The sequence below is a fragment of the Sphingomonas sp. genome, assembly GCF_042096255.1.
Classification (GTDB): domain Bacteria; phylum Pseudomonadota; class Alphaproteobacteria; order Sphingomonadales; family Sphingomonadaceae; genus Sphingomonas.
In genome coordinates, this window is record NZ_JBELLZ010000008.1 from 1 (window position 1) to 56915 (window position 56915).

The 56915-nt window shown below is 67.1% G+C and carries 50 protein-coding genes and 1 tRNA gene (1 of these 51 running past the window's edge); 25 read left to right on the forward strand and 26 right to left on the reverse strand.

The window, feature by feature from the left end:
• A partial coding sequence (locus ACFDTH_RS02780; protein ID WP_375285982.1) for a UDP-N-acetylglucosamine 1-carboxyvinyltransferase occupies positions 1-711 on the reverse strand: 711 nt, incomplete at its 3' end.
• Positions 712-803: 92 nt separating this feature from the next.
• Between ACFDTH_RS02780 and ACFDTH_RS02785 the strand changes: the two genes are divergently transcribed.
• Positions 804-1178, forward strand: coding sequence for a hypothetical protein (locus ACFDTH_RS02785; protein ID WP_375285983.1), 375 nt, complete (start codon positions 804-806; stop codon positions 1176-1178).
• 32 nt (positions 1179-1210) lie between these two features.
• On the opposite strand, the gene ACFDTH_RS02790 is transcribed toward ACFDTH_RS02785, so the two are convergent.
• Both ACFDTH_RS02790 and ACFDTH_RS02795 read right to left on the reverse strand, forming a co-directional pair.
• Positions 1211-3544: a M10 family metallopeptidase C-terminal domain-containing protein gene (locus ACFDTH_RS02790; protein WP_375285984.1), complete on the reverse strand. Its 2334-nt coding sequence runs from the start codon at positions 3542-3544 to the stop codon at positions 1211-1213.
• Positions 3545-3615: 71 nt separating this feature from the next.
• Positions 3616-4353: a cell wall hydrolase gene (locus ACFDTH_RS02795; protein ID WP_375285985.1), complete on the reverse strand. Its 738-nt coding sequence runs from the start codon at positions 4351-4353 to the stop codon at positions 3616-3618.
• Positions 4354-4474: 121 nt separating this feature from the next.
• On the opposite strand from ACFDTH_RS02795, the gene ACFDTH_RS02800 reads away from it, so the two are divergent.
• Complete coding sequence (locus ACFDTH_RS02800) at positions 4475-5098, forward strand: hypothetical protein (protein WP_375285986.1); 624 nt, start codon at positions 4475-4477, stop codon at positions 5096-5098.
• 305 nt (positions 5099-5403) lie between these two features.
• On the opposite strand, the gene ACFDTH_RS02805 is transcribed toward ACFDTH_RS02800, so the two are convergent.
• The 3 genes from ACFDTH_RS02805 to ACFDTH_RS02815 all read right to left on the reverse strand — a co-directional run bounded on the left by ACFDTH_RS02805 (position 5404) and on the right by ACFDTH_RS02815 (position 12267).
• Positions 5404-9006, reverse strand: a complete 3603-nt coding sequence (locus ACFDTH_RS02805) for a M10 family metallopeptidase C-terminal domain-containing protein (protein WP_375285987.1) — start codon at positions 9004-9006, stop codon at positions 5404-5406.
• Positions 9007-9191: 185 nt separating this feature from the next.
• Positions 9192-9803, reverse strand: a complete 612-nt coding sequence (locus ACFDTH_RS02810) for a septal ring lytic transglycosylase RlpA family protein (protein WP_375285988.1) — start codon at positions 9801-9803, stop codon at positions 9192-9194.
• A complete protein-coding gene (locus ACFDTH_RS02815) occupies positions 9784-12267 on the reverse strand; it encodes a M10 family metallopeptidase C-terminal domain-containing protein (RefSeq protein ID WP_375285989.1) in 2484 nt (827 codons plus the stop codon). The genes ACFDTH_RS02810 and ACFDTH_RS02815 overlap by 20 nt, the downstream gene beginning before the upstream one ends.
• Positions 12268-12420: 153 nt before the next feature.
• Here ACFDTH_RS02815 and uvrA point away from each other — a divergent pair, with 153 nt between their 5' ends.
• Together uvrA and ACFDTH_RS02825 are read left to right on the forward strand one after the other, a co-directional pair.
• Entirely contained in the window at positions 12421-15354 is a 2934-nt protein-coding gene (gene uvrA / locus ACFDTH_RS02820) for an excinuclease ABC subunit UvrA (RefSeq protein ID WP_375285990.1), read from the forward strand.
• 58 nt (positions 15355-15412) lie between these two features.
• Entirely contained in the window at positions 15413-15925 is a 513-nt protein-coding gene (locus ACFDTH_RS02825; RefSeq protein ID WP_375285991.1) for a hypothetical protein, read from the forward strand.
• Positions 15926-16448: 523 nt separating this feature from the next.
• Here the strand turns inward: ACFDTH_RS02825 and ACFDTH_RS02830 are convergent.
• Positions 16449-16748, reverse strand: a complete 300-nt coding sequence (locus tag ACFDTH_RS02830) for a BrnA antitoxin family protein (protein ID WP_375285992.1) — start codon at positions 16746-16748, stop codon at positions 16449-16451.
• A gap of 108 nt (positions 16749-16856) precedes the next feature.
• Between ACFDTH_RS02830 and ACFDTH_RS02835 the strand changes: the two genes are divergently transcribed.
• The 6 genes from ACFDTH_RS02835 to ACFDTH_RS02860 all read left to right on the forward strand — a co-directional run bounded on the left by ACFDTH_RS02835 (position 16857) and on the right by ACFDTH_RS02860 (position 23893).
• Positions 16857-17426 (forward strand): hypothetical protein, encoded by a 570-nt coding sequence (locus tag ACFDTH_RS02835; RefSeq protein WP_375285993.1) that lies wholly within the window; start codon positions 16857-16859, stop codon positions 17424-17426.
• Between the two features lie 4 nt (positions 17427-17430).
• Entirely contained in the window at positions 17431-17580 is a 150-nt protein-coding gene (locus ACFDTH_RS02840; RefSeq protein WP_375286037.1) for a hypothetical protein, read from the forward strand.
• A 195-nt stretch (positions 17581-17775) separates the two neighbouring features.
• On the forward strand, positions 17776-18699 hold the full coding sequence (locus tag ACFDTH_RS02845) for a hypothetical protein (protein WP_375285994.1): 924 nt from the start codon (positions 17776-17778) through the stop codon (positions 18697-18699).
• Positions 18700-18900: 201 nt separating this feature from the next.
• Positions 18901-19533, forward strand: coding sequence for an SOS response-associated peptidase family protein (locus tag ACFDTH_RS02850; RefSeq protein ID WP_375285995.1), 633 nt, complete (start codon positions 18901-18903; stop codon positions 19531-19533).
• 70 nt (positions 19534-19603) lie between these two features.
• Positions 19604-20221 (forward strand): MT-A70 family methyltransferase, encoded by a 618-nt coding sequence (locus tag ACFDTH_RS02855; RefSeq protein ID WP_375285996.1) that lies wholly within the window; start codon positions 19604-19606, stop codon positions 20219-20221.
• Positions 20222-20392: 171 nt separating this feature from the next.
• Entirely contained in the window at positions 20393-23893 is a 3501-nt protein-coding gene (locus tag ACFDTH_RS02860; RefSeq protein ID WP_375286034.1) for a PAS domain S-box protein, read from the forward strand.
• A gap of 3 nt (positions 23894-23896) precedes the next feature.
• Here the strand turns inward: ACFDTH_RS02860 and ACFDTH_RS02865 are convergent, their stop codons facing one another.
• The 4 genes from ACFDTH_RS02865 to ACFDTH_RS02880 are packed head-to-tail and all read right to left on the reverse strand — an operon-like array spanning position 23897 to position 25386.
• Positions 23897-24232 carry a phosphoribosyl-ATP diphosphatase gene (locus tag ACFDTH_RS02865; protein ID WP_375285997.1) on the reverse strand — a complete coding sequence of 112 codons (336 nt, stop codon included), beginning with the start codon at positions 24230-24232 and terminating at the stop codon, positions 23897-23899.
• Between the two features lie 32 nt (positions 24233-24264).
• Entirely contained in the window at positions 24265-24417 is a 153-nt protein-coding gene (locus ACFDTH_RS02870; protein ID WP_375285998.1) for a hypothetical protein, read from the reverse strand.
• A complete protein-coding gene (locus ACFDTH_RS02875; RefSeq protein ID WP_375285999.1) occupies positions 24418-24771 on the reverse strand; it encodes a GntR family transcriptional regulator in 354 nt (117 codons plus the stop codon).
• Positions 24772-24810: 39 nt separating this feature from the next.
• Positions 24811-25386 carry a nitroreductase gene (locus tag ACFDTH_RS02880; protein ID WP_375286000.1) on the reverse strand — a complete coding sequence of 192 codons (576 nt, stop codon included), beginning with the start codon at positions 25384-25386 and terminating at the stop codon, positions 24811-24813.
• 100 nt (positions 25387-25486) lie between these two features.
• On the opposite strand from ACFDTH_RS02880, the gene ACFDTH_RS02885 reads away from it, so the two are divergent.
• Both ACFDTH_RS02885 and ACFDTH_RS02890 read left to right on the forward strand, forming a co-directional pair.
• A complete protein-coding gene (locus ACFDTH_RS02885; protein ID WP_375286001.1) occupies positions 25487-27280 on the forward strand; it encodes a peptide MFS transporter in 1794 nt (597 codons plus the stop codon).
• A gap of 13 nt (positions 27281-27293) precedes the next feature.
• Positions 27294-27992, forward strand: coding sequence for an NnrU family protein (locus ACFDTH_RS02890; RefSeq protein WP_375286002.1), 699 nt, complete (start codon positions 27294-27296; stop codon positions 27990-27992).
• Here the strand turns inward: ACFDTH_RS02890 and ACFDTH_RS02895 are convergent.
• From ACFDTH_RS02895 to ACFDTH_RS02910, 4 genes are all read right to left on the reverse strand, one after another.
• Positions 27989-29539 carry a spinster family MFS transporter gene (locus ACFDTH_RS02895; protein WP_375286003.1) on the reverse strand — a complete coding sequence of 517 codons (1551 nt, stop codon included), beginning with the start codon at positions 29537-29539 and terminating at the stop codon, positions 27989-27991. The two genes, ACFDTH_RS02890 and ACFDTH_RS02895, sit on opposite strands and share 4 nt — an antisense overlap.
• A gap of 65 nt (positions 29540-29604) precedes the next feature.
• Positions 29605-30126, reverse strand: a complete 522-nt coding sequence (locus ACFDTH_RS02900; RefSeq protein ID WP_375286004.1) for a DUF892 family protein — start codon at positions 30124-30126, stop codon at positions 29605-29607.
• A gap of 64 nt (positions 30127-30190) precedes the next feature.
• Positions 30191-31045 carry a manganese catalase family protein gene (locus tag ACFDTH_RS02905; protein ID WP_375286005.1) on the reverse strand — a complete coding sequence of 285 codons (855 nt, stop codon included), beginning with the start codon at positions 31043-31045 and terminating at the stop codon, positions 30191-30193.
• 257 nt (positions 31046-31302) lie between these two features.
• Positions 31303-32148, reverse strand: a complete 846-nt coding sequence (locus ACFDTH_RS02910) for a hypothetical protein (protein WP_375286006.1) — start codon at positions 32146-32148, stop codon at positions 31303-31305.
• 60 nt (positions 32149-32208) lie between these two features.
• Between ACFDTH_RS02910 and ACFDTH_RS02915 the strand changes: the two genes are divergently transcribed.
• The 3 genes from ACFDTH_RS02915 to ACFDTH_RS02925 are packed head-to-tail and all read left to right on the forward strand — an operon-like array spanning position 32209 to position 36159.
• Positions 32209-33810, forward strand: coding sequence for a carboxyl transferase domain-containing protein (locus ACFDTH_RS02915; protein ID WP_375286007.1), 1602 nt, complete (start codon positions 32209-32211; stop codon positions 33808-33810).
• Between the two features lie 4 nt (positions 33811-33814).
• On the forward strand, positions 33815-34267 hold the full coding sequence (locus ACFDTH_RS02920) for a MaoC family dehydratase (RefSeq protein WP_375286008.1): 453 nt from the start codon (positions 33815-33817) through the stop codon (positions 34265-34267).
• A 20-nt stretch (positions 34268-34287) separates the two neighbouring features.
• A complete protein-coding gene (locus ACFDTH_RS02925; protein ID WP_375286009.1) occupies positions 34288-36159 on the forward strand; it encodes an acetyl/propionyl/methylcrotonyl-CoA carboxylase subunit alpha in 1872 nt (623 codons plus the stop codon).
• A gap of 19 nt (positions 36160-36178) precedes the next feature.
• Here ACFDTH_RS02925 and ACFDTH_RS02930 read toward each other — a convergent pair whose 3' ends face one another.
• A complete protein-coding gene (locus ACFDTH_RS02930; protein ID WP_375286035.1) occupies positions 36179-36640 on the reverse strand; it encodes an Lrp/AsnC family transcriptional regulator in 462 nt (153 codons plus the stop codon).
• A gap of 188 nt (positions 36641-36828) precedes the next feature.
• Between ACFDTH_RS02930 and ACFDTH_RS02935 the strand changes: the two genes are divergently transcribed.
• A complete protein-coding gene (locus ACFDTH_RS02935) occupies positions 36829-37140 on the forward strand; it encodes a hypothetical protein (protein ID WP_375286010.1) in 312 nt (103 codons plus the stop codon).
• On the opposite strand, the gene ACFDTH_RS02940 is transcribed toward ACFDTH_RS02935, so the two are convergent.
• Positions 37134-38246: an S-(hydroxymethyl)glutathione dehydrogenase/class III alcohol dehydrogenase gene (locus ACFDTH_RS02940; protein WP_375286011.1), complete on the reverse strand. Its 1113-nt coding sequence runs from the start codon at positions 38244-38246 to the stop codon at positions 37134-37136. The two genes, ACFDTH_RS02935 and ACFDTH_RS02940, sit on opposite strands and share 7 nt — an antisense overlap.
• A 162-nt stretch (positions 38247-38408) precedes the next feature.
• Between ACFDTH_RS02940 and ACFDTH_RS02945 the strand changes: the two genes are divergently transcribed.
• Together ACFDTH_RS02945 and ACFDTH_RS02950 are read left to right on the forward strand one after the other, a co-directional pair.
• Positions 38409-39578, forward strand: coding sequence for an acyl-CoA dehydrogenase family protein (locus ACFDTH_RS02945; RefSeq protein ID WP_375286012.1), 1170 nt, complete (start codon positions 38409-38411; stop codon positions 39576-39578).
• Positions 39578-40444 carry a MaoC family dehydratase N-terminal domain-containing protein gene (locus tag ACFDTH_RS02950; protein WP_375286013.1) on the forward strand — a complete coding sequence of 289 codons (867 nt, stop codon included), beginning with the start codon at positions 39578-39580 and terminating at the stop codon, positions 40442-40444. Before ACFDTH_RS02945 ends, ACFDTH_RS02950 begins: the two co-directional genes overlap by 1 nt.
• Before the next feature lie 14 nt (positions 40445-40458).
• Here the strand turns inward: ACFDTH_RS02950 and ACFDTH_RS02955 are convergent.
• The 4 genes from ACFDTH_RS02955 to dapB all read right to left on the reverse strand — a co-directional run bounded on the left by ACFDTH_RS02955 (position 40459) and on the right by dapB (position 42397).
• Positions 40459-40535: transfer RNA gene (locus tag ACFDTH_RS02955), tRNA-Arg, on the reverse strand.
• Between the two features lie 48 nt (positions 40536-40583).
• Positions 40584-40955: a hypothetical protein gene (locus ACFDTH_RS02960; protein WP_375286014.1), complete on the reverse strand. Its 372-nt coding sequence runs from the start codon at positions 40953-40955 to the stop codon at positions 40584-40586.
• 33 nt (positions 40956-40988) lie between these two features.
• Positions 40989-41672 (reverse strand): endonuclease III, encoded by a 684-nt coding sequence (nth, locus tag ACFDTH_RS02965; protein WP_375286015.1) that lies wholly within the window; start codon positions 41670-41672, stop codon positions 40989-40991.
• The gene (dapB, locus tag ACFDTH_RS02970) at positions 41669-42397 is read right to left on the reverse strand and encodes a 4-hydroxy-tetrahydrodipicolinate reductase (RefSeq protein WP_375286016.1); all 729 of its coding nucleotides are present in this window, start codon (positions 42395-42397) and stop codon (positions 41669-41671) included. The genes nth and dapB overlap by 4 nt, the downstream gene beginning before the upstream one ends.
• Before the next feature lie 152 nt (positions 42398-42549).
• Here dapB and ACFDTH_RS02975 point away from each other — a divergent pair, with 152 nt between their 5' ends.
• Positions 42550-43494 carry a GDP-L-fucose synthase family protein gene (locus ACFDTH_RS02975; protein ID WP_375286017.1) on the forward strand — a complete coding sequence of 315 codons (945 nt, stop codon included), beginning with the start codon at positions 42550-42552 and terminating at the stop codon, positions 43492-43494.
• Positions 43495-43507: 13 nt separating this feature from the next.
• On the opposite strand, the gene ACFDTH_RS02980 is transcribed toward ACFDTH_RS02975, so the two are convergent.
• Positions 43508-44242: a Crp/Fnr family transcriptional regulator gene (locus ACFDTH_RS02980; protein WP_375286018.1), complete on the reverse strand. Its 735-nt coding sequence runs from the start codon at positions 44240-44242 to the stop codon at positions 43508-43510.
• A gap of 242 nt (positions 44243-44484) precedes the next feature.
• Between ACFDTH_RS02980 and ACFDTH_RS02985 the strand changes: the two genes are divergently transcribed.
• Genes ACFDTH_RS02985 through ACFDTH_RS02995 form a run of 3 tightly spaced genes read left to right on the forward strand, consistent with a single transcriptional unit; the run spans position 44485 to position 47010 of the window.
• On the forward strand, positions 44485-45051 hold the full coding sequence (locus ACFDTH_RS02985; RefSeq protein ID WP_375286036.1) for an SRPBCC family protein: 567 nt from the start codon (positions 44485-44487) through the stop codon (positions 45049-45051).
• Positions 45048-46238, forward strand: coding sequence for a zinc-dependent alcohol dehydrogenase (locus tag ACFDTH_RS02990; protein ID WP_375286019.1), 1191 nt, complete (start codon positions 45048-45050; stop codon positions 46236-46238). The genes ACFDTH_RS02985 and ACFDTH_RS02990 overlap by 4 nt, the downstream gene beginning before the upstream one ends.
• Before the next feature lie 13 nt (positions 46239-46251).
• A complete protein-coding gene (locus tag ACFDTH_RS02995) occupies positions 46252-47010 on the forward strand; it encodes an SDR family NAD(P)-dependent oxidoreductase (protein WP_375286020.1) in 759 nt (252 codons plus the stop codon).
• A 24-nt stretch (positions 47011-47034) separates the two neighbouring features.
• On the opposite strand, the gene ACFDTH_RS03000 is transcribed toward ACFDTH_RS02995, so the two are convergent.
• Positions 47035-47559, reverse strand: coding sequence for a hypothetical protein (locus ACFDTH_RS03000; RefSeq protein ID WP_375286021.1), 525 nt, complete (start codon positions 47557-47559; stop codon positions 47035-47037).
• 216 nt (positions 47560-47775) lie between these two features.
• On the opposite strand from ACFDTH_RS03000, the gene ACFDTH_RS03005 reads away from it, so the two are divergent.
• From ACFDTH_RS03005 to ACFDTH_RS03015, 3 genes are all read left to right on the forward strand, one after another.
• The gene (locus ACFDTH_RS03005; protein WP_375286022.1) at positions 47776-50907 is read left to right on the forward strand and encodes a TonB-dependent receptor domain-containing protein; all 3132 of its coding nucleotides are present in this window, start codon (positions 47776-47778) and stop codon (positions 50905-50907) included.
• An 84-nt stretch (positions 50908-50991) separates the two neighbouring features.
• Entirely contained in the window at positions 50992-52482 is a 1491-nt protein-coding gene (locus ACFDTH_RS03010) for a putative 2OG-Fe(II) oxygenase (protein ID WP_375286023.1), read from the forward strand.
• Positions 52483-52490: 8 nt separating this feature from the next.
• Entirely contained in the window at positions 52491-54365 is a 1875-nt protein-coding gene (locus ACFDTH_RS03015; protein ID WP_375286024.1) for a sulfotransferase, read from the forward strand.
• 34 nt (positions 54366-54399) lie between these two features.
• Here the strand turns inward: ACFDTH_RS03015 and ACFDTH_RS03020 are convergent, their stop codons facing one another.
• The 3 genes from ACFDTH_RS03020 to clpB form a co-directional block, all read right to left on the reverse strand.
• Positions 54400-54636 carry a hypothetical protein gene (locus ACFDTH_RS03020; protein ID WP_375286025.1) on the reverse strand — a complete coding sequence of 79 codons (237 nt, stop codon included), beginning with the start codon at positions 54634-54636 and terminating at the stop codon, positions 54400-54402.
• Positions 54637-54689: 53 nt separating this feature from the next.
• Positions 54690-54938 (reverse strand): hypothetical protein, encoded by a 249-nt coding sequence (locus tag ACFDTH_RS03025; RefSeq protein ID WP_375286026.1) that lies wholly within the window; start codon positions 54936-54938, stop codon positions 54690-54692.
• 147 nt (positions 54939-55085) lie between these two features.
• On the reverse strand, positions 55086-56915 hold the 3' portion of the coding sequence (gene clpB / locus ACFDTH_RS03030; protein ID WP_375286027.1) for an ATP-dependent chaperone ClpB. 750 nt of this gene lie beyond the right edge of the window; the window shows 1830 of its 2580 coding nt (coding positions 751-2580); its start codon lies beyond the right edge, outside the window; it ends in the stop codon at positions 55086-55088.

Below are 56915 nucleotides of genomic sequence, written 5' to 3' on the forward strand. Positions count from 1 at the left end.
CACCGCATAGGTGGCGCCGTGGAGGCGATCGACGCCCTCGATCTCCAGCGTCTCGGTGCCGACGCCCTCGATCCGCGCACCCATGGCGAGGAGCAGGCGGCACAGGTCGACGATCTCGGGCTCGCGCGCGGCATTCTCCAGCCGGCTGCTGCCCCTGGCGGTCGCCGCCGCCATCAGCGCATTCTCGGTGGCGCCCACCGAGACGATCGGAAAGGCGAAGCGCCCGCCTTGCAATCGCCCGTTCGGCGCGCGCGCGGTGACATAGCCCGCGCTGGTCTCCAGCTCCGCGCCCAGCGCTTCGAGCGCCTTGAGGTGCAGGTCGATCGGCCGGTTGCCGATCGCGCAGCCGCCCGGCAGGCTGACCCGCGCCTCGCCCGCGCGCGCCAGGATCGGGCCCAGCACCAGGATCGAGGCGCGCATCTTGCGGACGATGTCATAGGGCGCTTCGGTGGAGGTGAGGCGGCCGGTGCGGATCGTCATCACCCGGCCGAACTCGTCGGGGCGGCTCCCCTCGATCCGGGTCGAGGCGCCCAGCTGGTTGAGGAGGTGGCCGAAACTGTCGACGTCGGCGAGGCGCGGCAGGTTGCGCAGGGTCACCGGCTCGTCGGTGAGCAAGGCGCAGGGCATCAGCGTGAGCGCGGCGTTCTTGGCGCCGGAGATCGGCAGGCGGCCGGACAGGCGGTGCCCGCCGCGGATGAGGATGCGGTCCATCGCGGCTATCTACTCCCGCCCGCCGGCTTCGCAACCCGCCCGCTCGGAACGCGCCTTTCGGAACGGTTGCGCCGGGCGCGGGTTGAGCGGCCATGAGCAAGAAACCCGCCCCCAAGTCGAAGAAGACCGCCGCCGCGCGCAAGCAGGATCGCCGCACCCGCCGGGTCGGCCTCGCCGCCGGGATCGCCGGGGCCGCCGCGGTGGCGGGCGCCGCGCTCTATGCGCTGTTCGGCCCGCCGTTCCGCGCGGCGGAGAATGGCGAGCATGAAGCGCCCGATCTCGCGCCGGACGCGCCCATCCCGGGTACGGACCGCGCGCCCGAGGCATTCCGCCCCGATCCGACCGCGCCGGTCCCCGCCGCCGAGCGCGAGGCGCTGCGCCCCGCCACCGGCCCCGCGCCGACCCTCGTCGAGGACCGCGGCGGCATGAACGCGCAGACCGGGCCGGCCAACGTCGCCAACACCTGATTAGGTGTCGTCCGGTGCACGGCTGGTCCGGATCAGAGGATCAGGTCTCCCGCGAACAGCATGACCTCGCCGGCCAGGCGGATGACGAAGTCCGCCTGGCCGTCGCCGTCCAGATCTCCCCGGAGTCGCGTCTCGCCGTCTTGGATCGTGCGCTGCACCTCTCCCGCGGTGCCGCTGAACGCCCGCAGGCCGATGAAGTGCAGGTCCTCGCCGAATGCGGACAGGTCGATCTTGTCCTTGTCCGCGCGGGCGAAGTCCGTGATCAGGTCGCTCCTGCGCGCGATCGCGCCGGTATCGCCGGGATCGAACACGAAGCGGTCGGCGCCGCGGCCACCGGTCAGCACGTCCGCGCCGTCTCCACCGGTGATCCGGTCATTCCCGGCAAGCCCCTTCAGGGTGTCCGCGCCCCGCGAGCCGGTGATGCGGTTGTTCGCGCCATTTCCCGTGCCCGCGCGCGCGTCGCCGGTCAGCGTCAGGTTCTCGAGTCCGACGGCGAGGACATAGTCGATCTCCGCGATCACGCTATCCATGCCGCGCTTGGATCCGACGATCACGTCCGCGGCGGCGTCGATCAGATAGGTGTTGTTGCCCTCCCCGCCGTCCATGCGGTCCGCGCCCGCGCCGCCGTCCAGCCAGTCGTTGCCACTTCCGCCCGCGAGGATGTCGTCGCCCCGCCCGCCGTGGAGGCGATCCGCGCCGGTTCCCCCGGTCAGCGCGTTGCCGAGCGCGTTCCCGATCAGCGTCGCGCCGCCCACCCCGCGGCCGATCACCGCATCCTCGACCCACCGGCCCAGCGTCAGGCTGGATCCGTCGGTCAGCACCGCGCGGTCGTGGCCGCCGTTCGCGGCTTCGATCAGGCGGTCGATTCCGTCCGTCTCATAGGTGTCGTCGCCCGCCCCGCCGCGAAGTGTGTCCGCGCCGCCATTGCCGGTCAGCACGTCATCGCCGATCCCGCCGGTGATCTCGTTCGCAACGCCGCTTCCACCCAGGCGCGCGTCGCCGTTGCCGATGAAGATCAGTACCTCGATGTCGGCCGAGGCGCTCAGCCTGTAGACCTGGCTCAGGCTTCTGACGGTGTCATGGCCTTCGCCCGCCTTCTCGATGCACTGATCCCCTGCCGTATTGACGATATAAAGGTCGTCGCCCGCACCGCCCGTCATTCTGTCGTCGTAGTCGCCGCCGTCGAGCAGGTCGTCCCCGGCGCCGCCGACGAGATAGTCGAAGCCGCCCATGCCGTAGAGCCTGTTCGCCTCGGCGCTGCCGATGATGCTGTCCGAGCCGTCACCTCCGATCGCGGTCTCGATCACGGTGTTCAGCGCAATGGCGATGTTGTTCTCGTACCCGTCGGTGCTGGAGAATGCACCGGGGTTGAGGTCGATCCGTGATCCGAATGCGCCGCTGAGGTCGAGCACGTTGCCCCGGCCCGTCGCGAACAGCGTAACGATCGGGGCGCCGTTCAGGTCGAAATCGTACAGCGCGCGCAGCGGCCCGGCGATGTTGCTGTTGTAGCCGAAGCGGACGCCGCCGCCCAGCGGCGTCGCTTCGGGCGCACCGTACAGGCGCTGGATCGCCTCGATGTCCAGCTGCATCACCGTATGCCCCACCGTGCGGTAATAACCGTCGGCACCGTAGCCCCAGTCGGTCGCAACGGGGGTCGTCGGCCTGTAACGCAGGTCGTCGAACCAGCTGAAATACGACATCGTCGTGTACATCGTGTTGTCGTAGGCGCTGCGCTGCTGCGTGGCGGGATCGGCGCTGCCGTTGTACGGTCCGGCGTGGCCCAGGCCCAGGGTGTGGCCGATCTCGTGCAGGAGTGTGGCGAACCCGTAGCCGCCGACCTTTTCCAGCGATCCGGTCAGGTCGAACCCTTCGATGCGCGGATCGATCGAGATCACCGCCTGCGCGGCATGCTGTCCCAGCGTCGTGCCGGAACCCGGATCGATCGACATCCGCGCATAGGCCGCCTCGTCGAAGCCGCGTTGCAGCAGCAGGTCGGCATCAAAGGCGTTTGTCGCGCGGACAAAGGTGATGTCGGCGACCGCGGACCACATCGCCAGCGCTCGCTCGATGGTCGCGGTCTCGACCGGGCCCCATCGGGAGACGGGGTCGATCGCCCAGCTGACCGTGGCGCCGGTTCCCGCCGTGGCAGTGCCGAACTTGAACGCGGTGGAGTCGCCAGGGCCGCTCCAATAGGACGCGTCAACCAGCCGGCCCTCGCTGTCGATCCCGGCGATATAGTCGATCTGCCTGTCCATGCTCGAGCCAGGCACCACCGCGGCGCTCACTCCCGCCTGCCGCTCCATCGCCGACAATCCGACGATCCGGTCACTTCCGTCCTCGAAAGGCGCCCGCCTGGTCCCCCGCATTTCCGCAACCCCCTGGTTTTCCGCTACTCTAGGGAAATCCCGCGCCAGCAACAGCCCGTCGTTGCAGGGCCTCACCGTTTCGGAGCCAATCCCCAGAGCGAGAAGGCCGGGGCGGGCGCTGCTGCGGGCGCGCGCGCCGGGGCTGCCGCCGCGGACACCGTGGTCGCCGCGTCCGGCAAGCGGCCCAGCACCGCCAGCGCGGCGATCGCGGGCTCGCCGCTCGCGGTAAAGGAACGCGCGGCGATCGTCCGGTCGCCCAGTCCCGGCGCGCGATAGAAGATGTGCGCGCCGATCTTGGCCACGCGCACCAGGCTGGGCGCCCAATAAGGAGAGACGTAGTCGGCGTGATACCAGGCCGCACCGGACACACGCAGCGGGTTGCGCCCGTCCAGCGCCGCTTCCGCGACGCTGCGCGCGGCCGCCATCACCCGCGCGGGCAGGCGGCGGCGCAGCGATCCGTCGCAGGTGAAGGTGAACTGGCAGCCCGTGCGCCGTTCGGACCCGGCGAACACCACGCCGCAGACGCTGCGCGGAAAGGGGCCCGATCGGGCGCGGTTAAGGATCACCTCGGCCACCGCCTCCTGTCCCGCAGTCGGCTCGAACCCCGCCTCATAGGCGATCGCCGCGGTCAGGCACTGGACCGCACGGTTGCGATCCTCGCCGCCCAGCGGGGCAGGGGGCGTCGGCGACGGCTCGGCAGGCAGCGCCACCGGGGTGTCCGGGATCGTCGGGGTCAACTGCGCCGCCGCCGCCGTGGCGAATGCCGACGCAGCCAGCCCGCCCGCACAAAGGAAGCCTTTGAGAATCACTGCCCCGTCACCCACCTGGCCGCGCGGTGGCAGCAGGCTGTTGCAGTTTGTTGACACGGGGCCCGGGCTGCGCCCGCCCGTGTCTCCGGTTCGACATATTCGCGCGCTAGGCGGCGCGATCATGCGTATCGCCCGTGCCGCCGCGCTGTTGGCGCTGTTCCCCGCCGCCTGCTCGGCGCAATCCTCACCGACATCGGCTCCCACGCCGCGGCCCGCCGCGTCTCCGGAGATGCCCGTCGCAGAACAGCCGGTGGCCGCGCCGACGGCGGCCGCCACCGCGCAGTCCGCTATGCTGCCCGATCGCACGCTCAGCTGCACGCTCGGCCGGATCACCAATCCCGATCCCAGCCGCGAGCAGACCGATGCGGAGATCGTCTATGAAGGAAAGCACGCCTTCAGCCTGCTGCTGCCGGGCGGCCCGGCGCGCACCACCCCGCCGCCCGACGCCACCGACGATCCCGATCCGGTGAACCCGCGCACCCGCATCCTGGCCGATCCGGACGGTCTGACCCGGGGCTTCCCGAACCGGTTCGACCGGGTGATCGACCTGTGGCCGCAGCGCGTGGAGATGACCACCACGATCGACCAGCCGCGAGTCAACCTGATCATCGTCAACCCGATCGACGCCGCGGCGGGCACCGCGATGCTGTTCATGACCCAGGCGACCGACGCGGCCACCTTCGACATGCAGCACCTCTACCGCGGGCCGTGCACGGTGAAGACGGCGGCGGCACCGCGGGGCTAGAGAGGTTCTCGGCCAGGCTGCATTACCTCCGTTCGCCCTGAGCGAAGTCGAAGCCCGTCCTGAGCGACTGCCTTGGCAGGCAGTCGAAGGGGGCAGGCGCAACGCTCACCAAGTGCTTCTGTTTGGCTCAGAACGAACGGGTCAGGTTGGTTGGGGGCCCGCTCGAAAGCGTCGCTCGCGACGCCTGGCGGGGCTTCTACGCGAACGGCCCGGCGGTGCGGACCGCCGGGCCGTTGCTGCATTCTTCGTTCTGGTCCCCGGCCCGCGCCGCATGAGGCGGCGGATGGGCCGGGGTGTCGTGCCGCTCAGCCGAACAGCGGCAGGGCGGAAGGGGCGGCCAGCACGAAGTCGTTCTGCTCGAACGTGATCGCGCCGGTGCACAGTATGGTCAGGTCGGCGCTGCCGTCACCGTCGGTGTCGACCTGTACGCGGGTGTCGCTGCCGACCGCGCGGTAGCGGACTTCGCCCGCGGTGTTCGAGAAGGCGCTGGTGCCGATGAAGTCCAGTCGCGCGCCCAGGTCCTCCGCCAGCGCGGACAGGTCGATCCGGTCAGACGCCGTGTCGAAGTCCGTGATCGTGTCGGTCTTGCTGCCGTTGCTGTCGCCCGCGGCGAAGATGAACCGGTCCTTGCCGCCCCCGCCGCTGAGCACGTCGGCGTCCTTGCCGCCGGTCAGCATGTCCACGCCGCCACCGCCGATCAGCCGGTCCTTGCCGTCGCCGCCGACCAGGCTGTCGTCACCGCCGCCGCCGTTCAGCGTGTTGGCGATCTTGCTGCCGGTCAGCGTGTCGTCGAAGGCGGAGCCGATGACGTTCTCGATCCGGATCAGCGTGTCGCGACCCGCCGATCCGGTGTTCTGCTCGACGTCGCGGAACAGGTTGACGGTGATCGCGCCGGTCGCCGAGGAATAGTTCGCGGTGTCGCGGCCGGCGCCGCCATCGAGCAGGTCGTTGCCCAGCCCGCCGATCAGCGAATCGTTGCCGATGCCGCCCCTGATCCGGTTCGCGCCGTTGGTGCCGGTCAGCACGTCATTGCCGTCACCCGAGATGATGTTCTCGAAGTTGATCATCAGCTCGCCGCCGAAGTTGGTCAGGCCGGTGGTCAGGTCGACCACATAGTCGCCGTCCCACAAGGTGGTGTCGAGCGTGTCGGTGCCGGCGCCGCCGTCCAGGTCGTCGGAACCGACTGCGGCAAAGATCGTGTCGTTGCCGTCGCCGCCCCGCACGAACCCGCCGGAGGTGCCGGTTCCGGTCAGCACGTCGGCGAACGCCGATCCCCACAGCGCCTCGATCCCGATCAGCGTGTCGGTGCCGCTGCCGCCGGTCGCCTGCGCGGCCGCGATCTGCGCGTTGACCGTGACTCCGGCGGTGGCGGTGCGATAGTCGGCCGCGTCGATGCCGGTGCCGCCGTCCATCGTGTCGTCGCCCGCGCCACCGTCGAGCGTGTCGTTGCCGCCGCCTCCGCTCAGCGCGTTGCTGCCCGAACCGGTGGTGATCACGTTGGCGCCGGTGGTGCCGATCACCGCCTCCACGCCGGTGCCGTTGTTGAAGTAGTTCTCGAAGTTCGTCCAGCTCTCGGTGAAGCCGCCGTTGGCATAGGTGTAGGTGCCGGCGCCCAGGTTGAAGGTGACCGAGTTGACGAAGCTGGCGCCGCCCCCGTCGATCGTGTCGTTGTCCGCACCGCCGTCCACGGTCCGCGCGGAACCGGGCGAAGGCGCCCAGTAGATCCGGTCGTTGCCGCCGTCGCCGTACATCTGGTCGGCCGCGCCGCCGCCGCCGTTGATCGTGTCGTTGCCGCCGTTGCCGCGCAGGATGTTGGTGGCGCTGCTGCCGGTGATCACGTCGGCCAGTTGCGTGCCGTTGACGTTCTCGACGTTGGCGATCGTCCACACCGGGCCATAGGCCGGGTTGTACTGCCAGGTGCCCGCGGTCAGGTTCAGGATCACGCCATATTGGACCACCTGCGCCAGATCGAGCGTGTCCACGTCGGCGCCGCCGTCGGTGTTGTCGCCGTATTCGGTGGATGTGGCGGTGCCGCGGATCACGAACAGGTCGTTGCCCGCCTCGCCATAAACCGTATCGGTGGAGAAGCCGCCATAGATGGTGTCGTTGCCCGCACCGCCCAGCAGCACGTCCTCGCCTTCTCCCCCGTCCAGCACATTGCTGCCCGAGCCGGTCTGGAGCCGGTTGTTGCCGCTCGACCCGATCACGATCTCGTTGCCGACCCCGTAATTGTAGTAATTCTCGAAGCCGACCCAGGTTTCGGCAAAGCCGCCGCCGTTGTCGTAGGTGCCGGCACCCAGGTTGAACGTCACCGTGCCGAAGCTGGTGCCGCCGCCGGCGATGGTGTCGATGCCCGCGCCGCCGCTCATGTAGCGCGCGGAGGAGGGGCTGGGCGGTCCCCAGTAGATCGTGTCGTTGCCGTTCTCGCCATAGGCTCGGTCGCCGTTGCCGCCGCCGCCGTTGAGCGAATCGTTGCCCTCGCCGCCATAGAGCGTGTCGGTGCCGGCGCCGCCGTTCATCACGTCGTTGCCGCCATTGCCGCGCAGCGTGTTGTCCGCCTGGTTGCCGGTGATCGTGTCGTTGCCGGACCCGCCGTTGGCATTCTCGATCAGCGAGGCGGTGTTGCCCCCGAAGAGCAATGCATTGAAGACGTTGCCGCGCGCGTAGCCGCTGTTCGGCCCGCCGCCCAGATAGGCGCTCTGCCCCGAGTTGAAATCGCAATAGCTACCCGGCGTCAGGTCGATCTCGCAATTGGAAGTGTAGTTCGACAGATCATAGGTATCGATGCCGCCGCCGTCCCACACGGTCATGAAGATGCGGTTGCCGCCCGGATCGATCGCCAGCGAACCGTTGACATAGGTTTCGCCGCCGGTCTGGCTCCAGCTGTAGGTGGTGTTGCCGGAGTTCACCGAATAATCGGCGCCGTACATCGCCTGGAGAGCGGCGATGTCGAGCATCATGAAGGTCTGCGGCGCGCCCCAGGTCTCGTAATCGACGCCGCCCTGCGTGTCGCCGATGAAGGTGGCGTAGGTCATGATCGAATATTCGTTGGAATTATACGCCGCGGGGAGCGCGCCATAGACGCTGGTCTCATGGCCGTGCTTGAGGCCGAGCGAGTGGCCGAGCTCGTGCCACATCGTGTGCCAGGAATAATTGCCCGCGGTCGGCGTGCGCGCCGACGGGCCGATGAAGGTGTCGCCACCGGTGAACCCTGAGTTGGGGTAGAAGGCATAGGACGTTCCCGGATCGCTCGAGTTGGCGGCGCGGATCGTGCCGTTGCCGGTACCCGAAGTGCCGAAGTCGATGCCGAGATTGGTGAAGCCCTCCACCGAGAATCCGACCGAGCCGGCGAGCTGCGTGTACACGGCGGAGTTCAGCGCCGCGTGCATCGAGACCATCTGCTGCGCACTGAACGCGGAGAAGCCCTCGTTCTGCGCGCTGATCCCGTCGCCGTCCTGGTCGGAACTGTAGCCCGCCTGATAGTCGGCCGCCGAATCCGGGTTGGAATAGGTGATGAAGCCGTCCGACCAGCGGGTGCCGATCAGCAGCGCGTCGATCCTTTGGTCGCCGGTGCGCGCCACGCTGGTCACCGCATCGCCGGTGCCGTTGAAGAGCGGGTCGTAGGGCGTGCTCACCCCGCCCATCGCGGCGACACCGTCCGAGCCGGTCCAGCCGCAGCAGGGGCAGCCGCACGCCGCGACGGTGCTGGTCGCCGCCGCATTCCGGGAAGGTGCGGCAAGATCGGGCGTGGTGCCGGCCAGGCCGGTATCACGCGATAGACTATCCGGCGCGGGTGCCGGTGCGGCATGGTTCCAGCGCGTGCTTGCGAGCACGCTGGCCAGTTCGAAGTCGACGATGATTTCCGCGCGCGCGACAGGACGCGCGCTCAGGCGAGCAGCGGATGCCATGATGAACCCCCTGTTTCAATCGACTCGTGATCGAGACGTTGCGGGGGAATGAACCCGCTTTGGTGCGAGCGATTGTACGAATTCGACAAGAAGGCGAATTTTTGGAGGTGACGGCTTATCTCGTTACTACAGATACTTTGGCCCCAAATGCCGAAAAGGGCATCTGTTCTGTCGCTTCTGCCCGATCACCGCGTCGATAGCTGTCCGGCAGCGACGGCCGCATCGAATTGCGCGCGCAAGCGGGCGAGCGCCGCGGCGCCGAGCCGCGGCCGCTCGGGCGCGCGCTTTCCCTTGCGCAGGCGCTTGCGGTCCTTCTCCGGCGGCTGGACGACACGCACCCGCACCGCTGCATGGCCCTGCGTGCGGACGCCCAGTTGCTCCGCCGCGCCGCGCGACAGATCGATGATCCGCCCGCGCGCGAATGGCCCGCGATCGTTGATCCGCACCAGGATCGTGCGCCCGGTATCGAGCGCCGTCACTTCGGCATAGGTCGGCAGCGGCAGCGTCGGGTGGGCGGCGGTCACCGCCTTGGGCCGGAACTTCTCGCCATTGGCGACGCGGTTGCCGGACTCGCTGCCATGCCAGCTCGCGCGCCCCAGCATGTCATAGGCCGGGTCCGCCGCGGGCATATAGGTGGTGCCGCGCACAACATACGGGCGGCCGATCTTCACCGGCGTGTCGCTGACCGGCTTGTACGAGGCGCAGGCGGAGAGGAGGGCGAGGGCGGTCAGTCCTGATCCCGCACGTTTCGCGCCGACGCGGTCGCCGCGCCGGCGCTCACAATGCTCCAGGCGCATCGGCGATGTGCGGGAGCGGGTTGCTCAAAACGTCATATGGCACCCCGGAGAACCGGGTAGCTTCGGCCGGAGCGAGCACGAAATCGTTCGCGCGCAAAGCGAAGACACCATCCAGGCGAATGAACGCGTCCGCGACCTTGTCTCCGTCCATATCGATCGAGATCACCGTCTGACCTGCGTTGCGAGTGAAACGCACTTCGCCGGCGGTGCCGGAAAAGCGCGCAGCGCCCACGAAGGAAAGGTCGCCGCCATTGGCGACGACATTCGTGAGATCGATACGATCGCTATCTCGCTGGCTAAAATCGGCAACACGGTCGGCTGCGGATTGGGCAACCCCGATGAGAGATGTGCCGAACTGGAAAACGTCAGCGCCACGGCCGCCGGTGAGAATATCCAGTCCGGCATTGCCCGACATGATATCGGCGCCATCACCGCCGAACAGCTGATCATCTCCGTCCTGCCCGACCAGGAGATCGTCGCCGCCTAGTCCCTCGAGCACATTGTTTCCAGCATTGCCTGCAATGCCGTTCGCACCACGATTGCCAGAACCGTTGATTGAGGCTGTACCCCGCAGATAGAGTTCTTCTACGTTACTCGCCAAAACCATGCTTACGGTGGCATAGACGTAGTCAATACCTTCTCCCGCATGCTCGATCACGCGATCGTGCGCGGAATCCACAACATATCCATCATCGTCGACGCCGCCCAGCAGCGTGTCGGCGCCAGTTCCGCCGTCCAGCCAATCGTATCCGTCGTAGCCGATCAATCGATCGGCTCCGGCAAGTCCGTTCAGCGTGTCCCAACCGGCAGTACCTTGCAGCAAATTGTTGGCCGCATTGCCGGTGCCGATCCCGCCAGTGCCGGTTAGTTCCAGGTTCTCGACATTTTCGGCAAGCGAGTGGCTGCCCTGCGCGACCACGGTGTCAACTCCGCCGCCGCGAGCCTCCACCACGGTATCACCCTGATCCACCAGGTAGCGATCGCGCCCATCACCGCCGATCAGTACGTCTGCACCCGCGCCACCTTCAAGCAGATCATTCCCGCCTCGGCCAATGATGCGATCGTCACCGTCGCCACCATACAACTGGTCGTTCTTGAGCCCGCCCTGCAGTTCGTCGTTGCCGCCGAAGCCGTACAAGCGCGCTGCCGCGGCACCTGCGACGATCACATTGTCGCCATCGCTGCCTTGAGCAAGGTTGGCTTTGTTGCCGACCAGGAAGATGCGCTCGATGTGCGCATGGCCAAAGAAGTTGAACTGGGCATGGACTGTATCATAGCCTTGGCCGTCCCATTCCACAGCGACCTGGCTCGCACGGGTGAGATGATAGGTGTCGTCGCCTAGGCCGCCATACAAGGTCGCTGCGCGGGGCCCGGTGGCCGTGAGGACGTCGTTCCCCTCGTAGCCGTAGAGATTGCCGTCGCCACTGATCCGATCGTCGCCGATGGTCCAATCGACGGCAGGCAGCGATGCGACCTCGACCAGCACAATCTGCTCGGCGCCATAGATCTTCAATGTTTTGCCATCGGGACTGAGTTGCAGCGTGTTTCCCCAGTCATTGCGCTGAACGCCGTCGTTCCAGCCCTGCTGCGGATAGACCACCTTTTCATCCAGTTGGTACCCGGAGATCACCGTCCACGTCCGGGTGTCGAAGGTGACAAGGGTCTGCTGATGAAGCACGAACAGGCGATCGCCCGATGCATCGAAAACGAGCCCGCTCGGGCCGTTGCGTTGGAAGACCGGATCGCCGCTTGCCAGCCAGGGGTAGCGATCCGAAAGCGACACGAGGCTGTTCAACTTGCCGTCGAATATCTCCAATCCGTAGCCCTGCACGATCAGGCGTCCATCCTGCGAGATCGCGCTCACGGTGCGCTCCGGAAACCGGAGGCTCGCGCCGGCATAGGGATCGTAATATTCGTGGTGCGTCGCGGTGATGCCCCGCCCGGCTGTGTAAACAAACAGCGGAAGATCGTTGCTGGTGTAGGCATCCACCAGGATATTCCGATGGTCTGCACTTGCAGACAAGATGATGTCTGCGGTCTGTCCCAGGTCAAGGATCCGCTCGTGCGACATATCGGATGGATCGAAACGAAACAGTTTTCCATTGCTGCTTGCCAGCATCGAACCGTCGCTAGAAAATGCAACATCCGAACACCGCGCGATACCCGGAATGCTGATATCCAACACATCGCCCGTGCGCAGATCTAGGCGGTAAAATGAAGCCGTCCCGTTCGTCAGCTGTTCTTCCGCGACAACCACGAACCGGCCGTTCGCTGACACGTCCATCGCACCAAGCTGCGCCCCGACCGCATAGGTCCGCACACGGGTGCCGGTCTCGCTATCGTAGGCGACCACCGATCCAGCCTCGGCAATGAAAACCATTGTGCCCTTTGCGGAGAAAAGCGCATCGCCAATCGTGTCCCCCACGTCCGTCAGAACCGAACCGCTCTGCCGCTTCCTTGCCATCGTCCGTCCCCCGAAACTCGCGTCGCGACTATCACCGTCGCAGTTCGCGGCGCAACCGGTGACGGCCGGCAGGTACCGGCATATGGCAGGGCAAGGCAGGGCTGCCTATCTGTCGGGCTGTACGGTTTACGAGAACGGACGTAGAACGCCCCCATGCCCCTTACCACCATTTCCGTGCGCGGCGCGCGCGAGCACAACCTGAAGGGCGTGGACGTGGATATCCCGCGCGACACGCTCACCGTGATCACCGGCCTGTCCGGCTCGGGCAAGTCCAGCCTCGCATTCGACACCATCTATGCCGAGGGGCAGCGGCGCTATGTCGAGTCGCTCTCGGCCTATGCGCGCCAGTTCCTGGAGCTGATGCAGAAGCCCGACGTCGACCATATCGAGGGCCTCAGCCCGGCGATCTCGATCGAGCAGAAGACGACTTCGCGCAACCCGCGCTCGACCGTCGCCACCGTCACCGAGATCTACGATTACATGCGCCTGCTCTGGGCGCGGGTCGGCGTCCCCTATTCGCCGGTCACCGGCCTGCCGATCAGCGCGCAAACGGTCAGCCAGATGGTCGATCGGGTGCTGGCGCTGCCCGAAGGCGCCCGGCTGTACCTGCTCGCCCCCGTGGTGCGCGGGCGCAAGGGCGAGTATCGCAAGGAGCTGGCCGAATGGCAGAAGGCTGGCTTCACCCGCGTCCGCATCGACGGCGAGGTCTACGAGATCGACGAGGCCCCCGCGCTCGACAAGAAGTACAAGCACGACATCGAGGTGGTGGTCGACCGCCTCGTCGTGCGCCCAAAAAACTCAGAAGACTCCATCGCCACGCGGCTGGCGGAGAGCTTCGAGGCGGCGCTGAAGCTCGCCGAGGGGCTCGCCTATGTCGATCTGGTTGACGCGGTGGTGCCCGGGCGCGAGGACGACGCAGCCTCCGGCGGCGCGATGAAGAACGCCGGCGTCCCCGCCAACCGCATCGTCTTCTCCGAAAAGTTCGCCTGCCCGGTCAGCGGCTTCACCATCGCCGAGATCGAGCCGCGCCTCTTCTCCTTCAACGCCCCCCAGGGCGCCTGCCCGGCGTGCGACGGGCTCGGCGAGAAACTGATCTTCGACGAGGACCTCGTCGTCCCCAATCACGACCTCAGCCTCAAGAAGGGCGCAATCGTCCCCTGGGCGAAGAGCAACCCGCCCTCGCCTTACTACATGCAGGTGCTCGGCAGCCTGTCGCGCGAGTTCGGGTTCAGCATCGACACGCCCTGGAAGGACCTGCCCGGCGAGGTCCGCCTGATCATCCTCCACGGCACCGGCGGCAAGCCCGTCACGCTCACCTTCGTCGACGGCAAGAAGAGCTACGACGTCAAGAAGCCGTTCGAGGGGGTGATCGGCAACCTCACCCGCCGCATGCTCCAGACCGAGAGCGCCTGGATGCGCGAGGAGCTGGCCAAGTACCAGTCGCCCCAGCCGTGCGAGACCTGCCACGGCGCGCGCCTCAAGCCCGAGGCGCTGGCGGTCAAGGTGGCGATGCAGGACATCAGCCACGCCACCCGCCTCTCCGTGGTGGACGCGCTCGCCTTCTTCACCGACCTGCCCGGGCATCTCACGCCGCAGCAGACCGAAATCGCCCGCGCGATCCTCAAGGAGATCGTCGAGCGGCTGGGCTTCCTCAACAACGTCGGGCTCGATTACCTCAACCTCGACCGCACCTCCGGCACGCTGTCGGGCGGCGAGAGCCAGCGCATCCGCCTCGCCAGCCAGATCGGATCAGGCCTCAGCGGCGTCCTCTACGTCCTCGACGAGCCCTCGATCGGCCTCCACCAGCGCGACAACGACATGCTGCTCGCCACGCTGCGCCGCCTGCGCGACCTCGGCAACACCGTGCTGGTGGTGGAGCATGACGAGGACGCGATCCGCACCGCCGATTACGTCATCGACATGGGCCCGGGCGCGGGCGTCCACGGCGGCCGCATCGTCGCGCAGGGCACCGTGCCCGAACTGCTCGCCTCCACCGAAAGCGTCACCGCCGACTACCTCAACGGCACCCGCATGGTCCCGCTCCCGGCCAAGCGCCGCAAGGGCACCGGCAAGAAGCTCACGGTCCACAACGCCACCGCGAACAACCTGAAGGGCGTCACCGCATCCATCCCGCTCGGCACCTTCACCTGCATCACCGGCGTGTCCGGCTCGGGCAAGTCTAGCTTCACCCTCGACACGCTCTACGCCGCCGCCGCGCGCGAGCTCAACGGCGCGCGCCTGCTCGCGGGCAAGCACGACAAGGTCGTCGGCCTCCAGCACCTCGACAAGGTGATCGACATCGACCAGTCGCCGATCGGCCGCACCCCGCGCTCGAACCCGGCCACATATACGGGCGCCTTCACCTGCATCCGCGACTGGTTCGCCGGCCTGCCCGAGGCGCAGGCGCGCGGCTACAAGCCCGGCCGGTTCAGTTTCAACGTCAAGGGCGGCCGCTGCGAGGCATGCCAGGGCGACGGCGTGCTCAAGATCGAGATGCACTTCCTGCCCGACGTCTACGTCACCTGCGACGTCTGCCACGGCGCGCGCTACAATCGCGAAACGCTGGAGGTGAAGCACAAGGGCCTGTCGATCGCCGAGGTGCTGGACATGACGGTGGAGGACGCCGCCAGCTTCTTCGCCAACGTGCCGCCGATCCGCGACAAGATGGCGATGCTGGTCGAGGTGGGGCTGGGCTACGTCAAGGTCGGCCAGCAGGCGACCACCCTGTCGGGCGGCGAGGCGCAGCGCGTGAAGCTCGCCAAGGAACTCTCGCGCCGCGCCACCGGCAACACGCTCTACATCCTCGACGAGCCCACCACCGGCCTCCACTTCGAGGACGTGCGCAAGCTGCTGGAAGTGCTCCACGCTTTGGTGGAGCAGGGCAACACCGTGGTGGTGATCGAACACAACCTTGATGTCATCAAGACCGCCGACTGGGTGATCGACCTCGGCCCCGAGGGCGGCGTGAAGGGCGGCGAGATCGTCGCGGTCGGCACCCCGGAAGCGGTGGCGGCGGAACCGCGGAGCTTCACCGGGCGGTATCTGGCGCCGTTGCTGGGGAAGGTGCGGGCGGAGGCGGCGGAGTGAACTTGCGGCGCAGAACTTAGTATTATACTTTGTTCGAAGATCACGGGGAGAGGTCGGCTTGTTTAGCGAGGATAACTCAGCTGTGGTCGGCGGTGTGGGGTTGATACTCACAATTATGGGCCTAGTTATCTCGGCATTAGGCTTTTGGTTTACTATCTATCAGGTCAAGAAAACCAGAGATGCTGCTGAGGCTGCGAAGGCAAAGGCGGATGAGTTGAAAAACCAGGCCGGGGTATTTGATGTTTCTGTTGAAGTGTCACGCGCAACAAATTCACTGAGGCAAGTTCTTGCCTTTATAAGATCAAAAAACATTCAGCTTACCCTTTCTCCTCTTGAGGATGCTCAGGGGTATCTGAATAGAATATCAAGATTATTGGTCGATGATGCTGAAGTATCTCTACAGGCCAGAGAAGATGCGGAGTTCTTGCTCCATCAGATTCAGCAGATTGACGATAGTATCGACAAAGAAATAAGTTTTGACGCTGTTGATCTTGTGGCTAGAGCGCGGCGAATTATAAATATGCTGGACTCTAAGCTTATTGACTTCCAGAAAGGTATCTATGATGCTTGATAATAAGACGCTTCAGGCACGCATAGTGGATAATGTTTACTCTCTCTCGTCTAATCATCGTCTTATTTGGAGGGAGCACGCCAAAGACTCGTTTAGAACAAAGGCTGGTAAACTTCAGGTGGACGTTGATAAAAGCGCTGCTGGTGAGCAGGTGGTGTACGTTTTGTGGGTTTGGGATGAAGGCGGAAATTTAGCCGGCCGCATTGACGGAAGAGACATCGTAGCCCCGTCAGGGAGCAACTTTAAGAATTATCAAGAGATAATTCGACATACCTTTGACTTGGCTAAAATAAATGTAAGAAACTCCGCGCTGCAGAGAGTTGCTGACGCGTTGGACTCTCTGCGAGAGAGTAACTTGTCGGAGAATCGAGAAGACGAAGCGGCTTCGGAGATTTAGGTGAATCGTTGAATAGGGTTCGCTGCCGAAGTCAACGTCAAATCGGAGATGGTGGCGGTGCCCAGCTTTTTGTCGATCTGACATGCAGGTTTATAGAATTCGACGTTCCGGGGACATCAAACCCACCTACAACCCCACCGCCTTCCGCAGCGCCTCGTTCATCCGCCCCTGCCACCCCGGCCCGCCCTCGCGAAACCGCTCGATCACGTCGGGGTCGATCCGCAGCGTCACCTGCTGCTTGCTGCGCTCGCGCGAGGGCGGGCGGCCGCGGATGACGCCGTTGGGGCCGAGATAGCCGGTCGCCGGCCGGATCACCTTGCCGCCGATCGAGAACTCGGCGATGTCGAGCATCTCGTCGGTCAGTTCCGGTGCATCGTCCGCCGGGTCAAGCCAGGCGGCCTCGGTATTTGGCTTGCTCTCGCTCATTGGCCTTCCTCATCGAGATTACCCGGCGGCCACTGTCCGCCTTCGAGCGTCATTACCTCGCGGACGCGAACCTTGTCTCCGGCCATCGAAGCGTCAACAAGCATCGGCATGGCCGACGGCACCTCTCCCTGGCGCGCCGAACTCGTCGCTGGCCTCCGCTTGCTCGCGCGGGTCAGCGAGGCCATGCATCGCCGTGGACTGCCTCGTCCGATTCTCGTGGGTGGTGCCGCCGTCGAATATTACACGGCAAGCGCGCTGATGACCGGGGATATCGATCTTGCCTCTCCGGTTCAGCCGGAGCTCGAAGAGGAATTGCGCGCCCACGGCTTCGTCCGGCCGGGCGGACCCGGGCATACGCCGTTCGGCTGGATCCATCCCGACCTCCAGCTCGGCGTCGAGATCGTCGCCAGCGCCCCGCTTGGTGGCAGCGTCGACCAGACCCGCCTCCGCCTCGTTCGGCCGGAAGGCGAAGCGGCGCCGTTTCGGATCTTGCCCGTGGAAGACATGATCGCCGATCGCATGGGTCAGCTGGCGAGCGGCGCCGCGCCGGAGATGGGCGAGCAGGCGGCCGTTCTCTTCGCCCTTCATCCTGACCTCGATCGCGTCTATCTGGATCGTCGCATCCGCGACGAGAGTTGTGGCGACTATGGCATCGAAGACATCCCCGCCGTCCGATGAACCCGTGATCGACATGGCCGCCTTCGGTCGCGATCTCGCCCGCCGCAGCGCCGAACTCGGCAACCCCGAGGCCCCGCGCAACTCGGGCCTGCGCCGCACCGCCTCCAAGAAGGCGCTGCTCAAGGCGATCGAGGACGCCGGCGGCAAATGGTGAGCGGGCCCGCTCGCTAGGGCGGCGCCGCGGCGAAGCCGCGTCGGACGGCGCTTCGGGCGCCGCCGGCCGAGCCCGCCGGCGCTCGGCGCCGGGCTCGCAATCAGCTCCGCTGATTTCTCGCGCGGCGGGCTTTCCTACAGCCCCCGTTCCGACATATCTGATGCTCCCTCTACGTTCCACACTGGAGGGCCAGCCATGATCAATTCACCCGCCGGCGAAGCGCTCGATCAGGTCCGCAGCCTGCTCGATGCCGCCGAGGCGAAGAGCGCCGCCGGGCGCAGCCTGCCGCCGCGCAGCTGGACGCCCGAGAACCAGCGCCGCTTCCTCGAGCAGATCGCCGATGGCGACACGGTGGAGGATGCCACCTTCGCGGTCGGCCTGTCGCCCCAGTCCGCCTACGCCTTCCGCCGCACCGCGCGCGGGCGGGCGTTCGCGCTCGGCTGGCGCGCCGCGGCACTGATCGCGCGCGACACGCTGGCCGACAAATTGCTCGAACGCGCGATGCAGGGCCAGAACGAGACGGTCACCCGCGACGACGGCAGCGAGGTCACCCGCTTCCGCTACGACAATCGCCTCGCCACCACCCTGCTGCGGCGGCTCGATCGCCAGGTGGAGGAGGCGTCCGACGCGGACACCGCCGCCGCGCGCATGGTCGCGGGCGAGTTCGACGCCTTCCTCGACATCGTCGAGAAGGACGGCGGCCCCGCGCGCGCCGGCCTGTTCCTCGCCCGCCGCGGCGAAGGGGTGGAGGAAGGGCGGGATCTCCAGCCGATCCTCGCGCTCGCCGCCGCCGATCGCTTCCTGCGCACCGGCGCCGCCACCGGGGCGGAGGTCGATGCGGCCGATCTCGATCCCGCCCGCCGCGACGGCTGGACCGCGGACCAGTGGCGCCGCGCCGAGGCGATCGGCCTCGTCGGGCTCGCGCCCGACCCGGTGGAGGAGGCGGAGACGGACCTCGCTGCGGAGCAGGCGCCGCCCGAAACCGCGCACGGCCCTCAACCGTCTCAATTCGTCGGGGCGGAGGACGGGTTCGGCGATCCCGACCGGGTGTGGCAGGATCCCGACAAGGGCTGGCTCACCGATTATCCGCCGCCCGCCGACTATGACGGCCTCGAATAAGGCAGCTATGGCGAGGACGACTACCACCGCACGCTCACCGCGGAAGAGGAGGAGGTCTGGGAGGCGCCCCTGCTCGCCGAAGTCGCGGTGCTGCGCGAGCGCGAGCGCACCGAGTTCGCCGCCCTCCTCGCCGTGCGCGCGCTTCCGCCGGAGGAGCAGGTCGGCTTGCCGTGCGCGCCCGCTCCCGCCTAGCATCCGTGCATGTGCAACGAGGCCGCCCGCCGCATCGCTTTGGGCCAGATCCGCGAGGATTTCGCCCAGCTCCGCATCCCGCTCCGCTTCCCGGAGGGGCTGCCCAATCTCGCACCGCTCGAATCGGTGCGGATCACCGACGGTACGCTGATCCTGCGCGGCGCCGCCGATGGCGCGGTGGAGGGGAGCATGCGGCGGTGGAGCTGGCCGGGGCAGGGCGGTCGTCCGGTGTATAACTTCCGCTCGGAGGGGCGTTCGCTCCCGCAGGAAGGCCGCTGCCTGATCCCGGTCGACGCCTTCTTCGAGTTCACCGATCCCCCGCCCGATGCGCCCAAGCGCGCGCGCAAGACCAAATGGCGCTTCACCCTTGCGCCCGATGCGTTCGGCGTGCCCGCGTTCGATCCGCCCTGGTTCTGCATCGCCGGGGTGTGGCGCCGCGAGCCGAAGCTGGGCGAGGGCGCCGCCGGCGAGGCGTTCGCGATGCTCACCTGCGATCCCGGCCCCGATGTCGCGCCCTATCACCGCCGCCAGGTCGTGCTGCCCCAGCGCGACCAATGGGCGGGCTGGCTGGACGGCTCGCTCTCCGCCGCCGAGGTCTGCCGGCCGGCGCCCGCGGGGATGCTGCGGGTCGAGCGGGCGTGACTTCCGGCGCCAGCGGGCTAGGCTCGGGCGGGCGCGGCGCGGGGGCTGCCGCGCGGATCAGGGGAATGTGATGTTGTGGCAGGACCTGCCCGATCGCCGCTACGACGTGCTGCTCGCCGATCCGCCCTGGGCCTATTACGGCCAGCAGGACAAATGGGGCGCCGCCGCGAAGTTCTACGCCACCGTGCCCGATGAGGAGATCGCCCGGCTGCCGGTGCCGGACCTGCTGGCCGACAAGGGGGTGCTGTTCCTCTGGGCCACCTCGCCGCGGCTGGACGTGGCGATGGCGTGCCTGGCGCATTGGGGGCTGTTCTTCCGCGGCGTCGCCTTCGTCTGGGTCAAGGCGCGCAAGGATGGCGGGCCGATCGGCGCGCAGGGGGTGCGGCCGTCGATCGTCAAGCCCACCGCCGAATACGTCCTCGCCGCCAGCCGGGTGGCACGCGGCCGGCCGATGCCGCTCGCCGACGAGGGCGTCCCCAACGTCATCCTGGCGCCCAAGCGCGCGCATTCGCAAAAGCCGGAGGAGGTGGCGGGGGCGATCGACCGGCTCTACCCGGCGGCCAGCAAGCTGGAGCTGTTCTCCCGCGCCGACCGGCCCGGCTGGGACGCCTGGGGGAACGAGGTCGGCAAGCTCTCGCCGCCGCTCGAGGGAACCTCCGCTCGCCTTGCGGGATTGGGCGGGGCATAAGGCCGGCAAGGCGCGACGAAAAGGGGTGATCGGTTGAGCGAAACGGCAGGGCTGGAGTTCCTGGCCGGCGGCGGTGATCTCGCCGCGCGCATTGCCGCGCATGACTGGAGCGCAACCGCGATCGGGCCGATCGCCGGCTGGCCGCAGAGCTTGCGCCACACGGTGGGACTGATGCTGCGCAGCCCGGTGCCGCAGGTGCTGCTGTGGGGCGAGATCGGCGTGATGCTCTACAACGACGCTTATGGCCGCTTCTCCGGCGCTCGGGACGATCGCCTGCTCGGCTCGGCGGTGCGCGAGGGCTGGGAGGAGGTCGCCGACTTCAACGACAACGTGCTGCGCGTGGGGCTTTCCGGCGGCACGCTCAGCTACCGCGACTATCCGATGACGCTGGAGCGCCACGGCGCCCCCGAGCAGGTGTGGCTCAACCTGGACTATGCGCCAGTCAGCGGCGACGACGGCCGGCCCGCCGGCGTGCTCGCCATCGTCGTCGACATGACCGAACCGCACCACGTCCGCGTTGCGCTGGAGGAAAGCGAGGCGCGGCTGCGCTTCCTCGACGATCTCGGCCGGGCGGTGGCGGCCAGCCGCGATGCCGACGAGATCCTGGCGATCACCACCCGGCGGACCGCCGAACACCTCCATCTGTCCAACTGCGCCTATGCCGACATGGACGCCGACGGCGACGGCTTCACTATCCGCGGTAACTGGCATGCCGAGGGTTCGCCCTCGATCCTGGGGCACTACAGCCTCGCCGATTTCGGCCGCCGTGCGGTGACCGACCTGGGTGCGGGCGAGCCGCCTATCATCCACGACAATCTTGCCGAACTGGCGCCGGAAGAGGCGAAGACCTTCCAGGACATCGGCATCGCCGCCACCATCTGCATGCCCTTGGTCAAGGACGGGCGGCTCACCGCGCTGATGGCGATCCACGACCGCGCGCCGCGCAAGTGGACGGACTATGACCTCGCCATCATCCGCGAGGTCACCGAACGGTCCTGGGCGCATATCCAACGGGTGGGGGCGCAGAGCGCGCTCAGGGCGCAGGAGGCGTATCACCGGCAGATCCTCGACAGCGCGGTCGATTATGGCATCGTCGCCACCGATCTCGATGGCCGGATCACGCTGTGGAACACCGGGGCGGCGGCGATGCTGGGCTGGCAGGAGGCGGAGATGCTCGGCCGGCCGATGGGCACCTTCTTCACCCCCGAAGACCGCGCGCTCGGCCGCCCCGCCGCCAAGCGCCGAGAGGCGCTGGACACCGGCCGCGCGCATGATGCCCGCTGGCACCTGCGCAAGACGGGCGAAAGCTTCTGGGGGCTCAGCGAAATGTCGCCGCTCCGCGATGCGGACGGGCGCGCGATCGGCTTCGTCAAGCTGATCCGCGACCGCACCCAGCAGTATCGCGCCGAGGAAGCGCTGCGGATCAGCGAGGATCAACTGCGCCGTGCCCAGGCCGCCGGCGGGATCGGCCTGTTCGCGGTGGACATCGCCTCCGGCATCGTCAGCGGCACGCCCGAATTCTGCCGGATCTTCGGGCTGGAACCCGTCGATGCGCTGCCTGCGGAAAGGCTGGAGCATTTGGTCGTGCGGGAGGATGTCGGGCTGGTGTCCGACGACGCGCGCCGCCGCTCGGGCAGTGCCCCGCTCGACGTTGAATATCGCATCCGCCGGGCCGAGGACGGGCAGGAGCGGATCATTGCCCGCAAGGCGGAATATGAACGCGACGAGGCGGGTAATCCCGTTCGGCTGGTCGGTGTGGTCCAGGACGTCACGGACCGCCATCGCACCCAGCAGGCGCTGGAGCGCAGCGAGGCGCAGTTCAGCGCGCTGGCGCAGAACATGCCCAATCAGGTTTGGCTCGCCAGCGCCTCGGGCCGCTTTGAATGGTTCAACGACCGGGTTTATGCGTTCACCGGCGTGGTCCCCGGCAGCCTGGACGGCGATCGCTGGACGGGGATCATCCATCCCGAGGACCGTCGCATCGCCGCCGAACGCTGGCGCGCCGCGATTGCCAGCGGCGAGACCTTTGAGGTCGAGTTCCGGTTGCGCGCCGCCGACGGCACCTATCGCTGGCACCTTGCCCGCGCCGTGCCGCTGCGCGACGCGGCCGGCGCGGTGACCGCCTGGGTCGGCACCAGCACCGAGATCGAGGCGCAGAAGATGGTCGAGGCCGCCTATGCGCAGGATCGCGATCGGTTGTGGACGCTGAGCCAGGAGTTGATGCTGGTCTGCGAGTTCGACGGCACCATCACCGCCGTCAACCCTTCCGCCCAGAGGCTGCTTGGCTGGGACGAGGCAGAAATGGTCGGCTGCAATCTCGGCGATTTCCTGCACCCGGACGATCGCCAGCAGACCTCGGGCGAGCTCTCCCGCCTGTCCGATGGCGCGACCACCTTTGCCTTCGAGAACCGTTACCGCGCGAAGAATGGGAGCTACCGACTGCTCGACTGGACCGCGGTGCCCGACCAGGGCCGCGTTCACGCCGTCGGCCGCGACATCACCGAGCAGCGCGCGGTAGAGGAAGCGCTGCGTCAGAGCCAGAAGATGGAAGCGGTTGGCCAGCTGACCGGCGGTATCGCCCATGATTTCAACAATCTGCTGCAAGGGATCACAGGCAGCCTGGACATCATGGAAGGCCGGATCGCCCAGGGCCGCACCAACGATCTCCAGCGCTGGCTGGCCGGCGCCAAGGGTTCGGCCAATCGCGCCGCGGCGCTGACCCACCGGTTGCTCGCCTTCTCCCGCCGCCAGCCGCTCGACCCGCGGCCGGTGCGTGCCAATCCTTTGGTCTCCTCGATGGAGGACATGCTCCGACGGACGTTGGGGGAACGGATCTCGCTGGAACTGGTGCTTGCGGGCGGGCTTTGGCTCACCCGCTGCGACCCCAACCAGCTGGAAAGCGCGATCCTCAACCTTGCGATCAACGCGCGCGACGCGATGCCGGAGGGCGGACGCCTGACGATCGAGACGTGCAACGCGCATCTGGATTCCCTTTACGCCGCCAGCGAGCGGGACGTGAAGCCGGGGCAGTATGTCTGCATCTGCGTGACGGATACCGGCACGGGTATGGACAGGGCGACGATTGCGCGCGCGTTCGAGCCGTTCTTCACCACCAAGCCGATCGGCCAGGGCACCGGGCTCGGCCTGTCGATGATCTACGGCTTCGCCCGCCAGTCGGAAGGCTATGCGCGCATCTACAGCGAGGAAGGGCAGGGGACCACGATCAAGCTCTACCTGCCGCGCTTCCGCGGCGAGGACGAGCCGGAGGAGCTGCTGCCCGGCCTTCGGGAGGCGCCGCCCGCCGACGCCGGCGAGGTGGTCCTCGTCGTCGAAGACGAACCGGTGGTCCGCGGCCTGATCGTCGAGGTGCTCGCCGGCCTCGGCTACAAGGCGATCGAAGCGGAGGACGGTCCGCGCGGTCTCGCGGTGGTGCAGTCGAGCCGGACGATCGATCTTCTGGTCACCGACATTGGCCTGCCCGGACTGAACGGTCGCCAGCTTGCCGATGCCGCCCGCGCGCTCCGGCCCGGCCTGAAGGTGCTGTTCATGACAGGCTATGCCGAGAACGCCGCGCTGGCTTCCGGCTTCCTCGAGCCCGGTATGGCGATGATCACCAAGCCCTTCGCCATGGAGGCGCTGGCGGGGCGCATCCGGGAGATCATCGAGGGCTGAGCATCACTCCGGTCGGAAGGAGAGCGGCCGGCCGGCCTTTTCGTCATGCCCCGACTGGCCCTCCCGCCGCGCCAGTTCCCTACGCACATCGTCGAGCGAGAGGCCGGCATCGGCGAGCAGCACCAGCAGGTGGAAGACGAGGTCGGCGGCCTCCGGAACGATCGACGCATCGTCGCCTGAGCAGGCGGCGATCACCGTCTCCACCGCTTCCTCGCCCAGCTTCTGCGCGATCTTACGCCGGCCCTGGAAGAACAGGCTGGCGGTATAGGATTTCACCGCCCCCGCATCCTTGCGGGTCCGGATCGTCGCCTCAAGGCGGTCGAGCATGTCGTCGGCCATGCCGGGGCGAGTGCCCGTCATGGCAAGCCCGGTCAATCCTTCCGGTGCCGCTTTCGCAGGTTGCGCCGGACGAACCAGACGATCAGCACCGCCACTGCGAACAGCGCCAGATCGGAAAGCTCGGGGCCGGTCCGGACGCCCGCGGTGCCGCTATGCCCTTCCTGCGCCCAAGCCTCGGCGATCATTCAGACCCGCTCGCCCATCAGCTCGCGGACATCGAGCCCGAGCAGCGCGATATGGTCGCGGATGCGCGGCCACTGCTGGGCCACGAACGCCTCGCGCTCGGCGATGCGCAGCCGCTCGGCCGCGCCTGGCAGCACGAACATGCCGACGCCGCGGCGCACCTCGACATAGCCACCGTCCTGGAACGACTGATACGCCTTGGCGACGGTAAGCGGATTGGCGCCGTGCTCGGCGGCGAGCGCGCGGACGCTGGGCAGCTGGTCACCCGAGCGATAGTCGCCGCGCAGGATTGCCGCGGCGATTGTGCCACGCAACCGGATATAGACCGGGCTGTCCTCGCTGCTCAGCGCTGTCATGCCGTCTTAATACAGCACCGGGGCGAGGCGTCGAGTCCCTTATCCCCAATCGGAAAGCATTTGGCTTAGTTCCGGGCGCGGCCGCTCCTCCAGCGGCTTGCCTGGGGTGCCGAGGAAGAAGAAGCCGACGATCCGCTCGGGCACGGCGCCGAAGGCGTCGCGCACCGCATCCGAGAAAGCGGGCCAGCCGGTCAGCCAGCCGCCGGCATAGCCCAAAGCGTGCGCGGCATGGAGCAGGTTCATTCCCGCGGCGCCCGCGGACAACTCCTGTTCCCACATCGGGATATGGCTGGTCGTTTTGGGCGAGAACAGCATCACCACCAATGCGGGCGCCTGGCGGGCGAACTGCTCCATCGCCTCGATCTCCAGCCGCCCGGCCTCCGGCTTCTCGGTGCGATAGGCGGAGGTGAGGAGGTGCGCGAGGGCGTCGCGGCGTGCATCCGGCACCGTCACGAAGCGCCAAGGCGCAAGCTTGCCATGGTCGGGCGTGCGCGTCGCCAGCGCCACCATTCGTTCGATCTCCTCGCGCGACGGACCGGGCGCGACCAGATCGCGCGGCTTGCCCGAGCGGCGGGTGGCGAGATGCGAGAGCAAAGAGGAGGTGTCGTTGAACATCAACGCCCCTTAGCCAGGGGTGGCCGCGCGGCCAATGGTTTACACCCGCGGTACAGCCGCTAGTCTCGCCTGAAACAAGTACAGGGAGCGTATCAGCCACATGGTCGAGACCCCGACCGCGGACACCCCGCGCGAGCCGGACATCAGCCACGTCAACCCGGCCGCCGAAGCGACATGGTTCGGCCACCCGCGTCAGCTCGCCCGGCTGTTCACCACCGAGATGTGGGAGCGGTTCGGCTTCTACGGCATGCGCGCGCTGCTGACGCTTTACCTGACCAAGCATTTCATCTTCGGCGACCGGCAGGCGACAGGCCTCTACGGCGGCTTCACCGCCTTGGTATACCTGACCCCGCTGATCGGCGGCTATCTGGCGGACCAGTATCTCGGCTCCAAGCGCGCGGTGAAGTTCGGCGCGCTGCTGATGAGCATCGGCTATTTCACCTTGTGCTTCGGCGGGCAGACCGCGACGCCCTTCGCCACGGTCGACGGGCAGCGCTACCCCATCGAGGTCGTCCAGCAGAACGGCGCCGAAACCCGCTACGTGGTAGACGGCGCGCAGCGGCTGCAGATCAAGGGCAATGAGGACAAGTCGGTCGACTTGCTCGCGGCCGACGGCTCGATCGCCCGCCACGTCCAGCCCGACGGCTTCGTCTCGGACGCGGAGCGCAGCCCGTTCTTCGTCACGGTGATGCTGCTCGCTTTGTGCATGATCTCGGTCGGCAACGGCTTCTTCAAGCCCAACATTTCGACCATGGTGGGCGAACTCTACGCGCCCGGGGACCGACGCCGGGATACGGGCTTCACCATATTCTACATGGGCATCAACCTGGGCTCATTCGGGTCGCAGCTGCTGTGTCCGTTCCTCGCGGAAGCGGTGGGCTGGTGGGCCGGCTTCGGGCTTGCCGCGGTGGGCATGCTGTTTTCGTTCGCGCTGATTCAGTTCGATGGTGGGCGCCTGGGCGGCTATGGCGAGCCGCCGGCGGGTCAGCCCGCCACCCGCACGCTCGGCATCTTTGCGCTCGCGACGCTCGGCATCCCCTTGTTCTACCTTCTGTTCACCAATCTGATGAACGCACCCGAGCCGATGCCGGGATCGGGCATCGTCGGCTACATCGCCTCGCTGTCCTTGATGGGCAAGCTGCTGTTCGGGACGTTCCTCCTCGGCGTCCCCGCGATCCTGATCTGGTCCTGGCAGGTGGGCGACGGGCGCGAGTTCCAGATGATGCTCGCGGCGATGGTGCTGATCGTGTTCAACGTGGTGTTCTGGACCTTGTTCGAGCAGGCGGGCTCGTCGCTGACGCTCTATGCCGACCGCAACACCGACCTTTCCGTGTTCGGGCTGTTCTCGATCAATGCCGGGCAGACGCAATTCTTCAACGCGCTGTTCATCATCATCTTCGCGCCGATCATGGCGGTGCTATGGACCGGCCTCGCCAAGCGCGGGATCGAGCCCTCGATACCGGTCAAGTTCGCGATCGCGCTGATGGGCGTCGGCGCAGGCTTCCTGTTCCTGGTCTGGGGCGGGCAGTTTGCGAGTGCGGACTTCAAGGTGGCGATCTGGTGGCTCGCCGGGCTGTACCTGATCCACTCGCTGGCCGAACTGTGCATCTCGCCGGTCGGGCTGTCGATGGTGACGAAGCTGTCGATCGCCCGCATCGTCGGGCTGATGATGGGCGTGTGGTTCCTGTCGATCTCGGTTGCGCAATATGTCGCGGGCATCGTCGCGCAGGTCGCCAGCGTGGAGACGGTGGGCGGGCAGGTGACCAACCTCAAGGTCAGCCTGGACACCTACAACGATGTGTTCTGGACGATCGGGCTGGTCTCGGCGGGCATCGGCCTCCTGCTGCTGCTCGCCTCGCCGCTGATCAAGAAGTGGATGCACGGCGTGCAATAACCGGGAGGGTGCGATGGGGAATGTGCTGGCGGCTACGGCCGTGTTCGTGGGTACGCATTTCCTCCTTTCGCACCCGCTCCGGCGCGCGTTGGTCGCGCGGATCGGCGAGGGGCCATTCCTCGGCTTCTACAGCCTCGTCGCGGCGGTGACCCTGGTGTGGCTGGCGCTCGCCTACCGCGCGGCGCCGATGAGCCCGCTGCTCTGGCCGGTCGGCGATGGCCTCTGGGCGGTCGCCACCGCGATCATGCTGCTCGCCAGCGTGCTGCTGATGGGATCGCTGATCGGCAATCCCGCCCTTCCGGATGCAAATGGGCCCGACCCGACCGGAGCGCAGAGAACGGTGCCCGAGGCACGCGGCGTGTTCGCGATCACCCGCCACCCGATGATGTGGTCCTTCGCATTGTGGAGCCTCGCGCACGTCATGGTGCTGCCCGAGCGGTCGAACATCGTGCTGTGCGTGGCCATCGCCTTTCTGGCGCTGGTCGGGGCGGTGATGCAGGACCGCAAGAAGGAGGCGCTCCAGCCCGATTTCTGGCGGACGTGGGAACGGCGGACCAGCTACTGGCCGCTCGCCGCCATCTCCGCCGGCCGCGCGCGCCTAGCCGGCTTCCGCGGCCACGATCTGGGCGGCGGGCTGGTGGTGTGGCTGGCGGCGAGCTGGGCGCACCTGCCGCTCGCCGGATGGGCGGCAGGCGTGTGGCGCTGGGTCTAGGCTTCGCCGGCTTCCCGGGCCCGCGCCTCGCGCGTCGCCTCCGCCGCGGGGACCAGCCGCCAGGCGAGCACGGCTGCGGTCAGCGTCACCGGGACGGTGAGCAATAGCGACAGCATGCCGGTCGACAGGCTGCCGGTCAGCGTCGACACCCGACCGGCGAGATACGGCCCGAGCGCCAGCCCGAGCAGGGTGGTACCGATGAAGAAGGTCGCGGTCGCCGTCCCGCGCATCCGAGGAAGCACCAGATCCTGCGTCGTCGCCCCCGCCGATCCCAGCGCCAGGCTGGCCAGCAGCTGCGCCACAAACAGGCAGGGATAAAGCACCCAGGTGCTGGAAGCGGTGAAGCCGACGATCAGGAACGGCACCGGCAGCACCGCGCCTAGGATCACCATAACCAGGCGCCCCGCCGGATGCCGCCGCCGCAACCGGTCGCCGAGCATGCCGCCGATGGTCACGCCGAGGAAGCCCGACAGCGCGCCGTTCGCGCCCAGAATCAGACCGGCCTCGGCTGGCGCAACGCCGAGCACGCGCATCGCATAAGGCGCGGCCCAAAATCCTGCAGCGTAGCTGAGAAAGGCGTTGAGCCCGTACGCGACCACCGTGCAGACAAACGCCGGGGTGCCGACAATCAGGGTCCATGTTGGCCGGTCGCGCCGCCGCAGCGCGCTCGCCCAGGAGAAGACGGCATAAAAGCCCAGGCCGACTGCGCTCCATTGCGCGATCGGCTCGCCCAGCGCGACCAGTAGCGCCACGGCACCCATCGTCACGCCGGCCGCAAGCAGGTTCACCCCCAGCGCCCTCGCGCCGCCTTGCGCGGCGCCGATCAGCGTCAGCGGCGGCACGATGGTGACCAACTCTGTGAAGAAGGTTCGGAACGGAGCAGGATGGGGCGGGGTTGCCAGCCCCTCGGACTGGCCGCGCACTGGCTCGCGCATGGTCGCGACCAGCAGCGCGAGCAACAGGCCGGGAAGACCCACCGCCATGAACGCCGCCTGCCAGCCGACCAGGCCAAGCGGACCGCCGTCGGGATACGCGCGATTCCAGCCCTGCACCACCAGTCCGCCGATGAAGAGCGAACAACCTCCACCGACATAGATACCTGCCGAATAGATCGACAGCGCGGTGGCGCGCAGCCGCCGGGGGAACCAGTCGGAGATCAGCGAATAGGCCGCAGGGCTTGCGGTCGCTTCGCCCACGCCCACCCCGATCCGCGCGGCGGTGAGCTGCCCGCCGGTGCGCGACAGGCCGGATAAGGCGGTCATCGCCGACCACAGGGCGAGGCCCAGCGTCATCAGCCGCACGCGATGCCAGCTGTCGGCTAGGCGCCCCAACGGGATGCCGAACAGAGAATAGAACACCCCGAACGCGGTGCCATAGAGGAAGCCGAGGTCCTCGTCCTGGAGGTTCAGGTCGCGCTTGATGTCCTCGGCCAGGATCGAGATCACCTGCCGGTCGACGAAGTTCAGGATATAGACGACGAACAGGATGGACAGAACGTACCACGCATAGCCGGAGGCCCGTTCCTCCGTCGCTTGGGGTGCCGCCATGCCTGTCTCCTCTTCGTTTCGGAGACGCGTATCAGAGCATAGCGGCGACGCGAAGGCCTATCCGCTCAATGACTCGCGGTCTCGCCCGCGGCACGGCGCTCGACATATTTCATCGTCAGCGCGGCATTGTTCTCATCCACCCAGGCGGCCATGCGCTGCTCCTCGGTGAGCGATTGTTGAAGGGCGGCGCGGTGCTGGGTCAAGCTGCCGGAATCGGCAAGCGTAATCAGCGACTTGTACGCCGCAGCCTCGAAATTCTCGAAGGCGAAGTTGGCGAAGCTGTTCTTGAGGATTTCGTCGGGCGCGAACACGTGCGCCAGAGCGGCCATGTTGCCGGAAAGGCTGAGGCCCATATCCTTGAGCAGCGAGCGCTGGGTGCCGAACGCATCCAGAATTTCCTCCAGTCGCACGATCTGCTGCTCCGTTTCCGCGCGGTGGCGGCGCAGCATGTCGGCGACCTCGGGATAATTGCCGAGATGATCAAGCTGGCGGTCGATCAGCGCGAGCGCTTGGTGCTCCACGCCATGCGCGTTCTTCAATCCGGTGACGAACACGTCCTGGAGAACATCTGCCTGAGACATGGCCATTGAAGGGACTCCCTTTTTGCGTGGGGACGCGGGGCCGGCGAGAGCGCCCGCCCCGCAACGTGATTCAGCCGATTTGCTTGTCTTGCGCGCCGCTGTCGGGCCGCGCCGGCCCCAGCACCGGCTCCTCGCCGAGCGGCTCGGAGCGGAACACGGTGAATTCGCCCTTGCCGTCCAGCGTCGGCCCGCTGGTCCAGCGGCCTTCCGGATAGCTGCCGTCAAGCGAATGGACGTAAAAATTGTAGTTGTTCTGCTGGTCTTCCTGCTCTTGCGGGAAGCTGTTGGGTATCGGCATGTTCGCCGCCGGCCCGCCCAGCTCCTCCAGCACCGCCAGCCATTGCTGCTGGTGCATCGTGTCGCGCGCGATCATGTAGTGGAGCATCTTCTTCATGCCCTCATCATGCGCGGCGTTGTACAGCCGCACCGCCAGCACCCGGCCGGTGCTCTCGGCGGCGACGTTGCAGTACATGTCGGCGGCGACGTTGCCGCTGGCATAGATGTGGCTCATGTTGAACGGAACGCCGTCCGAATCCATCGGCATCGCCGCGAGCCCGCCGGAGAGCAGGTTCTTGTGGATCAGCCCCTCGATCTGGTGGCGCGGGTTCTCGCCGCCCATCACCGCGCCGACGACTGAATCCTTTACGCCTTCTTCCTGAAGGCTGGCGGGCGCCTTCTCTAAGTTCAGCGCCACCGCGGTGGCGAGCATCTCGATATGGCCGATCTCCTCCGTGGCGGTGTTGAGCAGCATGTCGCGATACTTGGTGGTCGGTGCGCGATTGCCCCAGGCTTGGAAGAAATACTGCATGCAGACGCGAATCTCACCCTCCACGCCGCCGATCGCCTGCTGCAGCATGCGCGCGAACGCTGGATCGGGATTGGTGACCTCAACCGGATATTGCAGCCGCTTGTCATGATAGTACATGAGGATCGTCCAATGCTTCAGGGTGAAAGCCGATGTGGCGGTGCTTCAACCCTGAGTGGACGGATCTGGTTTCATGTTTTTGCCCCGATCCCGGCCCGAATCAAAGCGGATCGGGCATCGCGCTAACTTGCGTTAGTCAATCTGCTGGCGGCATTGATCTCGATTAACGCACAGGATCTGCGTCGGAAAGTGCGCAGACGGCAGCCGATGCTTGTGGGCTGGAGAAGCTGCAGCCCGATCGTCTGGCTTCGGACGGCCTACGCCGGTTTGACGGCATATTCGCGATAGACTTCCTCCATCGCCGCGAGATCGACGTCCCTGGGCTTGCGGAACAGGGCCAGCCTGTCCACCTGCTTCACGATCGGAGCGAAGCGGGTGACGATGCCGTAGCGGTCCTCGCGATCGAAATAGTCATCGAACACGAGGATCGCGTTCTCGGACATCTTCATAAAGCTGCGCAGGCAGCAGGCGACGCGGAAGCGTCCATCCACCAGGATCATGTCGGGCGTGTCGCCCGCCCCGGCCATGACGTCCCAGACATGGGCCGAATAGGCGGGCCAGCGTTCGATGCCGCTCTGGTCCCGCGGGTGGCCGAAGCCACCGGTTGGACCGATATCCGCGTATATCGCGTGAAGATTGCTGCCGGAGCCGATCGCAGCGACCTTGGCCTCCACCGCCGCGACATAGGCGGCGTCGCTTTCGACCGAATAGATCTTCGGCACCCCGTGCTGCGCCGCCAGGGCGGTGCTGCCGCCCGCGCCATATTCCAGGAAGCATCGCACTTGGCCGAACCGACGCTTCAGCAGTCTGACGCCCGCATCCGGCATTGCGGGCACGTCGGCGATGGTGACTGTCTGCGGCTCCATGCCGTTTGAATGGGCTCTCGCTTGCGTCGGCGCAATGCCCGATGCGGCGGAGGGCCGTGACGGTGCGAAAAGGCCGCCAGAGCAGGCCGGGCTGACATGGCTTGGCGAAGAGGCTTGGCCAATCAGGGCTTCGGCTCGTACGATGCCGATCATGCCAGCCGCCACGCCGATCAACATATCTTGCGGGACGGGCGATTGCCTGCGCACCCGACGGCGGGAGACAATTCTGTCCAGCACCGATCACGGAAGCGCACCTGACATGGACCTTCTCGTCGAACCCCGATCAGGAGATCGCCGTTGACCGCCCCCGTCCTCGAAACCCGTCTGGCGCCGGATGGCGAAGCGTCCCATGCCAATGCCGCGCACAATCGTGCGCTGGCCGAGGCACTGCGCGCGCGCGTCGCGGCGGTGGCGCTGGGCGGCAGTGAGACGTCGCGGGAGCGGCACGTCAGCAGAGGCAAGCTGCTTCCCCGCGACCGGGTGGAGCGGCTGCTCGATCCCGGCGCGCCGTTCCTGGAGATCGGTCAACTCGCCGCCAACGGGATGTATGGCGACGAGGTGCCCGGCGCCGGGATCATCGCAGGCGTGGGCCGCGTCTCGGGCCGGCAGGTCATGATCGTCTGCAACGACGCGACGGTGAAGGGCGGCACCTATTATCCGCTGACCGTGAAGAAGCACCTGCGCGCGCAGGAGATCGCGCAGGAGAATCGGCTACCCTGTATCTATCTGGTAGACTCGGGCGGCGCCAACCTGCCGCACCAGGCGGAGGTCTTTCCGGACCGCGACCACTTCGGCCGCATCTTCTTCAACCAGGCGCAAATGTCCGCGCTCGGCATCCCGCAGATCGCCTGCGTGATGGGTAGCTGCACCGCCGGCGGCGCCTATGTGCCCGCCATGTCGGACGAAACGGTGATCGTGCGCAATCAGGGCACGATCTTCCTCGCCGGACCGCCGCTGGTGAAGGCCGCGACCGGCGAGGTGATCAGCGCCGAGGACCTGGGCGGCGCCGAGACGCACGGGCGCAAGTCCGGCGTGGTCGACCATGTTGCCGAGAATGACGAGCATGCGCTCACCATCGTGCGCGACATCGTCTCCACCCTGCCGCAGCAGGCGCCCGCTGCGGTCAACCGGCGCGACCCGCGCCCACCGCGCTTCCCGCCCGAGGACCTGTACGGCATCGTGCCGCAGGACGTGCGCGCGCCCTATGATGTGCACGAGGTGATCGCCCGGCTGGTCGACGGCAGCGAGTTCCACGAGTTCAAGGCGCTGTACGGCAGCTCGCTGGTCTGCGGTTTCGCGCATATCTGGGGACAGCCGATCGCGATCCTCGCCAACAATGGCGTGCTGTTCAGCGAAAGCGCGCAGAAGGGCGCACATTTCATCGAGCTCGCCTGCCAGCGGCGCGTGCCGCTGCTATTCCTCCAGAACATCTCGGGCTTCATGGTCGGCGGCCGGTACGAGGCGGAGGGTATCGCCAAGCATGGCGCCAAGCTGGTCACCGCCGTCGCCACCGCCTCCGTACCCAAGATCACAATGCTGATCGGTGGGAGCTTCGGTGCCGGCAATTACGGCATGTGCGGGCGCGCATACCAGCCGCGCTTCCTGTTCACCTGGCCCAACAGCCGCATCAGCGTGATGGGCGGCGAACAAGCGGCATCCGTGCTTGCCACCGTGCACCGCGATGCCGACAGGTGGACGCCGGAGGAGGCGGAAACTTTCAAGGCGCCCGTCCGCCAGAAATATGAGGACGAGGGTAACCCCTATTACGCCACCGCGCGCCTGTGGGACGATGGCGTGATCGATCCGGTGCAGACCCGCGACGTGCTGGGCCTGGCACTCGCCGCCTGCCTCAACGCGCCGATTGCCGAAGCGCCCCGCTTCGGCGTGTTCCGGATGTAGCGCGATGGCGGGCCGATATTTCGACGAATGGCAGGTGGGCGACCGGATCGATCACGAGATCCGGCGCACCGTCACCGAGACGGACAACCTGCTGTTCAGCACCATGACCCACAATCCGCAGCCGCTCCACCTCGATGCCGAGGCGGCGCGGGCGAGCGAGTTTGGGCAGATTCTCGTCAACGGCACCTTCACCTTCGCGCTGATGGTGGGGCTGTCGGTCGGCGACACCTCCCTGGGGACGTTGGTGGCGAACCTCGGCTACGACCAGCTGGTGATGCCAAAGCCCGTGTTCATCGGCGACACCATGCGCGCGACCAGCGAGGTCGCCGAACTGCGCGAGAGCCGGTCGCGCCCGACCGCGGGTGTGGTCACGTTTCGGCACGAATTGCTCAACCAGCGCGACGAGGTGGTCTGCCGCTGCCTGCGCTCGGCGCTGCTTCACCGTCGCCCGGCATGACTTCCCGAAGGACGCCCAGCATGATCCGCTCCCTCCTGATCGCCAATCGCGGGGAGATCGCCTGCCGCGTGATCCGCACCGCCCGCCGCCTGGGCATCCGCACCGTGGCGGTTTACTCCGACGCCGATGCGAACGCGCTCCATGTCCGCCAGGCGAATGAAGCGATCCACATCGGCCCGTCGCCAGCGCGCGAGAGCTATCTGGTCGGCGAGCGAATCATCGCCGCGGCGCTGGAGACCGGGGCGGAGGCGATCCATCCCGGCTATGGCTTCCTCTCCGAGAACGCGGACTTCGCCCAGGCGGTGCTCGACGCCGGGCTGATCTGGGTCGGCCCGCGGCCGGACAGCATCCGCGCGATGGGCCTCAAGGACGCCGCCAAGCAGCGGATGATCGCCGCGGGCGTGCCCGTCACGCCCGGCTACCTTGGCGAAGACCAGACGCCCGAGCGCCTCCAGCGCGAGGCGGACGCGATCGGTTATCCCGTGCTGATCAAGGCGGTGGCGGGCGGCGGCGGCAAGGGAATGCGCCGCGTCGACGCCCCGGCCGACTTCGCCGACGCGCTGCAATCCTGCCGGCGCGAGGCCGCGTCCAGCTTCGGCGACGATCGTGTGCTGATCGAGAAGTACATCCTCTCGCCCCGACACATCGAGGTGCAGGTGTTCGGCGACACCCACGGCGAGGTTGTCCACCTGTTCGAGCGTGACTGCTCGCTCCAGCGCCGCCACCAGAAGGTGATCGAGGAAGCGCCAGCGCCCGGCATGGATGCCGAGACGCGCGAGGCGGTCTGCGGCGCGGCGGTGCGCGCGGCGCGCGCGGTGGACTATGTCGGCGCCGGCACGATCGAGTTCATCGCCGACGCCAGCGAGGGCCTGCGCGCCGACCGTATCTGGTTCATGGAGATGAACACCCGTCTCCAGGTCGAGCATCCGGTGACCGAGGAGATCACCGGCGTCGACTTGGTCGAGTGGCAATTGCGTGTGGCCAGCGGCGAGCGGTTGCCGAAGCGGCAGGAGGAGTTGTCGATCGACGGCTGGGCGATGGAGGCGCGGCTCTATGCGGAGAACCCCTCGACGGGGTTCCTTCCCTCGACGGGTCCTCTCGAACACCTAGTGCTTCCGGACTTCATCAGGATCGAGACGGGCGTCGAGGAAGGTGGCGAGGTGTCGGCATTCTATGATCCCATGATCGCTAAGTTGATCGTGCATGAGTCGAGCCGGCTCGGCGCCATCGAGGAACTTTGGGAAGCAACCACCGACGTCGAGGTTTGGCCGGTTCGAACGAATGCGGCCTTCCTCGGCCGCCTTTGTCTCGATGAGCACTTTCGGTCAGGCAACGTCGATACTGGGCTCATTGCCCGCAAGATCGATGGCCTGACCGCAGTGACGGCGCCGCTCGAAGACCATCTGAGCGAAATCGCAGGCCAGCTCGTTGGTGGTGCCGTTAACAACGCCTGTGCCGGCTTCCGGCTGAATCGGGAACCGGACGTCAGCGTTCGTATGGTCGACGATCGGGGCAATACGCACGTCATTACCACGATCTACCCGATTACCACGATCTACCCGAGCGACGACAAAGCGTGCGACGAGATCACGCATTTTTTCCTCGGCGAAGCGCGGTCATTTCGGCTGGCCGCTCCAAGAGGCAGTGGTGCGGTGGGCGCCGCCACCGACGGTGCGATCCTCTCCCCCATGCCGGGCCGGATCATCGCGGTGGAGGTCGCCGCGGGTGCCAGCGTCGCCAAGGGCCAGAAGCTCGTCACGCTGGAGGCGATGAAGATGGAGCACAGCCTGGTCGCGCCCTTTGACGGCATTGTGGCCGAACTGAATGCGCAGACCGGCGGGCAGGTCAGCGAAGGCGCGCTGCTGGTCCGGATCGAACGGGACACCGCCTGACCCAATCCGCCGCGCCCCGCTAGATCGGCAGCTCGTCCGAACGCTTGATCTCGGACAGCGCCACCGTTGAAGTGATCTCCTGCACGCCCGGCAGGCGACTCAGGCGATCGAAGAACAGGCGCTCGTAGGCGTCGATGTCGGCGGTGACGATGCGCAGCATGAAATCCATCGCCCCCATCAGGACATAGGCCTCGATCACCTCCGGGATATCGCGCACCGCGGCGCTGAATTCCTCCAGATTGGCGCGGCCATGCGCGTTCAGCTTCACCTGCGCGAACACCTGTGCGTTGAGGCCGACCTTGCGGCGATCCACCAGCGCCACCCGCTTCCGGATGAAGCCTTCGCGCAGCAGCCGGTCGATGCGCCGCCAGCACGGCGATGTCGACAAGCCGACCCGCTCCGCGACCTCGCCGGTAGTCAGGCCGGCATCGCGCTGTAGCTCGCGCAGGATCTTGATCTCGAACCGGTCGAGTCCGGCAATTCCATCCTCCATCCGGTCCATCTCCGAAAGATCTGTTCCCCCTGCGCCAAAGCGGTGGAAAAGTCGACGGGGATCTGCCGCGGTGGACGGGGCATCACAACTCGCCAGGGAAGAGGTCGTGGCATGCCGAAGAGAGTTGCTCGCCACAGGGCGCCGCCGGTGCGATCCGCCGCTGCGGGGATGGGCGCGTGACCCATCGTTTCCACGTGTCTATATTGGCGGAGCCGCAGGCGCTGTGCCGGGTGTTGGGGGTGATCGCGCAGCGATCGCTGGTGCCCGACCGGCTGGATGTATCGCGAGCGGGGGACCAGCTGGAGATCGCGCTGGAGATCGCCGGCATCACTGCCGATGTCGCGCGGCTGGTCGCGGCGCGGCTTGAGGCGCAGGTGCTGGTCGTCCGCGTGGCGCTGTCGTCCCTCGCTCGGATGGAAGCAACTGAGGCCCCGCCGCCGCATTCTGCGCGCGAACGGGACCTGATTGATCCCGCTCCGCCTCAGTAGATCACGACGCTTCGAATGCTCTCGCCCGCGTGCATCAGGTCGAAACCCTTGTTGATCTCGTCCAGCGTCAGCGTGTGGGTGATCATCGGATCGATCTCGATCATGCCGTTCATGTACCAGTCGACGATTTTGGGCACGTCGGTGCGGCCTTTGGCGCCGCCGAAGGCGGTGCCGCGCCAGTTGCGGCCCGTCACCAGCTGGAACGGGCGGGTCGCGATCTCTTTACCGGCTTCCGCCACGCCGATGATCACACTGGTCCCCCAGCCGCGGTGGCATGCCTCCAGCGCGGTGCGCATTACCTCGGTATTGCCGGTCGCGTCGAAGGAATAGTCGGCGCCGCCATCGGTGAGCTCCAGCACCTTGGCGACGGTCTCCTCGCGGCTCAGCCCCTTGCTGTTGAGGAAGTGGGTCATGCCGAAGCGGCGGCCCCATTCCTCTCGCGCAGGGTTGATGTCGACGCCGATGATCCGCGCCGCGCCCGCCAGCTTGGCGCCCTGGATCACGTTAAGGCCGATGCCGCCCAGCCCGAACACGACGATGTTCTCGCCCACCTGCACCTTGGCGGTATTGACCACCGCGCCGACGCCGGTGGTAACGCCGCAGCCGATGTAGCAGCTGGTCTTGAACGGCGCGTCCTGGCGGATCTTGGCGACCGCGATCTCGGGCAGCACGGTGAAGTTGGAGAAGGTGGAGCAGCCCATATAGTGGAAGATCGGCTGCCCCTTGTAGCTGAAGCGGGTGGTCCCGTCCGGCATGAGGCCCTTCCCCTGCGTCGCCCGGATCGCGGTGCACAGGTTGGTCTTGCCCGAGAGGCACGACTTACACTGGCGGCATTCCGGGGTGTAGAGCGGGATGACGTGGTCGCCCGGCACCACGCTGGTGACGCCGGCGCCCACCTCGCGAACGATGCCCGCGCCCTCATGACCCAGCACGCTGGGGAACAGCCCCTCGCTGTCCAGCCCGTCCAGCGTATAGGCATCGGTATGGCAGATGCCGGTCGCCATGATCTCGACCAGCACCTCGCCCGCCTTCGGGCCCTCCAGGTCGAGCTCCACGATCTCCAGCGGCTTCTTGGCCTCGAACGCAACGGCGGCGCGGGTCTTCATGGAAAACGTCTCCGGAATTCTGCAAGGATCAACAGGTGCGGCTTACGGGCCTGGGACGAGGGGGCAAGATGCATTCCGGCTGCCCATGCCCGACGATCGTCCGCAACGCTGTTGCCAAGACCCCTGTGCCTGGCACAGGCATGGGCGCGGAGAGGAGTCGCCGTGCCTGAGATCGATCCGTTTCGCGAGCAGTTCGCGGATATCCGCGCCGGCGTGCAGGCGGTGTGCGCCCAGTTCCCGCCCGAATATCACCGCAAGGTGGACGAGGCGCGGGCCTATCCCGAAGCGTTCGTGGATGCGCTGACCGCAGGGGGCTGGATGGCGGCGCTGATCCCAGAGGCCTATGGCGGATCGGGTTTCGGCCTGACCGAGGCCTCGGTGGTCATGGAGGAGATCAACCGGTCCGGCGGCAACTCGGGCGCCTGCCACGGTCAGATGTACAACATGAATACGCTGCTGCGCCACGGATCGGAAGAGCAGCGCCAGCGCTACCTGCCCAGGATCGCGGCCGGAGAACTCCGGCTGCAATCGATGGGCGTGACCGAGCCCACCGCCGGCACCGACACGACCAGCATCAAGACCACGGCGGTGCGGCGCGGCGACCGCTACGTCATCAACGGACAGAAGGTGTGGATCAGCCGGATCCAGCATTCTGACCTGATGATCCTGCTGGCGCGGACCACCCCGGTGGAAACGGTGAAGAAGCGGTCGCAGGGTCTGTCGCTGTTCATCGTCGACATCCCGGCCGCGATGAAGAGCGGGATGGCGGTGCGGCCGATCACCAACATGGTCAATCACGAGACCAACGAGCTGTTCTTCGACAATCTGGAAGTCCCGGCCGAGAACCTGATCGGGGAAGAGGGCGAGGGGTTCAAATATATCCTGACCGGGCTGAACGCGGAACGGACGCTGATCGCGGCCGAATGCATCGGCGACGGGCTGTGGTTTACCGACCGTATCGTCGATTATGCCAGCAACCGCGTCGTCTTCGGCCGCCCGATCGGCCAGAACCAGGGCGTCCAGTTCCCCATTGCGGAGGCGTATGTTGAAATCTCGGCCGCCAACCTGATGCGCTACGAGGCGTGTCGGAAGTTCGATGCCGGCCTGCCGTGCGGGTCCGAGGCGAACATGGCGAAATATCTCGCCGCCAAGGCGAGCTGGGAAGCCGCAAACGCGTGCATCCAGTTCCACGGCGGCTTCGGCTTTGCGTCCGAATATGACGTGGAGCGCAAGTTCCGCGAGACGCGGTTGTACCAGGTCGCGCCGATCTCGACCAACCTCATCCTCTCCTACGTGGCCGAGCATGTCCTCGGCCTGCCGCGATCCTTCTGATGTCGGGCGCGGCGGTGGACATCGATCACCTGCGCGGCTGGATCGGCCGGGAGCGGACCATGCGCGACATCGTGACGCCGCGGCTGGCGGCGAGCCTAGCCGCGGTGCTGGACGACGCCGGCGACCATGCAGCCGGGGAGAAGGCCCCGCCCGGCATCCACTGGTGCCTGTGCCCGGATATTGTCCCGACCGCGGGTCTCGGCGAGGACGGGCATCCTTTGCGCGGCGGGTTCCTACCGCCCGTTCCGCTGCCCCGGCGGATGTGGGCGGCCGGATCGCTTCGCTTCCACGCGCCGCTCCACGTCGGCGATGTCGTCGATCGCACCTCGTGCATCGTCGACGTGGCGCTCAAGCAGGGGCGCAGCGGGCCATTGTGTTTCCTAATGCTCAGCCACCGTTATGCCGTCGGCGAGGTGACCGTCATCGAGGAGCGGCAGGACATCGTCTACCGTGAGGCGGGGGCGCCCGCCGCCGCCCCGCCGCGGCGACCGGCACCGGCCGCACCCGGGACGTTCCTGCCCACGCCGGTGCTGTTGCAGCGCTACTCGGCGCTCACCTTCAACGCGCACCGCATCCACTACGACCAAGACTACTGTCGGGAGGTGGAGGGCTATCCGGATCTTGTGGTCCATGGACCGCTCCAGGCTACCTTACTCCTGCGGCTTGCGATCGAGGCTCAGCCCCGGCACGACCTGCACGCCTTCTCCTTCCGCAGCCTGTCGCCCGCCTTTGCGGGCGCGTCGCTCACGCTGGAGCGCTCCGGAAGCGAGCCGATGACGCTTCGCACGATCGATGCGGATGGCAGGGTCGCGATGGAAGCGATCGCGACATGGACCGCCGGGCCGAGCGATCACCCCGCCGCGTAACCGTGCTCGAAGGATGGCGCACCCGACAGGATTCGAACCTGTGGCCTCTGCCTTCGGAGGGCAGCGCTCTATCCAGCTGAGCTACGAGTGCGTGGAGGAGGCGATTAGCGCGCTCCGCGGTGCAACGCCAGCCCCGTCTTCACTGCTTCGCAATCGTCACCGGCTGGAACGGCGCCAGCCCGCAGCTGGCGCCGCGCATTACTGGCGTCTGGTTGAGCACGGTGATGATGTCGTTCGAACAGAGCTGGCTCAGCGAGGTAGCATAAGCGAAGCGACGCTCGAAGCCGAGGCCCGGGCAGTTCTGCGGCAGGGTGACGCGATAGTAACGGTCGCCGCCCGTCCGGAAGTCGATCACCCGGTCGCTGCGCACCAGGCTTTCGCGGATGGCGCGCAGCGGGATGCAGGTCTGCGGTTCTCCGGTGGGTGTCGCGGCGGGAACGGCGTTGCGGTCGCGCGCGGCGCCGGGTGCGGCGGCGAGCAGCAGGGCGGTGATGGGTAGCAGGATACGCATGCGGCAACTCCTTGCCTGGAAGGCATGCCGCTTTTAACGCATCCGCCCGGCTTTGGCTTCCCCCGGCGTCGCGGCGGCGGAGGGTGGCGGCGTCTTGGGCTTGTAGGCGCACAGGTCCGCGACGATGCAGCGCCAGCATTCGGGCTTGCGCGCTTTGCAGACATAGCGTCCGTGCAGGATCAGCCAGTGGTGGGCGTGCAGGCGGAAGGGCTGGGGAGTCGCCTTTTCCAGCGCCCGTTCCACGGCAAGCGGGGTCTTGCCGCGGGCGAGGCCTGTGCGATTCCCGACCCGGAAGATGTGCGTGTCGACCGCGAAGGTTTCGAGGCCGAACGCACAGTTCATCACGACGTTGGCGGTCTTGCGGCCGACGCCGGGCAGCGCCTCCAGCGCGTCGCGGTCGGCAGGCACGGTGCCGTCGTGCCGCTCGACCAGCAGCCGCGACAGCGCGATCACGTTCTTCGCCTTGGTGTTGAACAGCCCGATCGACTTGATGTGCGCGCGCAGTCCCTCCTCCCCGAGCGCCACCATCTCCTGTGGGGTGTGCACCTCGGCGAACAGCGCCCGCGTCGCGCGGTTGACCCCGGCATCGGTCGCCTGTGCGGAGAGCGCTACCGCGACCAGCAACTGATAGGGATTGCCGGCCTGCAGCTCGGTTTCGGGGTGGGGATTGGCAGCAGCGAGGCGGCTGTAGAACTCGACGACGTCGGCGCGCTTCACAGCCCCAGCACGTCCGCCATCCTGTAGCGCCCGGCAGGCTGCCCGGCGAGCCAAAGCGCCGCGCGCACCGCGCCGCGCGCGAAGATCACCCGGTCCTCGCCGCGGTGGTTCAGCTCGATCCGCTCACCCTCGCCGGCAAGGATCACGCTGTGGTCGCCGATCACCGATCCGCCGCGAAGCGAGCAGAAGCCGATGGTGCCTTCGGTGCGCGCGCCGACCAGCCCGGCGCGTCCGTCGACGCGCACCTCCGCCAGCGTCGTGTCGCGCCCAGCCGCGGCCGCCTCGCCCAGCAGCAGCGCGGTGCCCGATGGCGCGTCCACCTTGTGGCGGTGGTGCATCTCGAGAATCTCGATGTCCCATTCGGCGCCGAGCCGGCTGGCCGCCTCGCGCACCAGCAGTGCGAGCACGGTGACGCCGAGCGAGGTGTTGCCGGTCTGGAGCACGGCGATCCGTTCCGCGGCGGCGTCGATCGCGGCATGGTGCCTGGGGGTCAGCCCGGTGGTGCCGATCACGATTGGGGTTTCCGCCTCCACCGCCGCGGCAAGATGCGCGTCGAGCGCGCCCGGGGTGGAGAAATCCACCAGCGCGCTTGCCGCGCGCGCCAGCGGCAGCGGATCGCCGCCTGCATCAACGCCGCCGGCGACCGTCACGCCTTCGGCTGCCGCAACCTGGGCGATGGCGCGTCCCATTCGTCCGGCACTGCCGTAGATACCCAAAGCCGTCATTGCCGGACTCCCACGCACGTCCGCGCGCGCCCTTGGCACGACCATCGTGGCGGGGACAGCCCCCATGTGCGGTTTGCGACGGGTTGCCCGAGCCGGTTGCGCCGGTTGCGGCGGTGAAGCAGGGTGGTGTGGAAACGGACTGGGGAATCACGATGGCCGAGTTTTCGCTGGCAGGGCGCCGCGTCTGGGTGGCGGGGCATCGCGGCATGGTCGGCTCGGCGATCGTGCGGCGGCTGGGACGCGAGGATTGCGAGATCGTCCAGGCCGGGCGCGACGTGGTCGACCTTCAGGACCAGGCGGCGGTCCGCCGCTGGATGGCCGACGCCCGCCCCGAGGTCGTGTTCGTCGCCGCCGCCAAGGTGGGCGGGATCCTCGCCAACGACAGCTATCCTGCCGACTTCCTCTATGACAACCTGATGATCGAGGCGAACGTGATCGAGGCGGCGCACCGCAGCGACGTCGCCAAGCTGGTCTTCCTGGGCTCGTCGTGCATCTACCCCAAGCTGGCGCCGCAGCCGATCGTGGAGGATGCGCTGCTGACCGGACCGCTCGAGCCGACCAACGAATGGTATGCGATCGCCAAGATCGCTGGGATCAAGTTGTGCGAGGCCTATCGCAAGCAGCATGGCCGCGACTTCATCTCCGGCATGCCGACCAACCTTTACGGCCCCTTCGACAATTTCGATCTCAACTCCAGCCACGTCCTGCCCGCGCTGATGCGCAAGGCGCACGAGGCCAAGCTGGCGGGCGCGCAGAGCGTGACGATCTGGGGCACAGGCAGCCCGCGGCGCGAGTTCCTGCACGCCGACGATTGCGCGGATGCGGTGGTGTATCTCGCGCAGCATTATTCGGATGCGCAGCATGTCAACGTCGGCTCGGGCACCGACGTGACGATCCTGGAACTGGCCGAACTGATCTGCGAGGTGGTCGGCTTCACCGGCGAGATCGTGCGCGACACCAGCAAGCCCGACGGCACCCCGCGCAAGCTGATGAGCGGCGACAAATTGCGCGCGCTCGGCTGGACGCCGAAGATCGGCCTGCGCGAGGGCGTTGAATCCAGCTACCGCTGGTTCCTGGACAACGTCGCCACCCGGTAGGTGAGGGCGCCTGCTACCGGCTGGGCGGCAGCCAGCCCAGATCGAGGCCGGCGGTCCGGTCGACGTAATTCGCGGCGCGGCGCAGGGCGGCCTCGTTGGTGAGAGTCACCCGGCCGCCTTCGCGCCCGATCAGCCCTTCTTCCTCCAGCTGGCGCATCATCCGATTGACGTGCACCGCGGTCAGGCCGGTCGCGTCGCCGATCTCCTCCTGCGTCAGCCCCAGCACGAATGCCGCGTCGCCGCCGCGTGCGCTCAGGTGCTGAGTCCGGTCGCGCACCTCCAGCAGAATGGAGGCGACCCGTGCCTTGGCCGAGGTGCGGCCCAGCCCGGCAAGCCGATCGGTGAGCATCACACGCTCGATTTGGTCGAGCGCCAGCATCGCCGCGGCGAGGCGCGGGTGTTCGGTAGTCAACTGGGTCAGGAGGCTACGGTCGAAGGGCGAGACCACGCTCTCGCTCAGCGCGACCACCGTTTCCGGCGCATGGCGATAGGCGAGCGCTGCGGCGCCGATGATGTCACCCGGGAACAGAAACCGCAGGATCTGGCGGCTGCCATTGTCCAGGATAGCGCAGCTCATCATCATGCCGCTGCGCAATACGAACAGTTCGCCAAGCCTGTCGTTTTCGCGCAGCAAAGGCGCGTTGCGGCGCAGCGTGCGCTCGCGCTCCTCAAGCCGGGTGAGCGCCTCGATCTCCGTTGCGGTCAGCTCGATGATCCCGCCGAGCCGATCGGCGAAGCAACTTGGCACAGGTGTACAGCCCCTTCTTCCTCCTGCGGTAACCGTCCGCCGGATGGGTGCGCATTAAAGTCGATCAATCTTGTTTGGCCTGCGATCCCAAAGACGTGCGGGATGGCACCCATTCCCGGTCCGGCTTGATCCACGTCAGCGTGTTTCCGGCACCCCAGGGCCCGGAAAAGCGGAACAACGTCGGGGCTCGTCGCTTGGAAGGGGCAGCCCCGACTGAGGTGAATCCCATGATCGAACATTCGATGCGCGATGACGCGCCACCGGCGACGTCCAAGCAACGTGAAGATAAAGAGCGGGCCAGCACGGTCCTGGCGGAAAGCCGCGGCGATACACTGATCGGCCGCAGCGTCACCATCAACCGTCCGGCCGAAGAGGTCTACGCCTTCTTCCGGGACTTCTCGAACCTCCCCCGTTTCATGGAGAATGTGGAGCGGATCGACCTGCTGGACGAGCGCCGCTCGCACTGGGTGGTGAAGGCGCCCGCGCACGGCACCGTGGAGTGGGACGCGCTTGTCACCGAGGATCAGCCGGGTGCGCTGATCGCCTGGCAGTCCCAACCCGGTGCAGAGGTGCCCAATGGTGGGAGGATCGAGTTTCGCGACGCGGGGCAGCGCGGCACGGTTGTCACCGCGACGATCGTCTATGATCCGCCCGGCGGCGCCATCGGCAAGCTGATCGCCAAGATGTTCCAGCGCGAGCCCGGCATTCAGGCGCGGCGCGACCTGCGGCGCCTCAAACAGTATCTGGAGACCGGCGAGGTCGCGACCCCGGCGATGAATCCCAAGCAGTTCGAGGAGATGGGCCTGTGAGAGCGCTCGCCTGGCACGGCAAGCATGACGTCCGCATGGACACCGTCGACGATCCCGCCATCGTCAATCCGCGCGACTGCATCATCAAGGTGACCTCCACCGCGATCTGCGGCTCGGACCTTCACCTCTACGACGGCTATATCCCCACCATGCAGGCCGGCGACGTCCTGGGCCACGAGTTCATGGGCGAGGTGGTCGAGGTCGGGGCGAAGTCTACGCTCAAGAAAGGGCAGCGCGTGGTGGTGCCGTTCACCATCGCCTGCGGGTCCTGCTACCATTGCGGCAAGCATCAGTACTCGGCCTGTCCCAACGGGCTTCCGGCGGACAACCAGGACATCGCGCGCGAACTCTACGGCCATGAGATGAGCGGACTGTTCGGCTATTCGCACATGACCGGCGGCTATGCCGGCGGCCAGGCGGAATATGTCCGCGTGCCGTTCAGCGACGTCGGCCCGATCGTGATCCCCGATGGTGTCGAGGACGACAAGGTGCTCTTCCTGTCCGACATCCTGCCCACCGGCTGGCAGGCGGCGGAATATGCTGAGATCGAGCCCGGCGACACCGTGGCGGTGTGGGGCTGCGGCCCGGTCGGCCTGTTCGCGGTGCAGTCGGCGTTCCTGATGGGCGCGGAGCGGGTGATCGCGATCGACCATTTCCCGACCCGGCTGGCGCTCGCCAAGCGTTTCGGCGCGGAGACGATCAACTTCGAGGAAACCGCGACCTATGAGGCGCTGATGGAGATGACAGGCGGGATCGGCCCCGATGCGGTGATCGACGCAGTCGGCCTGGAGGCACATGGCCTGTTCGTCGACAATGTGATTGATCAGGTGAAGGCGACGTTGATGCTGGGCACCGATCGCCCGCACTCGATTCGCCAGGCGATCATCGCCTGCCGCAAGGGCGGGCGCGTGTCTATGCCGGCAGTCTATGGCGGGTTCGTCGACAAGTTCCCGCTCGGCGCGTTCATGGAAAAGGGGCTGACGCTCAAGACCGGCCAGACTCATGTTCAGCATTACATGCCCGCGCTGCTCAACGCGATCATGGAAGGCAAGATCGACACCACCTTCCTGATCTCGCACCGCATGGACCTGGAACAGGCGCCCGAGGGCTACAAGATGTTCCATGATCAGCAGAACGAAGTGACCAAGATTGTGCTCAAGCCCGGCATGGGCGCGGCGGCGATCTGAGGAGAGGAAGACCATGACCAAGTTCGCAATCATCACCGGCGCCTCCACCGGCATCGGTGCGGAACTGGCGAAGCTCGCCGCGCAGGACGGCTATGACCTGCTGCTCGCTGCCGATACGCCGTTCGCCGACGTGCCGGCGGGCGCGCAGACGCTGGAGGCGGACCTGTCCACCTTCGAGGGCGTCGACAGGCTCCTCGCCACCGCGGGCGGGCGCCAGGTCGACCTGCTTTGCGCCAACGCCGGCCATGGCCTCGGCCGCGCCTTCCTCGATCAGGATCCGAAAGCGTGGAAGCACGTGGTCGACACCAACGTGGTCGGCACGGTCTATCTGCTCCAGCAGGTGTTGAAGCCGATGGTCGCGCGCAACGCCGGCAAGGTGCTCGTCACCGGCTCGATCGCGGGCTACATGCCCGGCAGCTTCCAGGCGGTGTACAACGGCACCAAGGCCTTCGTGGACAGCTTCGTCGCCGCGATCCAGAACGAGATCAAGGACGCGGACGGCGTCACCCTCACCAACCTCATGCCCGGCCCGGTCGAGACCGAGTTCTTCGAGCGCGGCGACATGATGGACACCTCGGTGGGCACCGACCCGAACAAGAGCGACCCCGCCGATGTCGCCAAGGACGGTTGGGTCGCGCTGATGGCCGGCAAGGCCGCGATCGTCTCTGGCTGGAAGAACAAGATCGAGAGCGCGGTCGCCAACGTTACCCCCAATGCGGTGCTCGCCGAGCAGCACCGCAACATGGCCGAGCCCGGGACGGCGAAGGACTGATCCGGCCTGCCGCCCTCCGCCGGGTCAGCGCACCCGGCGGACGCGGATCGCGGGCATGTTGGCGACCTTCAGCTTGAACGTGCCGAGCGCGGCGCGCCGCACCAGCACCGTGTCGCCGGCGCGCGGTTCGCGCCCGAACGGATTGTCGTCCGTCTGCCGCCACACCGAGCCATCTTGAAGCGTCAGCGACCATGTGCCGTCGCGCATCTGTTGCGCGCTCCGCACGGTGCCGTCGATCTGGTCGATCTCGTCCCCCACCGTCCCGGCGGGTACGGGCAGGTCGAGCGACTTGCGTTCCCCGAACTGCTCGCGTCGCTGCTCCTGGACCTGCTCAGCGTCGACCACCACCACCGCCTTGCGGTCGATCGCCGCCGCGAACGCCCCCGCGGCGGCGTCGAAACAGCGTAGCCGCGCCGCATCATCGGCGATCGCGCGGCACTCGGCGAGCGCGGTTACGATCGCTGGCTGCGGCGCATCCCTGTCCCGCGCCGCCGCCGACCCGCCCCAGGCTGCCGTCAGCAACAGGCCGACCCCAACGTAGCTCTTCATCCGACGCTCCCCGGCCATGCTGTGTTGTTCATATAAGACACTAGGACAGCATGGGTGTCACTTCGTTGCAACATCGCCCCGAAATCCGCAACCGCCATGCGCGTGCCATTGCTCCGGACGGCGAAGTTTGGATAGCGTCGCACCATCGCCCATTCGCATGATGGGACGCGCCAGAGGCCAAAAGGCCATCAAGGGGGTTACATGAAGATTCGAAACATGCGTCGGCAGCTTCTCGGCAGCACGATCGTTGCCGGCGTCGCGATGCTCGCCGCGCCTGCCTTCGCGCAGGACCAGGACCCGACCACGGGTGCGATGCAGCCGCCGGCGGGCGCGATCGAGAGCCAGGCTCCGATCGCGAGTGCGGATGGCGACAATGAGCGTGCGCAGGAAACCGGCGACGTCATCGTCACGGGTTCGCGCATCCGCTCGCCGAACCTCGAATCGGCCAGCCCGGTCACCGTGGTCAACGCGCAGGACGTGAAGCTCACCGGCACCACCCGCACCGAGGATCTGCTGAACTCGCTGCCGCAGGTGTTCGCGGGCCAGGGCTCGGGCGTGTCGAACGGCTCCACCGGCACCGCCACCGTCAACCTCCGCGGCCTCGGTTCCGAGCGCAACCTCGTGCTGGTCAACGGCCGCCGCGTCGTTCCCGGCGATCCCTCGTCCTCGGCCGTCGACCTGAACTTCATCCCGGCCGCGGTGATCAAGCGTGTCGACCTGCTCTCGGGCGGCGCCTCCTCGGTGTATGGTGCCGACGCGGTGACCGGCGTCGTCAACTTCATCATGGATACGGATTTCGAAGGCTTCCGCATCGACGGCCAGTATTCGTTCTACAATCACAACAACAACAACAAGAGGATCCGCAGCGCGCTGACCGCGGGCAACGTCGATTTCCCGGACGGCACGGTCAATGACGGCGGCACTGTTGACGCGACCGCGGTGTTCGGCACCAGCTTCGATGACGGCCGCGGCCACATCACCGCCTACGCCGGCTATCGCCGCGTCCAGGCCGTAACCCAGGCCAACCGCGACTATTCCGCTTGCGCCACCCAGTCGCGTAGCCGTTCAGCGGTCGCTGCCAACGGTCAGCTGTACAACTGCTCGGGCTCGGCTACCTCGGCCAAGGGTTCGTTCCTGATCTATGACACCGAAGCCTATGGCGAGTTCACCTCAACGTTCTTCCAGCCCGGCGCAGACCGCACCTTGCAGTTGGGCTTCACCCCGTACAACTTCAACCCGACCAACTATTACCAGCGCCCGGACGAGCGCTACACGGCCGGCTTCTTCGCCAACTATGAGATTTCGGACCAGATCAAGCCCTATGCCGAATTCATGTTCATGGACGACCGCACGGTCGCGCAGATCGCGGCCTCGGGCAACTTCGGCAACACCAACTTCATCAACTGCGACAGCCCGCTTCTGTCGCCGCAACAGCGTGGCCTGATCTGCGACCGGGAGAACCTGCTCGTCGCCCCGAACCCGCTGACCGGCCAGAATGTGGTCGGCCAGTTCGATGGCGTGAACTACCTCGATGACACCCCGGCGACCTTCTATGATCCGCTCACCGGTGCCGCCTACCAGCGTGGCTTCGTGCAGGTCTATCGTCGCAACGTCGAGGGCGGTCCGCGCCAGGACGATCTGCAGCACACCAGCTTCCGCGGTGTGATCGGCTCGCGTGGCGATCTGGGCAAGGGCATCAACTATGACGCCTTCTACCAATATGGCCGCACGATCTTCGCCGAGACCTACCTCAACGACTTCTCGGTGACCCGCCTCGGTCGCGCGCTCGACGTCGTCACCGATCCCACCACCGGCGCGGCAGTCTGCCGTTCGGTGCTGACCGGTATCGACCCGAACTGCGTTCCCTACGACGTCTTCTCGGGCAATCCGGTGAGCCAGGCCTCCGTCAACTACCTGGCCACGCCGGGCTTCCAGCGCGGCATCGTTTCCGAGCAGGTCGCCTCGGCCTCGATCAGCGGTGCGCTGGGCGAATATGGCGTGCGCACCCCCTGGGCGGACGAGGGCGTCGGCATCGCGCTCGGTGTCGAGTATCGCAAGGAGCGGCTGGAGTTCAACTCGGACCTCGCCTTCCAGACCGGCGACCTGTCCGGCCAGGGCGCGCCGACGCTTCCGGTCAATGGTGCGTTCAGCGTCTATGAGGCCTTTGGTGAGCTTCGCGTGCCGATCGTGCACAACAGCTTCATCTACGATCTCTCGCTGACCGGCGGCTATCGTTATTCGAGCTACGAGACCTCGTCGAACAGCTCGTACAACACCGACACCTATAAGATTGAGGGCGAGTTCGCACCGATCCAGGATGTCCGGTTCCGCGGCGGCTACAACCGCGCCGTCCGCGCACCGACCATCCAGGATCTGTTCGCTCCCCAGCGCGTCGCGCTCGACGGCAGCACCGATCCGTGCGCCGGCTTCGAGATCACCGCGGCGAATCAGGGCTGTCTGCTGCAGGGCCTGCGTGTCGGTCAGAGCACCCCGCTCAACCCGGCGTCGCAGTACAACGGCCTGATCGGTGGCAACGCCAACCTGCGTCCGGAAGTCGCGGACACCTACACCGCGGGTGTGGTGATCCAGCCGCGTTTCCTGCCCCGCTTTGCGCTGACGGTCGATTACTTCAACATCAAGATTGACGGAGCGGTCACCACCATCGGCGCGGACACCATCCTCGCCGGCTGCGGTGACGACAACCCCAACGAGGCGCTGTGCAGTCTGATCAACCGTGACGGTTCGGGCTCGCTGTGGCTGTCGAACGCCGGCTACGTTACCAACCTGACGCAGAACATCGGTGGCCTCTCGACCAAGGGCATCGACGTCAATGCCAGCTTCAGCCAGCCGATCTCCAACCTCGGTACCGCGAGCCTGTCGTTCGTCGGCACCTGGCTGGACGAGATCGTGACCGACACGGGCGTCAGCGGCGACTTCGACTGCGCCGGCCTGTACGGCAACAACTGCGGCACGCCGAACCCCGAGTGGCGCCACACCGCCCGCCTGGGCTTCGTCACGCCGGGTGGCCTCGGTGCTTCGCTGCGCTGGCGCTACTTCACCAAGGTTCGGCTCGATGCGACGAGCAGCAACCCGAACCTGGAGAATCCGGCGGCGGTCCTGCCGGGCAACCAGCGCCTGCCGGCGATCAGCTACTTCGATCTGACGCTCACCGCCCGGATCGCGGACAACTACAACTTCCGGATCGGCGCGAACAACCTGTTCGACAAGGATCCGCCGATCACCGGTTCGCAGACCTGCCCGGCGGGCTTCTGCAACGGCAACACCTTCTCGCAGGTCTATGACGCGCTGGGTCGGTACATCTTCGCGGGTGTGACCCTGGACTTCTAAGTCCAAGGTTCATCGCAACCTGATCGGGGCGGGCTCGCAAGGGTCCGCCCTTTTCTTTTGTCCGCATCAGCTTAGACGAGCGGGATGAACGCCCCTCTCAGCGCGATCGACCCGCGCGACGCCGATGCCGTCGTCCGTGCCGCCGTCCAGGCCGGCGCGCTGTGGCAGGACGAGGCCGCGCTGAGCCTTATCGCGCGCAGCCAGGCGCTGAACCCGCGGGATGCGCGATTGTGGCAGATGGAGGGGCTGGCGCATCGCAGCCTCGACGACCTTGCCGCTGCGGTGCGCGCGCTGGAGCACGCCCGCCGCCTTGCGCCTGCCGATCCCCAGATCGCGCACGCGCTCGCCCGCGCCACGCTGGAAGCGGGCCTGCCCGCCGCCGCGCTGTTCGAGGAAGCGCATCGGCTCGCCCCGCTCCAGGCGCCCGTGCTGCTCGGCCTCGCCGCCGCACGTTTGGATGAAGGGCAGGGCGCCATGGCCATCGAGGGTCTGGCCGATCAGCTCCGCCAACATCCCGGCTGGGCGGAAGGCCATGCCGCGCTCGCCCGGCTGCGCTGGAGCCTGGGCGCGCGTGACACCTATGTCGCCTCCTTCACCGAGGCGCTGGCGGCCGATCCCCGCAATGGCGTGCTGTGGCGCGATCTGGCGATTACCCATCTGCGCGCGGAGGAGTTCGACGCTGTGGCGCGGGTCACCACGGCGGCGCGCCGAGCGCTGGGGGCCAGCCGCACGCTGGACCTGATCGATGCCGCCGCTTTGTCCGAGCGCGGCGAGCCGGCCGCCGCCGAGGCGCTTTATGCGGCGCTTCTCCCGATCACCGAGCCGGGCTGGATCGTCTTCCGCCTGCGCCACCTTCTGCGGCTCGGCCGCCCCGATCTCGCAGTGCGCGAGGGAGAGGCGGCGATGCGGGCGACGCCCTCCGAGGACTTCTGGCCGCTGCTGGCGCTGGCCTGGCGGCTCACCGGCAATCCGCGCCACGCCTGGCTTGAAGGCGATCCGCGCCTGGTATCCACCCACGACCTGCCGGTCGCGCTGGCGCCGCTCGCCGAGCGCCTGCGCACGCTGCACCGGATGAAGGCGCAGCCGCTCGACCAGTCGGTTCGCGGCGGCACCCAGACCGACGGTCCGCTGTTCGCCCGTATCGATCCCGAAATCCGCGCGTTGCGCGCCGCCGTCGTCGCCGCGGTGCGCGCGCACATCGATCAGCTGCCGCCGCCCGATCCCACCCACCCGACCTTGCGGCATCCGCGCGGGCCGGTGCGCTTCGCCGGCTCCTGGTCGGTGCGGCTCACCGGCGGGGGGCGGCACGTCAACCACGTCCATCCCGCCGGCTGGATCAGCTCGGCGCTCTACGTCGTCTTGCCGGGCGAGGACGGAAAGGGCGAACCGCGCGGCGGCTGGCTGACGCTGGGTGAAGCGGACGAGCTCGGCGTGTCCGTTCCCGCTCTACGCAACGTGGAACCGCGCCCGGGGAGGCTGGTCCTCTTTCCGTCCACCATGTGGCACGGCACCCGGCCGTTCGTGGAAGGCGAGCGGCTCACCGTTGCCTTCGACATCGCCCCCCCACCTTGCTAGGCGAGGCCATGGTGAACCAGCCCCCGGCCGAGCTCCAGCCGGCCCTTCGTCTCTTCCAGCACGGCAACATCGCAGGCGCCCGCGAGAACGTCGACGCCGCGCTTCGATCGGACCCCGCATCTCCGCCGCTGCTCGAGTTCGGCGCCTATCTGGCTGCGTGTGCGAACGACCACCATGGCGTGGTCGCGTACAATCGCAGGCTGCTGGCGGTGGACGCCGCGCATCCGGTCGCACGCGTCAATCTCGTCGCGGCATTGGTCAGCCTGGAGGAGTATGACGCGGCCGAGGCGCTGCTGGCGGGCGCGTCGGACCCGCGCATGCTGCGGCTGCGCGGCTTCGTTCACCAGCAGCGCGGACGGCTGGCCGAGGCGGCCGCCGACTATGCGGCGGTGGTCGCCGCGCAGCCGGAGGATTTCCAGATCTGGAACAATCTCGGCAACGTCCGTATGGCCGCCGGAGACCCGCAGGGTGCCGCCAGCGCCTTCGACCAGGCGTTGCTGCTGCGTGCCGACGTGATCCCGATCTATCTCAACCTCTCGGAAGCGCTGGCGAAGTCGCATCAATTCGCGGCGCGCCAGGCGGCGATGCGGGAGGCGGCGCGCCGCGCGTCCGAGGATCCGCAGGTGCAGACCGATCTCGGGCTCGCCGAGGCGGCGATGCGCGACCTCGACGCCGCCGAGGCGGCGTTCCGTGCGGCGATCCGCCTCGCGCCCCAGGCGCCCGCCGCCTATATCGAGCTCGGCCTCATGCTGGAGACCGCCAACCGGGTGGACGCGCTGGATGCGCTGCTTGCCGAGGCGGAGCGGAACCGCGTACCCGCGGGAGAGACCGAGTTCCTGCGCGCCTGGTCGCTACGCCGTCACGGCAATGTCGCGGCCGCGTTGCAATCGGCGGAGCGTATCCCCGAGACCATCCACGACATCCGTCGTGGCCAACTCCTCGGCGACCTCTACGATCGCGCCGGCCGCAGCGCCGAAGCCTTCGCTGCCTTCCAAGCGATGAACACCGCCGCCGCCGCCGTCGATCGCGTGCGGCCGGGGCCGTCCTATCGGGAAACCATCACGCGCAATGCCGCGCTGCTGACCGCCGACCGGGTCTTCGCCTGGCCGCGGGTCTCGCTGGCGTCGACACCACCGGCGCCGGTCTTCATCGTCGGCTTTCCCCGGTCGGGGACGACGCTGCTCGACACGATGCTGATGAACCTTCCGAACCTCCACGTCCTTGAGGAGCAGCCGGTCCTCACCCAGGCAACGGAAGAAATCGGCTACGATGAAGAGCGTCTGAGCTCCATCGCCACGGAGGAGGTCGAGGCGCTCCGAAGGCAATATTTCGAGCGTCTCGCCGCGATCGATCCTGCCCGACCCGATCAGCTGATCATCGACAAGCACCCGTTGCAGATGGCGCGAGCGGCGCTCATCCACCGGATCTTTCCAGACGCCCGGATCGTGCTGGTTGAACGACACCCCTGCGATGCGGTGCTCAGCTGTTTCATGGCGAACTTCAACCTGAACTTCGCAACACGAAGCTTCGGCGATCTCGAGGAGACCGCCCGGGTCTATGATGCCGTGTTCGACCTCTGGTCGCGCGCAACCGATTTGCTGCCGCTCAATGTGCTGTCGGTCCGGTACGAGCGCCTGATCGCGGATCCCGAAGCGGAGATGCGGCAGTTGCTGGAATTCCTGGGTCAGAAGTGGGATCCTGCGGTGCTGGACAACCGCGGCAGCGCCGCGCGGCGTCCGGAGATCCGGACCGCCAGCTACTCACAGGTGACCGAACCGATCTACAATCGCGCGATCGGCCGATGGACGCGCTACCGCGAACACCTCGCGCCCGTTTTGCCGATCTTGGCGCCTTGGGCGGAACGAATGGGCTATCCGCTGTGAGCTTACGGCAGGCAGATCACGCCTACCGATCCATTCAGTTGCTCTTCCAGCCGCCGCCCTGAACGCGCTCAACGGTGCGGCGCGAATCGAAGTAGATGTCCGCCCATTCCTGGGCGGTCATGCAGCGCTTCTGCCGACGCAGGCGGCTGCCGATCATTTCCTCCGAACGGCAGATCACGCGGTTCGGATCGCCGGTCATGACCTGGTCACCCTTCTTGGAAACGGCAGGCGTCGCCGTGGTCGCGGCCGTGACTGCCGCCAGCAATGTCATCGCAAACATGGTGTCCCCCCGGCTCCCAAACGCCATCCACCGATGGCAGCTGATCACTGACCCCCGTTTTTCCAGCCGCCGCCCTGAGCGCGTTCGACCACCTGCCGGTCGATCAGCTTCTGATCCGCCCATTGCTGTGCGGTAAGACAGCGCTTCTGGGTGGCAAGCCGGCTGCCGGTCGACTGTTCGGTCCGGCAAATCACGCGATTCGGATCGTTCGCCGCCTTCTTGGACTCGGCCTTTGTCTCTGCCATCGCCGGCAGTGCCGCGAACAGCGCAAAAAACAAGATAGTCTTCTTCATTCGAACGCTCCGCAACCCGCCGATCTTTACGGTTCCATATAGCGCGAATGTCGCATCACCGCCAGCGAGTCGACCGATACGCGACGAAGATGCAAACACTGGTTGGCGAGAAGGACGCCGCAACTGCAGGCGTCTCTCCAGAACCGATCATCCGGCCGTCAGCACCAGCTTGCCGTCGCCTTCATCGACCCGCACCGTCGTCCCGTCCTTCACCTCGCCGCGCAGGATCAGCTCGGCGAGAGGGTCCTGCAAGTAGCGCTGCACCGCGCGCTTGAGCGGTCGCGCGCCGTAGACCGGGTCGTAGCCGACCCGTCCCAGCCACGCGCGCGCGGCGTCCGAAAGGTCGAGCGAGACCTTGCGATCGGCGAGGAGCTTGCCGACACGGCCGACCTGGATGTCCACAATGGGCGCCATGTGCGCCTGGCCAAGCCGGTGGAAGAGGATCACCTCGTCCAAGCGGTTGAGGAACTCCGGCCGGAAGTGGGCGCGGACGATCTCCATCACCTGCGGTTCCACCGTCTCGACATCGGCGCCTTCGTCCAGGTTCGCCAGATATTGCGAACCGAGGTTCGAGGTGAGGATGATCAGCGTGTTGGTGAAGTCGACGGTCCGCCCCTGACCATCGGTGAGCCGGCCGTCGTCCAGCACCTGGAGCAGCACGTTGAACACGTCGCCATGCGCCTTCTCCACCTCGTCGAACAGCACCACCTGATAGGGCCGGCGCCGCACCGCCTCGGTCAGCACGCCGCCTTCCTCATAACCGACATAGCCGGGAGGGGCGCCGATCAGCCGGGCGACCGCATGCTTCTCCATGAACTCGCTCATGTCGATGCGCACCATCGCGCTCGCGTCGTCGAACAGGAATTCGGCGAGCGCCTTGGTCAGCTCGGTCTTGCCGACGCCGGTGGGCCCCAAGAACAGGAAGCTGCCGAGCGGCCGGTTCGGATCCTGAAGCCCCGCGCGGGCGCGGCGGACCGCGGTGGAGACCGCGCGCACCGCATCGGCCTGGCCGATCACGCGCTTGCCCAGCACCTCCTCCATGCGCAGCAACTTCTCACGCTCGCCTTCCAGCATCCGGTCGACAGGCACCCCGGTCCAGCGGCTGACCACCGCAGCGATATCGTCGGCGGTCACCTCCTCGCGCAGCATCGCGCCTTGGGTGGCGCCCTGCGCCTCGGCGAGCTGCTTTTCGAGCGCGGGGATGCGGCCGTAGGAAAGCTCGCCTGCCTTGGCGAGGTCGCCCTGGCGCTGCGCCTGCTCCAGCTCCAGCCGCGCGGCATCGAGCTGCTCCTTGAGCTTGGCCTCGCCGGCGATCTTCTCCTTCTCGGCCTGCCAGCGCTGGGTCAGCTCGGCGGACTGCTGCTCCAGATTGGCGAGCTCGCCTTCGATCGTGCCGAGCCGGTCGCGCGACGCTTCGTCGGTCTCGCGGCTGAGCCCCTCGCGCTCGATCTTGAGCCTGAGGATGCGGCGGTCGAGCGCCTCGATCTCCTCGGGCTTGCTCTCCACCTCCATGCGGATGCGCGATGCGGCCTCGTCCATCAGGTCGATGGCCTTGTCCGGCAGGAAGCGATCGGTGATGTAGCGGTTCGACAGCGTCGCGGCCGAGACCAGCGCGCCGTCGGTGATCCGCACGCCATGGTGCAGCTCATACTTCTCCTTGAGCCCGCGCAGGATCGAGATCGTGTCCTCGACCGTGGGCTCGCCGACGAACACCGGCTGGAAGCGTCGCTGGAGCGCCGGATCCTTTTCGACATGCTTGCGATATTCGTCGAGCGTGGTGGCGCCGACGCAATGGAGTTCGCCGCGGGCGAGGGCGGGTTTGAGCAGGTTGCCCGCATCCATCGCGCCTTCGCTTTTGCCTGCGCCGATCAGCGTGTGCATCTCGTCGATGAAGAGGATGATGTCGCCCTCGGCCTGCTTGACCTCGTCGATCACCCCCTTGAGCCGCTCCTCGAACTCGCCGCGATATTTCGCCCC

Excerpts from the sequence above, each read along its gene's own strand:
- ACFDTH_RS02995 (WP_375286020.1), top strand. The coding sequence starts at position 46,252 with ATGACCAAGTTCGCAATCATCACCGGCGCCTCCACCGGCATCGGTGCG.
- ACFDTH_RS03010 (WP_375286023.1), top strand. The coding sequence starts at position 50,992 with ATGAACGCCCCTCTCAGCGCGATCGACCCGCGCGACGCCGATGCCGTC.
- ACFDTH_RS03020 (WP_375286025.1), bottom strand. The coding sequence starts at position 54,636 with ATGACATTGCTGGCGGCAGTCACGGCCGCGACCACGGCGACGCCTGCC.
- ACFDTH_RS02855 (WP_375285996.1), top strand. The coding sequence starts at position 19,604 with ATGTTGTGGCAGGACCTGCCCGATCGCCGCTACGACGTGCTGCTCGCC.
- ACFDTH_RS02975 (WP_375286017.1), top strand. The coding sequence starts at position 42,550 with ATGGCCGAGTTTTCGCTGGCAGGGCGCCGCGTCTGGGTGGCGGGGCAT.
- ACFDTH_RS02960 (WP_375286014.1), bottom strand. The coding sequence starts at position 40,955 with ATGCGTATCCTGCTACCCATCACCGCCCTGCTGCTCGCCGCCGCACCC.
- ACFDTH_RS02865 (WP_375285997.1), bottom strand. The coding sequence starts at position 24,232 with ATGGCCGACGACATGCTCGACCGCCTTGAGGCGACGATCCGGACCCGC.
- ACFDTH_RS02950 (WP_375286013.1), top strand. The coding sequence starts at position 39,578 with ATGTCGGGCGCGGCGGTGGACATCGATCACCTGCGCGGCTGGATCGGC.
- ACFDTH_RS03025 (WP_375286026.1), bottom strand. The coding sequence starts at position 54,938 with ATGAAGAAGACTATCTTGTTTTTTGCGCTGTTCGCGGCACTGCCGGCG.
- ACFDTH_RS02845 (WP_375285994.1), top strand. The coding sequence starts at position 17,776 with ATGATCAATTCACCCGCCGGCGAAGCGCTCGATCAGGTCCGCAGCCTG.
- ACFDTH_RS02850 (WP_375285995.1), top strand. The coding sequence starts at position 18,901 with ATGTGCAACGAGGCCGCCCGCCGCATCGCTTTGGGCCAGATCCGCGAG.
- ACFDTH_RS02790 (WP_375285984.1), bottom strand. The coding sequence starts at position 3,544 with ATGCGGGGGACCAGGCGGGCGCCTTTCGAGGACGGAAGTGACCGGATC.
- ACFDTH_RS02940 (WP_375286011.1), bottom strand. The coding sequence starts at position 38,246 with ATGAAGACCCGCGCCGCCGTTGCGTTCGAGGCCAAGAAGCCGCTGGAG.
- ACFDTH_RS03000 (WP_375286021.1), bottom strand. The coding sequence starts at position 47,559 with ATGAAGAGCTACGTTGGGGTCGGCCTGTTGCTGACGGCAGCCTGGGGC.
- ACFDTH_RS02870 (WP_375285998.1), bottom strand. The coding sequence starts at position 24,417 with ATGATCGCCGAGGCTTGGGCGCAGGAAGGGCATAGCGGCACCGCGGGC.
- ACFDTH_RS02880 (WP_375286000.1), bottom strand. The coding sequence starts at position 25,386 with ATGTTCAACGACACCTCCTCTTTGCTCTCGCATCTCGCCACCCGCCGC.
- ACFDTH_RS02805 (WP_375285987.1), bottom strand. The coding sequence starts at position 9,006 with ATGGCATCCGCTGCTCGCCTGAGCGCGCGTCCTGTCGCGCGCGCGGAA.
- ACFDTH_RS03015 (WP_375286024.1), top strand. The coding sequence starts at position 52,491 with ATGGTGAACCAGCCCCCGGCCGAGCTCCAGCCGGCCCTTCGTCTCTTC.
- ACFDTH_RS02785 (WP_375285983.1), top strand. The coding sequence starts at position 804 with ATGAGCAAGAAACCCGCCCCCAAGTCGAAGAAGACCGCCGCCGCGCGC.
- ACFDTH_RS02860 (WP_375286034.1), top strand. The coding sequence starts at position 20,393 with ATGCTGCGCAGCCCGGTGCCGCAGGTGCTGCTGTGGGGCGAGATCGGC.
- ACFDTH_RS03005 (WP_375286022.1), top strand. The coding sequence starts at position 47,776 with ATGCGTCGGCAGCTTCTCGGCAGCACGATCGTTGCCGGCGTCGCGATG.
- ACFDTH_RS02875 (WP_375285999.1), bottom strand. The coding sequence starts at position 24,771 with ATGACAGCGCTGAGCAGCGAGGACAGCCCGGTCTATATCCGGTTGCGT.
- ACFDTH_RS02895 (WP_375286003.1), bottom strand. The coding sequence starts at position 29,539 with ATGGCGGCACCCCAAGCGACGGAGGAACGGGCCTCCGGCTATGCGTGG.
- ACFDTH_RS02890 (WP_375286002.1), top strand. The coding sequence starts at position 27,294 with ATGGGGAATGTGCTGGCGGCTACGGCCGTGTTCGTGGGTACGCATTTC.
- uvrA (WP_375285990.1), top strand. The coding sequence starts at position 12,421 with ATGCCCCTTACCACCATTTCCGTGCGCGGCGCGCGCGAGCACAACCTG.
- ACFDTH_RS02920 (WP_375286008.1), top strand. The coding sequence starts at position 33,815 with ATGGCGGGCCGATATTTCGACGAATGGCAGGTGGGCGACCGGATCGAT.
- ACFDTH_RS02905 (WP_375286005.1), bottom strand. The coding sequence starts at position 31,045 with ATGTACTATCATGACAAGCGGCTGCAATATCCGGTTGAGGTCACCAAT.
- ACFDTH_RS02830 (WP_375285992.1), bottom strand. The coding sequence starts at position 16,748 with ATGAGCGAGAGCAAGCCAAATACCGAGGCCGCCTGGCTTGACCCGGCG.
- ACFDTH_RS02885 (WP_375286001.1), top strand. The coding sequence starts at position 25,487 with ATGGTCGAGACCCCGACCGCGGACACCCCGCGCGAGCCGGACATCAGC.
- dapB (WP_375286016.1), bottom strand. The coding sequence starts at position 42,397 with ATGACGGCTTTGGGTATCTACGGCAGTGCCGGACGAATGGGACGCGCC.
- ACFDTH_RS02800 (WP_375285986.1), top strand. The coding sequence starts at position 4,475 with ATGCGTATCGCCCGTGCCGCCGCGCTGTTGGCGCTGTTCCCCGCCGCC.
- ACFDTH_RS02810 (WP_375285988.1), bottom strand. The coding sequence starts at position 9,803 with ATGCGCCTGGAGCATTGTGAGCGCCGGCGCGGCGACCGCGTCGGCGCG.
- ACFDTH_RS02815 (WP_375285989.1), bottom strand. The coding sequence starts at position 12,267 with ATGGCAAGGAAGCGGCAGAGCGGTTCGGTTCTGACGGACGTGGGGGAC.
- ACFDTH_RS02900 (WP_375286004.1), bottom strand. The coding sequence starts at position 30,126 with ATGGCCATGTCTCAGGCAGATGTTCTCCAGGACGTGTTCGTCACCGGA.
- ACFDTH_RS02985 (WP_375286036.1), top strand. The coding sequence starts at position 44,485 with ATGCGCGATGACGCGCCACCGGCGACGTCCAAGCAACGTGAAGATAAA.
- ACFDTH_RS02835 (WP_375285993.1), top strand. The coding sequence starts at position 16,857 with ATGGCCGACGGCACCTCTCCCTGGCGCGCCGAACTCGTCGCTGGCCTC.
- ACFDTH_RS02925 (WP_375286009.1), top strand. The coding sequence starts at position 34,288 with ATGATCCGCTCCCTCCTGATCGCCAATCGCGGGGAGATCGCCTGCCGC.